This window comes from Emticicia sp. SJ17W-69 (genome assembly GCF_051209875.1).
GTDB lineage: Bacteria > Bacteroidota > Bacteroidia > Cytophagales > Spirosomataceae > Emticicia.
The window spans coordinates 5,510,172-5,567,842 of record NZ_JBNTQY010000001.1; the positions used below are offsets into that span (position 1 = coordinate 5,510,172).

Annotated in this window: 36 protein-coding genes (1 of these 36 only partly in view); 17 read left to right on the top strand and 19 right to left on the bottom strand. The window is 35.5% G+C overall.

Features of this window, described 5'->3' with window-relative positions; genetic code table 11:
- From ACQUQZ_RS22660 to ACQUQZ_RS22690, 7 genes are all read left to right on the top strand, one after another.
- Positions 1-576: the end of a glycoside hydrolase family 125 protein gene (locus ACQUQZ_RS22660; protein ID WP_435357366.1), read on the top strand. It extends 846 nt beyond the left edge of the window; only the last 576 of its 1,422 coding nucleotides appear in the window; its start codon lies beyond the left edge, outside the window; it ends in the stop codon at positions 574-576.
- Between the two features lie 132 nt (positions 577-708).
- A complete protein-coding gene (locus ACQUQZ_RS22665) occupies positions 709-1,662 on the top strand; it encodes a glycosylase (RefSeq protein ID WP_435357368.1) in 954 nt (317 codons plus the stop codon).
- A gap of 29 nt (positions 1,663-1,691) precedes the next feature.
- On the top strand, positions 1,692-3,203 hold the full coding sequence (locus tag ACQUQZ_RS22670) for a sulfatase family protein (protein WP_435357370.1): 1,512 nt from the start codon (positions 1,692-1,694) through the stop codon (positions 3,201-3,203).
- Positions 3,204-3,209: 6 nt separating this feature from the next.
- Positions 3,210-5,804 (top strand): glycoside hydrolase family 95 protein, encoded by a 2,595-nt coding sequence (locus ACQUQZ_RS22675; protein ID WP_435357371.1) that lies wholly within the window; start codon positions 3,210-3,212, stop codon positions 5,802-5,804.
- Between the two features lie 108 nt (positions 5,805-5,912).
- A complete protein-coding gene (locus ACQUQZ_RS22680; RefSeq protein WP_435357373.1) occupies positions 5,913-6,650 on the top strand; it encodes a phytanoyl-CoA dioxygenase family protein in 738 nt (245 codons plus the stop codon).
- A 252-nt stretch (positions 6,651-6,902) separates the two neighbouring features.
- A complete protein-coding gene (locus ACQUQZ_RS22685) occupies positions 6,903-8,552 on the top strand; it encodes a M1 family metallopeptidase (protein WP_435357374.1) in 1,650 nt (549 codons plus the stop codon).
- Positions 8,552-10,198: a M1 family aminopeptidase gene (locus ACQUQZ_RS22690; RefSeq protein ID WP_435357376.1), complete on the top strand. Its 1,647-nt coding sequence runs from the start codon at positions 8,552-8,554 to the stop codon at positions 10,196-10,198. The genes ACQUQZ_RS22685 and ACQUQZ_RS22690 overlap by 1 nt, the downstream gene beginning before the upstream one ends.
- Positions 10,199-10,251: 53 nt before the next feature.
- Here ACQUQZ_RS22690 and ACQUQZ_RS22695 read toward each other — a convergent pair whose 3' ends face one another.
- The 5 genes from ACQUQZ_RS22695 to ACQUQZ_RS22715 form a co-directional block, all read right to left on the bottom strand.
- On the bottom strand, positions 10,252-11,100 hold the full coding sequence (locus tag ACQUQZ_RS22695) for an RES family NAD+ phosphorylase (protein WP_435357378.1): 849 nt from the start codon (positions 11,098-11,100) through the stop codon (positions 10,252-10,254).
- Between the two features lie 212 nt (positions 11,101-11,312).
- Positions 11,313-12,254, bottom strand: a complete 942-nt coding sequence (locus tag ACQUQZ_RS22700) for a sce7725 family protein (protein ID WP_435357379.1) — start codon at positions 12,252-12,254, stop codon at positions 11,313-11,315.
- 1 nt (position 12,255) lies between these two features.
- Complete coding sequence (locus ACQUQZ_RS22705) at positions 12,256-13,128, bottom strand: sce7726 family protein (RefSeq protein ID WP_435357381.1); 873 nt, start codon at positions 13,126-13,128, stop codon at positions 12,256-12,258.
- Between the two features lie 145 nt (positions 13,129-13,273).
- On the bottom strand, positions 13,274-14,752 hold the full coding sequence (locus tag ACQUQZ_RS22710; protein WP_435357382.1) for a DUF1501 domain-containing protein: 1,479 nt from the start codon (positions 14,750-14,752) through the stop codon (positions 13,274-13,276).
- Complete coding sequence (locus ACQUQZ_RS22715) at positions 14,749-17,490, bottom strand: DUF1553 domain-containing protein (protein WP_435357384.1); 2,742 nt, start codon at positions 17,488-17,490, stop codon at positions 14,749-14,751. The genes ACQUQZ_RS22710 and ACQUQZ_RS22715 overlap by 4 nt, the downstream gene beginning before the upstream one ends.
- Positions 17,491-17,691: 201 nt before the next feature.
- Here ACQUQZ_RS22715 and ACQUQZ_RS22720 point away from each other — a divergent pair, with 201 nt between their 5' ends.
- Positions 17,692-19,245 carry a S10 family peptidase gene (locus ACQUQZ_RS22720; protein WP_435357385.1) on the top strand — a complete coding sequence of 518 codons (1,554 nt, stop codon included), beginning with the start codon at positions 17,692-17,694 and terminating at the stop codon, positions 19,243-19,245.
- A gap of 125 nt (positions 19,246-19,370) precedes the next feature.
- Positions 19,371-20,693, top strand: coding sequence for a Gfo/Idh/MocA family protein (locus ACQUQZ_RS22725; protein ID WP_435357386.1), 1,323 nt, complete (start codon positions 19,371-19,373; stop codon positions 20,691-20,693).
- 91 nt (positions 20,694-20,784) lie between these two features.
- Here the strand turns inward: ACQUQZ_RS22725 and ACQUQZ_RS22730 are convergent, their stop codons facing one another.
- From ACQUQZ_RS22730 to ACQUQZ_RS22740, 3 genes are read right to left on the bottom strand one after another with little or no spacing between them, the layout of a single operon-like run.
- Complete coding sequence (locus ACQUQZ_RS22730; RefSeq protein WP_435357387.1) at positions 20,785-22,233, bottom strand: TolC family protein; 1,449 nt, start codon at positions 22,231-22,233, stop codon at positions 20,785-20,787.
- 40 nt (positions 22,234-22,273) lie between these two features.
- The gene (locus tag ACQUQZ_RS22735; RefSeq protein ID WP_435357388.1) at positions 22,274-23,611 is read right to left on the bottom strand and encodes an ABC transporter permease; all 1,338 of its coding nucleotides are present in this window, start codon (positions 23,609-23,611) and stop codon (positions 22,274-22,276) included.
- Between the two features lie 51 nt (positions 23,612-23,662).
- Complete coding sequence (locus ACQUQZ_RS22740) at positions 23,663-25,021, bottom strand: efflux RND transporter periplasmic adaptor subunit (RefSeq protein WP_435357390.1); 1,359 nt, start codon at positions 25,019-25,021, stop codon at positions 23,663-23,665.
- Between the two features lie 295 nt (positions 25,022-25,316).
- Here ACQUQZ_RS22740 and ACQUQZ_RS22745 point away from each other — a divergent pair, with 295 nt between their 5' ends.
- Positions 25,317-25,751, top strand: coding sequence for a YHS domain-containing (seleno)protein (locus tag ACQUQZ_RS22745; RefSeq protein ID WP_435357392.1), 435 nt, complete (start codon positions 25,317-25,319; stop codon positions 25,749-25,751).
- A 57-nt stretch (positions 25,752-25,808) separates the two neighbouring features.
- Here ACQUQZ_RS22745 and ACQUQZ_RS22750 read toward each other — a convergent pair whose 3' ends face one another.
- The 5 genes from ACQUQZ_RS22750 to ACQUQZ_RS22770 all read right to left on the bottom strand — a co-directional run bounded on the left by ACQUQZ_RS22750 (position 25,809) and on the right by ACQUQZ_RS22770 (position 38,680).
- On the bottom strand, positions 25,809-27,335 hold the full coding sequence (locus ACQUQZ_RS22750; protein WP_435357393.1) for an FG-GAP repeat domain-containing protein: 1,527 nt from the start codon (positions 27,333-27,335) through the stop codon (positions 25,809-25,811).
- A 64-nt stretch (positions 27,336-27,399) separates the two neighbouring features.
- Complete coding sequence (locus tag ACQUQZ_RS22755; RefSeq protein ID WP_435357395.1) at positions 27,400-30,723, bottom strand: VCBS repeat-containing protein; 3,324 nt, start codon at positions 30,721-30,723, stop codon at positions 27,400-27,402.
- A 7-nt stretch (positions 30,724-30,730) separates the two neighbouring features.
- The gene (locus ACQUQZ_RS22760; protein ID WP_435357396.1) at positions 30,731-34,036 is read right to left on the bottom strand and encodes a VCBS repeat-containing protein; all 3,306 of its coding nucleotides are present in this window, start codon (positions 34,034-34,036) and stop codon (positions 30,731-30,733) included.
- A 105-nt stretch (positions 34,037-34,141) separates the two neighbouring features.
- Positions 34,142-35,620 (bottom strand): RagB/SusD family nutrient uptake outer membrane protein, encoded by a 1,479-nt coding sequence (locus ACQUQZ_RS22765; protein WP_435357397.1) that lies wholly within the window; start codon positions 35,618-35,620, stop codon positions 34,142-34,144.
- Positions 35,621-35,674: 54 nt separating this feature from the next.
- Positions 35,675-38,680 (bottom strand): SusC/RagA family TonB-linked outer membrane protein, encoded by a 3,006-nt coding sequence (locus tag ACQUQZ_RS22770; protein WP_435357399.1) that lies wholly within the window; start codon positions 38,678-38,680, stop codon positions 35,675-35,677.
- A gap of 463 nt (positions 38,681-39,143) precedes the next feature.
- Between ACQUQZ_RS22770 and ACQUQZ_RS22775 the strand changes: the two genes are divergently transcribed.
- From ACQUQZ_RS22775 to ACQUQZ_RS22790, 4 genes are all read left to right on the top strand, one after another.
- Positions 39,144-42,071 (top strand): FAD-binding and (Fe-S)-binding domain-containing protein, encoded by a 2,928-nt coding sequence (locus tag ACQUQZ_RS22775; RefSeq protein ID WP_435357401.1) that lies wholly within the window; start codon positions 39,144-39,146, stop codon positions 42,069-42,071.
- A gap of 190 nt (positions 42,072-42,261) precedes the next feature.
- Entirely contained in the window at positions 42,262-43,359 is a 1,098-nt protein-coding gene (locus ACQUQZ_RS22780) for an alpha/beta hydrolase (RefSeq protein ID WP_435357402.1), read from the top strand.
- Positions 43,360-43,368: 9 nt separating this feature from the next.
- Positions 43,369-44,112 carry a hypothetical protein gene (locus ACQUQZ_RS22785; protein WP_435357403.1) on the top strand — a complete coding sequence of 248 codons (744 nt, stop codon included), beginning with the start codon at positions 43,369-43,371 and terminating at the stop codon, positions 44,110-44,112.
- Positions 44,109-45,584: a leucyl aminopeptidase family protein gene (locus tag ACQUQZ_RS22790; RefSeq protein ID WP_435357404.1), complete on the top strand. Its 1,476-nt coding sequence runs from the start codon at positions 44,109-44,111 to the stop codon at positions 45,582-45,584. Before ACQUQZ_RS22785 ends, ACQUQZ_RS22790 begins: the two co-directional genes overlap by 4 nt.
- 64 nt (positions 45,585-45,648) lie before the next feature.
- Here ACQUQZ_RS22790 and recO read toward each other — a convergent pair whose 3' ends face one another.
- From recO to ispE, 3 genes are read right to left on the bottom strand one after another with little or no spacing between them, the layout of a single operon-like run.
- Positions 45,649-46,338, bottom strand: coding sequence for a DNA repair protein RecO (gene recO, locus ACQUQZ_RS22795; protein WP_435357406.1), 690 nt, complete (start codon positions 46,336-46,338; stop codon positions 45,649-45,651).
- Positions 46,307-46,912 carry a cytochrome c oxidase subunit 3 gene (locus ACQUQZ_RS22800; RefSeq protein WP_435357407.1) on the bottom strand — a complete coding sequence of 202 codons (606 nt, stop codon included), beginning with the start codon at positions 46,910-46,912 and terminating at the stop codon, positions 46,307-46,309. Before ACQUQZ_RS22800 ends, recO begins: the two co-directional genes overlap by 32 nt.
- A gap of 45 nt (positions 46,913-46,957) precedes the next feature.
- Positions 46,958-47,779 carry a 4-(cytidine 5'-diphospho)-2-C-methyl-D-erythritol kinase gene (gene ispE / locus ACQUQZ_RS22805; protein ID WP_435357680.1) on the bottom strand — a complete coding sequence of 274 codons (822 nt, stop codon included), beginning with the start codon at positions 47,777-47,779 and terminating at the stop codon, positions 46,958-46,960.
- Between the two features lie 119 nt (positions 47,780-47,898).
- Between ispE and ACQUQZ_RS22810 the strand changes: the two genes are divergently transcribed.
- Positions 47,899-48,495: a transposase gene (locus ACQUQZ_RS22810; protein ID WP_435357409.1), complete on the top strand. Its 597-nt coding sequence runs from the start codon at positions 47,899-47,901 to the stop codon at positions 48,493-48,495.
- Positions 48,496-48,547: 52 nt separating this feature from the next.
- Positions 48,548-49,903 carry a flavin monoamine oxidase family protein gene (locus ACQUQZ_RS22815; protein ID WP_435357411.1) on the top strand — a complete coding sequence of 452 codons (1,356 nt, stop codon included), beginning with the start codon at positions 48,548-48,550 and terminating at the stop codon, positions 49,901-49,903.
- Positions 49,904-49,997: 94 nt separating this feature from the next.
- Here the strand turns inward: ACQUQZ_RS22815 and ACQUQZ_RS22820 are convergent, their stop codons facing one another.
- The gene (locus ACQUQZ_RS22820; RefSeq protein WP_435357412.1) at positions 49,998-52,499 is read right to left on the bottom strand and encodes a PspC domain-containing protein; all 2,502 of its coding nucleotides are present in this window, start codon (positions 52,497-52,499) and stop codon (positions 49,998-50,000) included.
- A gap of 130 nt (positions 52,500-52,629) precedes the next feature.
- Positions 52,630-52,959 carry a PadR family transcriptional regulator gene (locus ACQUQZ_RS22825; protein ID WP_435357413.1) on the bottom strand — a complete coding sequence of 110 codons (330 nt, stop codon included), beginning with the start codon at positions 52,957-52,959 and terminating at the stop codon, positions 52,630-52,632.
- 400 nt (positions 52,960-53,359) lie between these two features.
- On the opposite strand from ACQUQZ_RS22825, the gene dinB reads away from it, so the two are divergent.
- Positions 53,360-54,427 (top strand): DNA polymerase IV, encoded by a 1,068-nt coding sequence (dinB, locus tag ACQUQZ_RS22830; RefSeq protein ID WP_435357415.1) that lies wholly within the window; start codon positions 53,360-53,362, stop codon positions 54,425-54,427.
- A 163-nt stretch (positions 54,428-54,590) separates the two neighbouring features.
- Here dinB and secDF read toward each other — a convergent pair whose 3' ends face one another.
- Positions 54,591-57,596: a protein translocase subunit SecDF gene (secDF, locus tag ACQUQZ_RS22835; RefSeq protein WP_435357416.1), complete on the bottom strand. Its 3,006-nt coding sequence runs from the start codon at positions 57,594-57,596 to the stop codon at positions 54,591-54,593.
- Positions 57,597-57,671 lie beyond the last annotated feature (75 nt).

Below are 57,671 nucleotides of genomic sequence, written 5' to 3' on the forward strand. Positions count from 1 at the left end.
GAGATTTCAACAAAAGTTTATAAAAATGCCGCTTTTGCAAAAGAATGTAATGATTTTGCCAACGAATTAGAAGCTGCAATAAAAAAATACGCCATTATCAATCATCCAAAATTTGGCAAAATCTACGCCATGGAAGTCGATGGTTTTGGTAATTGTTTGTTGCAAGACGATGCCAACGTGCCAAACTTAATGAGTTTACCTTATCTCGGTGCTGTCAAAGCCGATGATTTGATTTATCAAAATACTCGTCGTTTTATTTTAAGTGACAATAATCCTTATTTTTTCAAAGGAAAAGCTGCCGAGGGTGTCGGAAGTCCGCATACTTTGGTTAATCAGATTTGGCATTTGAGTATCATCATGCGAGCTATGACTTCGACCAATGACCAAGAGATTTTACAACAATTGCGTTTCTTGAAAAATACCCATGCCAATACTGGTTTTATGCACGAATCTTTTGACAAAGACAATGCACAAAATTTTACCAGAAAATGGTTTGCGTGGGCAAATACACTTTTTGGCGAAATGATCTTAAAAATAGAAAAAGAACGCCCTCATTTATTGAACCAAACGCTTTAATAACAGCTATTCAACTCGGTTTTGTAATGCGATGAATTTATGAGAAACCTGTTTTTCTATTTGGTGATAATAACATTTTATTCATGCACTAAAATACAAAAAAGCAACCAAAAGCTTGTTACTCAAGCTGTTATGGAAACAGTGTTTGATGAAATAAAAACACCCTATAAATATGGAGTAGTTTTTAAACATCCAGATTCGACCAAACTTGTGGATAGCCCAACTATTTTTAGAGAGAATAACCAATGGTACATGACCTACATAGTTTTTGATGGCAAAGGCTATGAAACTTGGTTGGCCGAAAGTAACAATCTCTTAGATTGGAAAATCAAAGGGAAACTGTTGTCTTTCACACAAAACACTTGGGATGCCAACCAAAAAGCAGGTTATATGGCATTGGTTGATACTGAATGGGGAGGAAGTTATGCAGTCGAAAAATTTCAAAATAAATATTGGATGTCTTATTTAGGCGGTAATACGCAAGGTTATGAAGCAGGTGTTTTAGGCGTTGGGCTTGCCAATAACTCCAAACTTACGGAAGTGAATGAATGGAAAACTTTATCCCAACCAGTGCTGAAAGCCAATGACACAAATGTACGTTGGTTTGAAAACAAAACGATCTATAAAAGTTTGGTCATTCATGATAAAAAACAATTAACCGGTCATCCTTTTGTGATGTATTATAATGCAAAAGGCGATACTGCTAACTATGAGAGCATCGGCATGGCCGTTTCTGACGACATGGTTTCTTGGCAAAGATTTGGCAAAAACCCTGTCATTACACGACACAAAGGCATTTGTGGCGATGCTCAAATTGCCAAAATAAGCGATATGTATGTAATGTTCTATTTTGGTGCTTTTTGGAAAAAAGGTGCTTTCGAGCGATTTGCTTGTTCGTATGACTTACAAAATTGGACAGATTGGCAAGGCGAAGATTTAATTTCTTCTTCCGAAAACTATGACGAAACGTACGCCCATAAGCCTTGGGTCATCAAATGGAATGGGGTAGTTTATCATTTTTATAATGCCGTTGGCAAACAAGGTCGAGTGATTGCTTTGGCTACCTCAAAAGATTTAAAAAAGTAAATGTTTCAACCGCTTTATTTACTTAAAAAATGAAAAGAGTTTTCTATTTTATCATTTTGCTCTGTCCAATATTCTTGACAAAGGGTTTTGCTCAAAAACCGAATATTGTTTATATACTCGCCGATGATTTAGGCATTGGAGATGTTTCAGCATACAATTCAAATGGGAAAATACAAACGCCGAACATTGATCAATTAACCAAAAGTGGCGTGAGATTTAATGATGCACACACCACTTCATCGGTTTGTACTCCTACTCGCTACGGAATCATGACTGGTCGCTATAACTGGCGAACTACCCTTAAAAAAGGTGTTTTGCACGGCTATGATACTCCTTTAATTGACCCAAAAAGAGAAACTGTTGCTTCTTTTTTGAAAAAACAAGGCTATGAAACGGGCATTGTCGGTAAATGGCATTTGGGCTGGAATTGGGGAAATATTGAAGCGGGAGAAAATAAAGTAAATTTCGCAACAAAAGTACAAAATGGGCCAAATTCGCTTGGTTTTGATTACTCTTTTTGCATTCCTGCCTCGTTAGATATGCCGCCTTATGCTTATGTTGAAAATGGATTTTGCACGGCTATTCCTAAAGATTCAATTGCGGGGATGACAGGAATTCGACTTTTTAGGGCAGGTCTTGCTGCCCCAGATTTCAAACCTGAAGAAGTTTTAGGTAAATTTACCGAAAAAGCACTTGGTTTTATTAATCAACATGCCAAGAAAGACAAACCATTTTTTCTATATTTCCCTTTGGCTGCTCCGCACACGCCAATTTTGCCGACTGGTAAATTTGTTGGTAAAAGCAATGTTTCACCCTACGGAGATTTTGTTTTGATGGTCGATGATGTGGTAAGACAAGTGACCGAAACGCTTAAAAAGAATGGTATTTATGAAAATACCATCATCGTATTTGGTTCTGACAATGGTTTTGCAAATCCCGCAGATTTGAAGGCACAACTCAGCAAAGGGCATAATCCTTCAATGATGTATCGAGGTTTGAAAACCGATATTTTTGAAGGTGGGCATCGTGTGCCTTTTATTGTTTCTTGGGGAAAAAACATAAAAACGCCGAAAGTTAGTAATCAATTGGTCTGTACAACTGATTTTTTCAGAACAGTTGCTGAACTCAACAATGCTAAAGTTGATGACAATGTTGCCGAAGATAGTTTTAGTTTTTTGAGCGAAATTACTGGTAAAAAAACAAATTTTGCCAAACGTGAAGCTGTTATTCATCATTCTTCTGATGGTTTCTTTGCTATTAGACGAGGCAATTGGAAATTGATTATGTGTTCGCATTCTGGAGGAAATGGTAAACCTAAAGAAACGAGTGAAGAAGCAAAAACATTGCCACCCATCCAATTATACGATTTATCTACTGATATTGGAGAAACCAAAAATGTTTATGAAAAACACCCTGCTATCGTAAAAGAATTGACTGATTTATTGACAAAAAACATCAAAGACGGCCGAAGTACAAAAGGAGCGAACCAAACAAACGAAGGCCCTGCTTATTGGACACAATTGACTTGGTTGAAAGAATAATCTAATATGAAAGCCTTTAAGTATTCATTCATAATTATTGCTTTTTTTACTTGCAAAACTTTTGCACAAAATCAATCATTAAAGCTTTGGTATGATAAACCTGCATCGGTTTGGTCAGAGGCATTGCCTTTGGGAAATGGCTATATGGGAGCAATGGTTTTTGGCGAGCCATTGAAAGAGCATTTACAATTAAATGAAGGCACATTGTATTCGGGCGACCCAAAAGGCACATTCAAAAATATCAACGTTCGGAAATCTTACAAGGAGGTTACTGATTTATTAAATGCTCAAAAATACCAAGAAGCTCAAGCAATGATTGCCAAAGAATGGTTGGGTAGAAATCATCAATTGTATCAACCAATGAGTGATTTTTGGATTGAATTTGAGCATAAAAATCAAGCTATTAGTAATTATAAAAGAGATTTAGACTTATCCTCTGCCACCTCCACAACGACTTATAAGGTTGGCAAAACTACCTTCAAGCGAACTTATTTTGCCTCCTACCCCGACCACGTAATTGTAGTAAAATTAAGTGCGGTAGGAGGCAATAAAATCAATTGTACGCTTCATTTATCAACGCCACATGAAAAAACAGCTAAGTATTTTGCCAAAGGAAAAACCTTAACTATGCAAGGGAAAGTGCCAGGTTTTGGATTACGCAGAACTTTTGAGCAAGTCGAAAAATTAGGTGACCAATATAAATATCCCGAAGTTTTTGATCCATCGGGCAAAAGAAAACCAAATGCCGAAAACTTACTTTATGATGAGCAAATCGAAGGTATGGGTATGGCTTTTGAAACTCGTGTAAAAACGCTTAATAAAGATGGTGTTGTAAAATCTGAAAAAGATAAAATTATCGTTGAAAATGCAACCGAACTTACTTTTATTCTAAGTGCAGCTACAAGTTTTAATGGTTTTGATAAAAGTCCAGCTTATGAAGGTCGCGAACCAAAAATACTTCTTGATAGCTATTTTAAAGCCATTGAAGGCAAAACCTACGCAGATTTATACAAAAAACATTTAGCTGATTATAAAAAACTATTTGACCGAGTTGAGCTGAATTTAGCAGCATCAACCGAACAATCGCTTTTACCAAGCGATAAAAGAGTGGAGTTATTTTCTAATGGTAATGACCCATCTTTTGCTGCTTTGTACTTCCAATATGGTAGATATTTGATGATTGCTGGTTCAAGAATAGGCGGACAGCCACTTAATTTACAAGGTATTTGGAACGACCAACTAACTCCGCCTTGGAATGGAGGCTACACAATCAATATCAATGCACAAATGAATTATTGGCCTGCCGAACTGACCAATTTATCGGAATGCCAAGAGCCCTTTTTCAAGGCAATTAAAGAATTGGCAATTAATGGTCAGGAAACTGCCAGAAATATGTATGGAAATGATGGTTGGGTAGCTCATCATAACATGGATATTTGGCGACATGCCGAACCTATTGATAATTGCAACTGCTCATTTTGGCCAATGGCTGCAGGTTGGCTGACAAGCCATTTTTGGGAAAAATACTTATACAGTGGTGATAAAAAGTTTCTAAAAGAAGACGTTTTTCCTTTGTTGAAAGGTGCAGTGCAGTTTTATCAAGGTTGGTTGGTAAAAAACGAACAAGGCTATTTAGTAACACCAGTTGGACATTCGCCCGAGCAGAATTTTGTTTATGGTGAAAACAAACAAGCAACTTTTAGTGCTGGCCCAACAATGGACATGGCAATTGTGCGTGAATCTTTCGCTCGATATTTAGAAGCGTCCAAAATTCTTGGCATTAACGATGATTTTACCAAAAGTGTTTCGCAGAATTTAGCTCAACTTTTACCTTATCAAATAGGTAAATATGGTCAGTTGCAAGAATGGCAAGAAGATTTTGAAGATGCTGATGTAAAACATCGCCATTTTTCGCATTTATATGCTTTTCACCCAAGCAACCAAATCAATTCACAAAATAATCCTGAATTGACAGCTGCCGTAAAACGTGTCATGGAACGCCGAGGAGATTTGGCAACAGGCTGGTCGATGGGTTGGAAAGTAAATGTTTGGGCGAGATTGCACGAAGGCGACCACGCATTAAAATTATTGACTAATCTTTTCAAAATCGTAAGAACTTACTCAACTCACATGGAAGGTGGTGGAACGTATCCCAATCTTTTTTGTGCTCACCCACCTTTTCAGATTGATGGAAATTTCGGAGCAACAGCGGGTATTGCAGAAATGCTTGTTCAAAGTCACGCAGGCGAAATTTATTTATTGCCCGCCTTACCTCAAGCTTGGCACACAGGGAAAGTAAAAGGTTTAAAAACAAGAGGTGGTTTTGTAATTGATATGGAATGGGAAAAAGGGAAATTAACAAAAGTAGTCATTCATTCAACAATTGGTGGAAATTGTAGAATCCGAACCAATGAAAGCAAGATTGTAGAAAACGCCCAAACCAACACAGCTAAAAATGCAAACACCAATCCTTTATTTAGCTTTATTAATGCTGGTGAACCTATTATAAAAGACAAATCGAAATTAGGCGAAATACCCAACATTCAAGGGTTTGTAATAGATTTTACCACTGAAAAAGGTAAAAGTTATGTCATTAAATAAGTTTGATGATTTGATTTTAGAAATGAAGAAAGTAATTTTAACTTATTTTCAAAATGTCTAAATTTGAAATCGTATTGAGATAATTTGAAGAAACAAAAAACAAAAGCTATGCTTACAGCACAAGAACTTGAAACCTTAGATCGAGATGGATATTTATTTTTGGGTGAATTACTAACCCCAACACAAGTGCAGGAAGTAAATGACCGCATTACTGAATTGATGGCAGCAGAAGGTGAAAATGCTGGTGCAGAACTCATAGCATCGAAATACATTCGACATCCCAAAGAAGAAGGTGCCGACCGATTAGCAGATTTAGTCAATAAAGGCTCCGTTTTCGATATTTTTTATACACATCCACGTGTATTGGCTGGCATTGAGACCGTTTTGGGCAATCAATACAAACTTTCTTCTTTAAATTATCGTGCAGCAAAACCTGGAAAAGGACTTCAAAATCTGCATGTAGATTGGAGAAATACCGTCGTGAATGGCTCTTATAAAGTCTGTAATTCAATATGGCTTTTAGATGATTTTACAGAAAACAATGGGCCAACTCGCATCGTACCCGGCACTCATAAATTGAGTATCTTACCCAATGAAGCGATGGAAGACCCAAGCCTTGAACACCCAGACGAAATACGAATAAAAGCACCAGCAGGCTCGGTTTTTATTTTTAACTCTCATGTTTGGCATGGTGGAACTACTAATCACACAACAAAAGACCGAAGAAGCATTCACAGTTATTTTTGTACAAGAGACCAAGCCCAACAAATTGACCAAAAAGCATACATCACCGAAGAAACCAAAAATAGAATTGGTGTGAAAGGGCAATGGATATTGGATGTTTAGGGTGAATGAGATTGCTTTTGAAGAATATAACTTCATTATTGATCAAAAACATTGCAAAATTCATTAATTATTCTGCACATCGGAGATAACCAGAAGCAACATTTACTGAATATGGTTTTATCTTACTTCAAAAAATCAGTATTTTATTATATTATATAATCAAAATTCTTGTATTTAGAACATTGTTTGATGTTTGAACAAAAAAATATTTGAAATAATGTCTTTGCACTTTCAATACTACCAAACCTAACTATGGAAAACAACTCAAAAAATTTGACTAAAATACTTCTGTTAAGTGCATTTTTATTTCTCGGATTTAAAGTTAAATCTCAAGATAAGTATGATATTAATAATAGAGATATTCTTTATCTAACCTCTGGTGGAAAGCTAAATCCATTACAAGCCATAATGGACATACGGCATTATACCATTGATTTAGAAGTTGATATTGCTAAACAATCTATCGCTGGATTCGCCGAGGTGAATCTAAATCTATCTCAAAAAACAGATACTATTTTATTTGATTTGATTCATTTATATAAAGTAACAAGCGTAAAAGTGAATGGTAAAAGTAGTTTATTTACCCAACAGAGTGACAAAATATTGATAACCTCCCCTGTTGGCTTTGAAAATGGAAACCATACTATAAAAATTGAATATAATGGCATGCCTCCTGTGGCTATTAGACCACCTTGGGATGGTGGCTTTACTTGGACTAAAGATGTAGCTGGAAATGATTGGGTAGCAATCAATATTCAAGGGGAAGGTGGTAAAATGTATTTCCCATGTAAAGATCATCCAAGCGATGAACCGAATGAAGGGGTGGATATGAAAATAACAATTCCATCTAACTTAGTCGTTGCTGGTCCTGGTTTATTAATGAATGTCACAACTAAAAAAAACAAGTCAATTTACTACTGGAAAACAAATTACACAATAAGTAACTATTGTATTTTATTTAATATTGGTAAATATAAAGTTGCCAAAGACACTTATACTACCATAGAAGGAAATAAAGTACCTATTGAATACTATGTATTAGAGGCCGATACTGCACAAGCCAAAAAAGTAATAGAACTTAAAAAGCGAGATACCAGAATATTGGAAAAATACTTTGGAGAATATCCTTGGGCAAAAGAAAAAATAGGAATTGCAGAAGTGCCGAATCCAGGTATGGAGCATCAAACAATGATTACTTTCGACAACAAATTTCAATACAAAACTATTAATGGTCAGGAATATTCCGACAATCTTTTTCATGAATATGCACATGAATGGTGGGCCAATAAGGTTACCAATAAAGATTGGGCTCACATGTGGATTCAAGAAGGAATAGCTACTTATGCGGAAGCATTAGCTATGTTAGAACTGGGCGGAGAAACAGCTTATAACACCATAATAGACGGACACAGAAGGGGCGTTAAAAATAGGAAAGCGATGGTCTTAGGCGATGAAGTTACGGAAGAGGAAGTATATTCGGGGGGTGATATTTATGGCAAAGGGTCATTTTTCATGCACAGTTTACGGTATTTAATTGGGGATGAAATCTTTTTCCCAACATTAAAAAAATTAGCGAATGACCCAAAATATACCTATGATAATTTTGTAACTACCGATGATGTGGAAAATCTATTTAGTACAGCATCTGGAAAAAAACTAAAACCTTTTTTTGATTTCTATTTGCGAACAACCAATGTATTAGACGTGAATGTAAAAGAAATTGGCTTTCAAAAATATCAAATAAAACTTACTAATTTCTTTATGCCTTTACCATTTGATATTATCTCAAATGATAAAATGAATAAAATAATTATTCCTGCTGAAGGCATAGTGGTAAATAGCACCTTTGCTCCTCAAATTGACCCTAAAGGTTTTTATCTCAAAAAAATAACGATATATTAATGCAAAACTTAAAGAACTTTTTCTTGGCTGTTAGTCTATTTTTATGGCCTATCATTGTTTTAGCTGATGATTATCCTGTCAATAAAAAAATTGACATAAAACATTATTCATTTGAACTTACCCTATCAGATGTATCTGATGAAATTTTGGGCAATGCTAAAATAACCGTTTTATTTAAAAGTTCAGGAGTCCAAACCATTCGATTAGATTTAATTAATAAAACAATAGAAAGACAAGGCAAAGGAATGCAGATTGATTCAATAAAAGTGGCTAATGTTCCAGTACTTTTTACTCATCAAAATGATGAGATAATTATCAATTTACCAAGTGCCTCGGTAGTCAATTCTGAATTAGTATTTAGCATAAAATATCATGGAATACCTTATGACGGACTAAAAATAGGGCCAACAAGGTTTGGAGACCGAAGTTTTTTTTGTGAAAACTGGCCAAATAAAGCTCGGCACTGGTTGCCCACTTTAGACCATCCTTCTGATAAAGCAACTTCCGAATTTATAGTGAAAGCACCTTCTCATTACAAAGTTATTTCAAATGGATTATTGGTTGAAGAATCTGATTTGGGCAATAATATCAAGCTGACTCATTGGAAGCAATCGGTGCCAGTATCTTGCTGGTTAACTGTGCTTGGAGTTGCCGATTTTGCTGTAAAATATGTGGATAAGTTTGATGGAAAATCTATTGAATCCTGGGTTTATGCCAAAAACAGAGTAGCTGGGTTTTATGATTTTGATGAACCCACCAAAAAAGTATTGGAGTTTTACAGTAGTTATGTTGGCCCATTTGCCTACGAAAAATTGGCTAATATTCAATCTGTAAATTCAGGTGGAGGTATGGAAACTTCATCGGCTATTTTTTATTCAGATAAATTAATTAATGGCAAAAGAGATGAGCGATTAAGAAATGTAATAATACATGAAATAGCCCATCAATGGTTTGGCAATGCCGTGACTGAAAGTACTTGGGACGATGCTTGGCTTAGTGAAGGATTTGCTACTTTTTTTACAATGCTATTTATTGAAAAAGAATATGGAAAAGATGAATATGCCAAGGAAATTGTAAAAGCAAAAGAATCGGTATTCAAAATGGCAAAAAAAATGCCTGAATTTAGTATAATAAGTCCCCGATCAGCAGAAAAAGAAGATGTTACTTCTGGCTTAACTTACCAAAAAGGAGCATGGATACTTCACATGTTGAGAAATATGATAGGCGAAACCAATTTCAAAAAAGGCATTCAGTCATATTATGCTTTATTTTTCAATGCCAATGCTACCACAGATGATTTTAGAATTGCTATGGAAAAAGCATCTGGTAAAGATTTGAAATTGTTTTTTAAACAATGGTTATACCAACCCATTAATCCTTCTATAAATGGCACTTGGGATTATGATGTTAAGAGCAAAAAATTAACTATCCAATTATCACAAACACAGAAAGGTGATTATGTATTTAATTTACCAGTAGAAATTGGTTATTATACGAAAGGAAGTACCAAGCCAACAATATTAAAAATGAATTTTACCAAAAAGCAGCAAACGCAATCATTTATAATAAATGGGGAGGCTCCTGATAAAGTTGATTTTGATTCCAGAAACGTTTTACTAAGTGAAAATATTTTTGTGAAAAAATGAATTGATATTCGGTATTTTTAAATGGCAATTCACAAAAAAACAAAAAAAATTGTTTATATCTTTTTATGTCCAAATGTTACGTTCTCAACTTCATGAACATAGGATTTTATACATTCAAATTTATCTGTACTAAATATTGCAAGATTATGTCCTTTGGGATTTACGGAACTTTTATATTCAACTCCATCAAAACCAAGTGATTTTATAAATTCAGAAAGATATTGAGTTGGTAAATAGTCAAGTTCATTATCGGCACGTCTACTTGGTTTTGAAATTTCTTTTTCCAGTCGATATACAAATGGAAAATGAATTATAAAATCTTTTAACTCATCTTGGTCAGCCAAATACATTGGGTCATAAAGCTCAGTTTCCCTTAAATTTATAACTGTAATATCTTCTTTTAATCTAAATTCTCCAATTGAAACAAAATCGAATAAAGCAGCCCTTATTTCTGAAACAGTCGTATCTATATCACTTGCTAAATATAAGTAAGAAATACCTTGTGGATTCGCCCTCCCTGCTTTTGTCAAATGACGAGGTGGGTTCCCCATTTCACTTGTATTAAAACCTTTTTTCTCTGAAATTCTTGCTCGATATAAGATTTTTCCTTTAAAAATGTCTCTTTGATGCCGTTTTAATAATTTTTCAAGCTTCGTTAATTCAATAGCATTTTTTATATGAAATCGATTTTCAAACTTAATTTCTTCAACAAACTTTTCCCAAGAAACTTCCAATATACTCGCTTCATTTTTGGTTGTGGGATTTACTAAACATTCGATATATACATTTGCTTTTAAGAGTTCTGTAAAAGAATCAGCCTCATCTTCAACAATTGCGATAATAAGCTCTCTTATAATTTCTGCTTCAGTTATTTTGAATATTTTATCAGGAAAATCATTCAAAATTTGAGTTTCTAACGGATTTGCATCAGAAATTGTTGAGTCGGCAACAGCATATAAATCGAATAAATTACGAAAAAAAAGTAGTAATTCTCTTGGGTCATATAGTCTTACACTATTATTGCCACAGAAATTGCAATTGCCTATTTCAGAGGAATTTGACTGTATAATTGTTCGTAAATGTTCACTTGAAAAGCATTCAGTACAGCACTTCATTATTCTATAATATTAAGAAGTAGTTCGATGTGGTGCATAATTGATAATTTCTTTACACTTCCTAATCCAGGAAAATGCCCTTTGCGATGAAGGTCTTGAAATTCTTGAATAGCTTGGGTACTTAAATGATTTTCATTTACCCATTTGATTAGTTTATCCAATGCTTCAGAAAACTTTCCTCCAATGTCAGTTGAATCTTGATTAGAGTCTGAAACAAAATGTCTAATTCTTAATTTTTTATAATCATCTATATATGTTAAATGAATAACTACTGCATAAGGTAAAAAACCACCTTCCGAAAAACTATCCCCGATCGTTAAATAATCGGAAAATCCTATGAAGCCATCTTGTTTGTAATATAAATGTTCTTCAGTGAAAGGCTCGTCTGTATTATGTACATAATCAGAGTTTTTTGAAGCGGCATTGAAATAATCATCTAATAACACCAATGTTTCTTTCTGAAAATTTCGATTATAACGCCGATTTGTCTTACTAAAATTAACTAAATTGTAAAGCGTTGGGGTTATTTTATCGAATTTATTTAAATCTGAAAGGCCTTCCAATGCAATATTATGAATAAATGCAAATCCTTTGAAATCAAAATTAATTTGTTGTGCAATATTAAAACAGTGATTGATAGAATCTTCTTTATGGATATAGAAACAAATTTGAAAATTGGAATAGCCTTGCAAAGTACTTTTAAGTAACTGTAAGATTGTAGAAGCATTATTCTGTAAATCACCAACAATAGGATTAACAATAATATTAAAATTAATATCATTTGCTCTCAGCACTTCTAAGGTTTTTTTTAATACAGAAGAAGATTCTTTTACAGGCTCAATTATAGGCGATACAATTGATTTATTTGCTTTAAGAATATTGGATATGTCTCTTAATGCTATTAACTCAAATTGTTTACCTCGAAGAATGGGAAAGTACATATTAAATTGTGGTATCTAATAGTTCATATAAAGAATGATATTGTACTTCGCTAAGATTAAGGGAGTAACAAATGAACCCTAACTCATAAGGTGTTTTAGGGTTTTTCAAATATTCTGGTTCATCTATTTTACGCTTTTTTAACTCTTGAACGACAAATTTTTGAAATTCGACAATCGTTTTCTCCTTCACCAGTTTCAAGCATTCTCGAAAAATTAATGTATTAGGCACATCAGGAATAAAATTGTGCATTAGCTTTACAATTTTCAAATACTCGTCTTTTCTTAAAAGTTTAAAAATTGTTTCATAAGAAAAAGCATTTGTAGATTTTTGAGCCTCTTTTCTTTCTATTAAACCTTTTCCATCAAATTCGATAATACCAAAATTGCTGCCTGAGTAAAGGTGTAGTAGTTGGGCGATAAATTTTTGATTTGTAACAATATAAACCTTATCGGCAAACTGTTGATAATCAGAAAGTTGACTGTCTAATCTTTTTAAACTATCTAAATCTGTTTTAATTTCAAAAACCTTTACTTCTCCATTTAATAAAACTAAATCGGCTATTGATTTTCCAATTCGAAATTCACTTAGTAGAGTTGTTGAAGCAAAACCATATTTTTCTAAGAGCTTTTTTTGCAGAATAGTATTTTTGTAAATATATTCATTGCAATAGCTTTCAGTCATTTGCTCATATAAGGTATTTAGTAAAGAAGAAAACTTAATTTGTGCATTTGACCCTAAAATATTGCCTCTATGTTTGTTAATTCTATCCTCTATTTTTACAAATGAACGTGTGTCTAATACATCTTTGATAACTGATGTATTATAAAGAAAAGATAAACTTCTCAAGCTTTCTATTTTATTTTGAGCAAGCATTTTTAGGACTGAAGTGCTACAAAAGTATCTATACTATTTGATAAATCCACTTTTTTTGTTTATTTTTCTTCATATTATACTTTTCTTGGCTGACTATTCAATATTCAGTCATCATATCAGCCCTTGTTACAACGGCACACAAAACCTACAAAATCTCCCTTATAACTTTCCCACTCACATCGGTCAATCTAAAGTTTCTGCCTTGAAAAGGGAAGGTGAATTTTTCGTGGTCAAAGCCCATAATGTGCATAATCGTTGCCTGTAAATCATGGATATGCGTTTTGCCTTTGATGCCATAATAGCCAATTTCGTCAGTTTCGCCGTGCGAATAGCCTTTTTTTATTCCTGCACCTGCCATAAACATCGTAAAAGCATCCACATGGTGGTCACGACCCTTGAACGGTGTATTATTATCGCCCGCACGGTTTTCCATCATGGGCGTTCTGCCAAATTCTCCACCCCAAACAATGAGCGTTTCGTCGAGCAAACCTCTTTGTTTCAAATCTTTGATTAATGCCGTAATGGCTTTATCGACATACTGTACATTTCGACGTAAACCAATATCCACGCCACTGCCTGCATCCGTTCCGTGATTGTCCCAACGGCGGTCGAAAAGTTGTACGACACGCACGCCTTTTTCAATCAATTTTCTTGCTAAAAGGCAATTATTGGCAAAAGTCGCCTTTCCTTTTTCTGTACAATACATTTCATGAATATAATCAGGCTCGTCCGAAATATCCATTGTTTCGGGAACTTCAGTTTGCATTCTGAATGCCATTTCGTACTGCGAAATACGTGTTAAAGTTTCTGGATCGCCAATTTCATCATAAGTCAGTTGATTGATTTTATTAATCGTTTCAATAGATTTTTGTCGCATCAAGGAATCAATTTCACCAGGATTATTGATATACAACACTGGGTCGCCCTTCGAGCGACATTGCACACCTTGATACACCGAAGGCAAAAAGCCATTGCCCCACAAATATTTTCCTGCACTTGGCTCTGAACCAGACACTAAAACCATGTAAGCAGGCATATTCTGATTTTCAGAACCCAAACCATAAGTTATCCACGAACCCAAACTTGGTCGCCCAACTCTCGCACTGCCCGTGTGCATAAATAGTTGTGCAGGAGCGTGATTAAACTCGTCGGTGTGCATGGCTTTTAAGAAAGTCAAGTCATCGGCCAATTCGGGTAAATACTGAAAATAGTCCGAGAACCAAGCTCCCGATTGCCCATATTGCTGAAAACTCGCCTGTGGGCCCAGCATTTTTGGCACGCCTTTGATAAACGCAAAACGTTTTCCTTCCAAAAGCGATTGCGGACAAAGTTGTCCATCGAGCTTTGCCAACTCAGGTTTATAATCAAAAAGCTCTAATTGCGATGGTGCTCCTTCCATGTGAAGGAAAATAATATTCTTTGCTTTTGCAGGAAAATGCGGTGGTTTTACGGCAAACGGGTTTTCGTCAATGGCAGGTTGTCCACTGTTTCCTAAACAACCACCCAAAATAGATGAGATAGCCAAACCACCTAAACCCGACGTGCATTTTTTTAGAAAATGACGGCGAGTATTGAATTTTGCTTCATCAAAGAAGGCTTCTGTGGCAATAGATGTTCTTTTCATTTTGTTAAAAATTCGTCTAAATTCATCATGGCATTGGCAGTGAGTGTAAGGGCAAAATATTCTGGATTTTCTTTCTTTTTCTTCCGTAAATCCACCAATGCTTCTTGGAAAAGCTGCGTCAAAAGCACCGTTTTTTGCTTATTTGGATACTTTTGAAATATTTGGTGATACCCCGCATTGATTTTATCTTCTACTTTTGTCGATTTAGCTTTTTGCATCAACAAAGCAATATTTTGTGCAGCAGCATAATTAACGGTATCATTCAAGGCCGTCAATGCTTGCAATGGAGTATTGGTGCGAACACGTCGAGACACACAAACATTTCGTTGCGGACTGTCGAAAGTAATCATCGATGGATAAGGATTGGTACGTCGCCAATAAGTGTAAATCGCTCTTCGATATTGATTTTCTTTCGATTCTCTACGCCAAGCTCCATCGGTCGGATTTGGTGGACGAACACTCGGCCCATACATTTGATGGTTCAATAAATTGCTGACACACAGGGCTTGGTCACGAATTTGTTCGGACGAAAGTCTGACTCTTGGACCACGAGCTAAAAGTAAATTTCGTGGGTCTTTTTCTTGTAATTCCTTAGAAATAATATTCGATTGTCTGTAAGTTGCCGACATCACCATTGTTTTCAGGAGCGTTTTTACACTCCATTTTTGTTCTTTCATAAAACCAACAGCCAACCAATCCAATAATTCGGGATGCGTTGGTTTTGCTCCCATACTTCCAAAATCTTCTAAAGATTCGACTAAACCTATGCCGAAAAGTTGTTCCCAAAAACGATTGACAATGACACGTGCCGTCAAAGGGTTTTCTTGGCTGACCAACCATTTTGCTAAATCGAGGCGAGTTTTGTTAGGATTTTGTATTTGAGGCAAGGTTTTTGGCACATTTGGCTGTACTTCATTGCCTTTCAATAACCAATTTCCTCTCGTAAATACGTGCATTTTTCTTGCTCTTGAGGCTGGTCTTTCGGCCATAATCGGCGTAGCGATTGCTTCCATTTCGGCCAATTTTTGTAAAGAATCTTGAACGGCTTTGGGCAAAGAATTCCGTATCGAATGAGTCGATTTCAATTCCATCCAATCTAAATGAATCAAATCTGTCCAAAAGTTTTTGCCTTTTCTGTAAACCAAGAAAACATCATGAACTCCCTTTGTTGGTTTGACTTTTCCCGAAGAATTGGTATATCCACTCCACCTCGACCAACCTGAGTTGACTTCTGTTTCACTGCATTTTGTTTCAACTTTACTAATCAATTCGCCATCGACTTTATCAATTCGCATTTCGATAAATGAATTTTCTGCTCCACTTTGATAGCGGTAATTTACTTCGTTGATATTGGTCAAGTCCACATCTTCATAAACCGTAAAAGCACCTTCGGTTGTCTGCATGATTTCTTTTTGGTTGTTCCAAAGTTCAATATGCCGACTCGTGCTATCAAAAGCTTCTGCTTCGATGCGGTAAAAACCTGTTTTTCTTAAAAAACTTTGTCGTTTATCATCTAATAAAACACTTGTCGGCTCAGCAATTTTCACAGGGAGTTTTTGCTGCAACCAAGTCAAAAGTTGCGTTACTTCCTTCTCTTTTTCCTTAGTAAATGTTCTAAAAAGTGGCTTTTCATTATATAAATCTCGGTCTTGTGTATTATTGAAAAAAGCGGCCAATTGATAAAATTCTTCATGCCGAAATGGGTCATAAGGGTGGCTGTGGCACTGCACACAGGCCATTGTGGTACCTTGCCAAACTTCCATTGTGGTAGAAACTCGGTCAATCAATGCCATGTTTCTAAACTCTTCATCATTTGTTCCGCCTTCATCATTTGCCATCGTATTTCGATGAAAAGCAGTCGCAATTAATTGATTTTCAAGTTTTTCGATAGATTCGTTTGGTTTTTTCGGCAATAAATCACCCGCTATTTGTTCAATTGTAAATTGATCGAAAGGCATATCTTTATTAAAAGCCTGAATCACCCAATCACGGTATTTCCAAATACTTCGGTCAAGGTCTTTTTCGTAGCCTTTCGAGTCGGCATAGCGAGCTAAATCAAGCCACATAGAAGCCCAACGCTCGCCAAAAGCTGGCGATTTCAATAATCTATCTACTTGTTTTTCATAGGCATTCGGTGAAGTATCTTGGAGAAAAGCGTTCGTTTCTTGGGCGGTTGCTGGTAATCCAACTAAATCTAAACTTAAACGACGAAGCAATGTAGTTTTATCGGCTTCTTCTGAAGGCTTTAAATTTTCTTTATTTAATCTTTCAAAAATAAAATTATCTATGCCATTCACCGCCCAGTTTTCACCTTCATTGGGTGGTGTAATATTTTGATTAGGTTTGATATATGACCAATGGTCTTCCCATTTTGCTCCTTCATTTATCCATTGTTCGATTTTACTTATTTCTTCATCGCTCAAAGGCTCTTTTTCTTTGGGCATTCTTTCCTCGGGGTCGTGCGATTTTAGTCGTTTGACTAATTCCGAATTTGCGGCATCATAAGGAATAATAGCAAACTTTCCCGACTTTGCTTTGGCGTAAGCCTCTTCAGGAAATAGCAAACTAAAATTGCCATTTTTCTTTACCCCACCATGACAAACAATACATTTTTTGTTAAAAATAGGGCGAATATCTTCATTATAGCTTATTTTTTCTTTCTTAAAGTTTAAAAATGAAAAAATAGCTATCATCGGAATAGTAAAAATGAGTATCCATTTGACATTGGAGGAATTCATAAAAAGCCGATTTTGAAAATGTACAATTTCAATAATATTTTGCACTAAATATAATGCTTATTTATTAAATTTTTTTAATAAATTTGAGAAATTAGAAAAGACATAAATCAATCATTTATTGAAGAAATATCATATTCGTGAATGATAGTGGAAGTCAAGGCTTAATTACAAGATTTAAACCAAATAACAAACATTCTCAACATGAAAAAAACACTTACCACATTAGTTTTTGTAAGCCTTTTTACATTTGCTGAAGCTCAGCAAACCAGAGTTGCAACACCTACGCCTGCACCAAGCCCTGTAAACACTCCTGCTGCAAAAGATGAGAAACCAACTTTGACCATTCCTTTCAATCCTGATGCTTTTGTTTTAACCGAACATACAACAACAATCAAAGGTCAAAAAATACCTTTTCAAGCAACCACAGGCACAATGCCAGTTTGGGACGAAGACGGAAAGGCAATTGCAGGACTTTTTTATACTTATTACGAACGCACAGACATCAAAGATAAAACTACTCGTCCATTGGTTATTTCGTTTAATGGTGGGCCTGGGTCTGCTTCAGTTTGGATGCACATTGCTTATACTGGCCCTCACTTGCTAAATATTGATGATGAAGGTTATCCTGTGATGCCTTATGGAATCAAGGAAAATCCTTATTCGATTTTAGATGTGGCTGACATTGTTTTTGTTAATCCTGTGAATACTGGCTATTCAAGACCTACAAGCAAGGAGGTGCCAACTTCAAAATTCTTTGGTGTAAATGCCGATATTAAATACTTGGCCGATTGGATTGGTACTTTTGTCACTCGTAACAATCGCTGGGCATCGCCTAAATATTTAATTGGAGAAAGTTATGGTACTAACAGGGTTTCTGGACTTGCATTGCAATTACAAACAGCACAATGGATGTATTTCAATGGAGTGATTTTGGTTTCACCAACAACACTCGGCATCGAAAGAGATGGTGTTTCTGGGCCAGCTTTAAGATTACCTTATTTTGCGGCAACGGCATGGTACCATAAAATGCTGAGTGCCGATTTACAGAAAAAAGATTTGACAGAAATGCTGCCCGAAGTAGAAGCTTTCACTATTAACGAATTGCTACCTGCACTCAGCAAAGGAGGTTCTTTGGACGATGCAAAACGTAAAGAAATAGCTGCAAAAATGTCTAAATATTCAGGTATTTCTGAAAAGGTAATTTTGCAAAATAATTTAGATATTTCGACTGAGTTTTTCTGGAAAGAATTATTAAGAGATAAAGGCTATACCGTAGGTCGTTTGGATTCTCGTTATAGAGGAATTGATAAAAAAGATGGAGGTGAACGCCCAGATTTTAACTCTGAACTTACTTCTTGGCTACATTCATTCACGCCAGCGATTAATATTTACTTGCGTAATGACTTGAATTATAAAACTGACTTGAAATATTATATGTTTGGACCAGTCCATCCTTGGGACAGAACAGCGGATAATACAGGAGAAAATTTAAGGGCTGCAATCGCACAAAACCCTTATCTTCATGTGATGGTCCAGTCGGGATATTATGATGGAGCTTGCGATTATTTCAATGCTAAATATAATATGTGGCAAATGGATCCAGGCGGAAAATTACAAAATAGAATATCATGGAAAGGCTACCGCAGTGGTCACATGATGTACCTGCGTCGTGAAGATTTGCAAAGTGCTAACGAGGATATTAGACAGTTTATCAAACAATCTTTACCAAAACCAGGACAACCTGCCAAATATTAAGCAAATGATTAGCCCTATTTTTTATTAAGTGGGGCTTATCATTTTTCATCTCTGACTATATTGGTCACGTTTTTCACTATTTTTTGCTGATATTTTTACCTATTCAACCTTATCTTTTTAAAACTATGAATCAAAATAATGATAAAATTACTCGCCGAGATTTTGTAGGTAAAGCAGCCACTGTTATGGGTAGCTTTCTTATTGTCCCTCGATTTGTGCTTGGTGGAAAAAAACCTGATGGCTCAAAATATATTGCCCCAAGTGATATTATTTCATTAGGATTCATCGGAACGGGCAAACAAGGACGAGGACTAACTTCTTCTTTTTTGAGTACCAATGAAGCTCAAATATTAGCAATTAGCGATGTCTATCAAGCGAAAATACAATTAGCTTTAGAAAGAATAAATACTCATTACCAAAAAAATACGCAATTAGGTACTCCTTCTGAAATTACAGTTTATCCTGATTTTAGAGAATTATTAGCTCGAAAAGATATTGATGCTGTGGTCATTGCTGCTCCTGACCATTGGCATGCAGCAATGGCGGTGCGTGCTGCCGAAGCTGGCAAAGATATTTATTGCGAAAAACCCCTTGCATTAACAGTAAAAGAAGGACGAGCAATGGTAAATGCTGCTCGTAAATTCAATCGAGTTTTTCAGACAGGGAGTATGCAACGCTCTTGGCCAGAATTTCGACAAACGGCTGAGTTAGTTCGCAATGGTTATATTGGTGAAGTGAAAAGCATCAAAGTAAATGTTGGCCCTCCTCCCAAGCCTTATGATTTGCCTTCCGAACCAATTCCAGAAGGTTTGGATTGGAATAAATGGCTTGGGCCAAATGAATATAAAGTTTTTAATTCTGAATTAGCTCCGCCAATATCAAAAGATGTTTTTCCAAATTGGAGAAATTACCAAGAATTTGGTGGTGGAATGGTAACTGATTGGGGAGCTCACATGTTTGATATTGTACAATGGGCTTTAGATATGGACAGCAGTGGCCCCGTTGAAGTCATTGCCCCTGATGGCAAAGAACATCCTTTCTTGACTTATAAATATGGTAATGGTATCACCATGACACACGAAAAATGGGACTGGAATAATGCCATTCATTTTATTGGAACAGAGGGTGAAATCAAAGTTCAACGCCGAAAAATTGAAACAACACCTGCTTCGCTTGCCACGAAAGTAATCGGTGAAACAGAAAAACATGTTTATAAGAGCGAAAATCATTACAAAGATTTCTTAGATGCCATGCGTAAACGTAGCAAACCTATTTGTGATGTAGAAGTTGGACACAGAACAGCGTCTGTTTGTAATATCGGAAACATTGCTTATCGTTTAAATCGTTCTTTGAAATGGAATCCTAAAAAAGAAACATTTTTGGATGATAAAGAAGCGAACGCTCTCTTAGGTAGGCCAATGTTGAATGAATGGGCAATAAAAATTTAAAGAAAAGTTTCTAAAAAATGAAGGGTTTTCGACCAATCTGATGAATGGTTGAAAACCCTTTGAATTTTATTGAAGTGAAGATTTGCTTTTATCAAGGCTTTATTCGTTCGTTAGTAACAAAATCAAACAAAGTAGCTCGGCGAAGTCTGAAATAGGCTAACCAATATTGTTGTAATGTTTGTATATAGGCAACAATCGCTTGGTCTTTTTCTTGTTGAGCAATAGTTAGATTAGTAATATCAATTTTACCAATTAAATACCTATTTTTGGCAACTTCGTAGCGTTTTTGAGCAATTGTATCGGCTTTTGCAGAAATCAAAAGACTTGTTTTGAGTTGTTTGATTTCAGAAACCTTATTAAAAACTTCCAAATCAATGATATTTTGTTCGTTTTTTATGCGTTCCAAAGTCGCATCTAAATTGTTTTTTGCTGATTCTACCAAAGCTCTATTTCTTCCCGAATTATAAATTGGAATTGTAAAATTTACATTGGCGGTTTGTGAACCTTGAAGATTTGAAAAAGCCTTTCCGAGCGTTATATCGGTTTGATTAAATCCTAAGGAAACATTCAAATCGGCACTAAAACGCCTGCCAATTTCGGCAGAACGAACCTCCATTTTTGCTTGATTTTCTTGCAATTCAAGGTTTTTATAATCACTCCTATTGCTTCTTGCTTCATTGATTGCCTTTTCAGCATTTGGTTCAATTAATGGTATTAAATTCGGAATAATAATTTCTATTGTTTTTCCATCCAAACTCCCCAATAAATTTCGTAATTGCTTTTCACTTGTCAAAATCGTCAATTGGTTTTTCTCGACTTCATTTCTTGCATTCATCAAACCCAATTCCACTTGTAAAAGCTCATTTTCTGCTATTTTCCCAACACCAAAACGCCCTTTTGAAATATTATAAATGGTATCATTGATGGCAAGATTGTATGCAGCATTTTTCAATTGTAATGTTGCGATTGACAAATCAAAAAACTTTTGAGTGACTTCCAACGATAAATCTTCTATTAATTCTAATTGTTTGCGAGTCGTTTCATCGAAAGAGATTTTTTCTTGTTCCCAATTCCATTTGATGCGATTGATGCGAAAAAGTGGCTGCGTAAATTGTACATACAAGGGCGAGGTATTCCAAAAAGACCCACCTTGATTTAATGAATTTTTATTGAATAAATCGATGCGACTTATACCAGAATTAACAGAAATCGTCCCACCACTTTTTAAGATATTCTGACTTAAAGACAAGGTAGTATTTGAAAAATTCTGACTTTGTTGTCTAAATAAGGTGCCGCCGTCAGGTTGCAAAACGCTATTGATTGAACGTCTAAATCCAGGCAATACGCCTGTCAATTCTAATTGTGGCTTTAGATTTGCCTTTGTTGCTTCAAATCTCCATTGATTTGCACTAAAACTTGACCTTATTTGCTTCGCAATTGGACTGTTTTCTTTTGCATGTTGAATTGCTTCTTGCAGAGTTAGTTTTTGACAAAATCCTTGATAAGTAAGAAAAAAAAGCAAAATTGTAAACTTTTTCATAAATAGTTGTTGATTGTTGGAAGTCAGAATAGTTTAAAAATTATTCATATCTCAATGATTCTATTGGATTTTGGTCAGACGCTCTTTTTGCTGGAATAATGCCAAAAATTAAACCAACTGTTACTGCTACACCAAAGGATAATATGACAGAAAACGGTGAGATAATTGTCTGAATATCAGCCAGCTTCTCAATAGCATAGCTTATCGTAACGCCCAAAATTATTCCAAGAATACCCCCAGTAAAACTAATCGAAACGGCTTCAGATAAAAATTGCATAATTATATCATTCTTCTTGGCTCCCAAAGCAAGTCTTAATCCAATTTCTTTGATTCTTTCTAAAACAGATGCCAACATGATATTCATAATGCCAATTCCTCCTACCAAAAGTGAAATAGAAGCAATCACGCCCAACACAATATTGAAAAGTTTTTTTGTTTTTTGTTCTTGTTTTAGGAGAAGTTCGGGTACAATTATCTCATAATCAGGCACTTCATTGTGTCGTCTTTTGATGATTTTTTCAATAATTTGTAGAGATGGCTCAATAAATTTACTGTCGCTAATATTGACAACCAAGCGGTCTAATTGATTGTAATTTTCTATTTTCTTTTCTTGCTGATTGTTATTGCCAGCATTTCTGGCTTTCATGGCAGCAACGGTTACATTCGAGCGATTTTTGTACCTGAGTAAAATAGTACGAATGGGTGTATAAATATCAGAATTGAAGTTTCTTATGGATAGTTTTTCAACTGATTTATCTGAAATCACGCCACTTTCTAATACCCCAACCACTGTCAACCAAACATTTCCACATTTGATTGATTGTCCAATTGGGTCAGTTTTGGCAAAATATTTAGCTTTAATCTGCCTCCCAATTACACATACAGCTTCTGCCTTTTCTAATTGACTTTCAGTAAAATATTTCCCTTCTCCTATGCTTACCCCTGCGATTTCAAAATATTTATTGGTTACGCCAATGAGTTTACCAGTATTTTTTTGTCCATCTCGCATAAATGAAGTTTCAAATTCAATCTCAGGACTTACAAAATTGACCGACGAAATGGTTTCTGCAATATTTTGAGCATCTGAAAGCGTGAGTCCTGGCGAGAAACGTTTCGTTTCTTTACTGTCTTTTTTATTAGCATTTTCACTATTTGCCTTATCAAATTTCGCTTTGATAACAATATTATTTGACCCAACTTGTTTGATTTGTTCTAAAATTTCTCGCTCAGCTCCCGCCCCAATGGCTAACATTGAGATAACCGCTGCTACCCCAAAAATGATTCCGAGTGATGTCAAAAATGCTCTTAACTTGTTGGTTATCAACGCTTCAATTCCAACTTTAAAATTTAATAAAAGCCGCTCTTTCTGAAGTTTCATGTGGTTTTGAAGTATAATTTGCTTTGAAAAATGGAGAAAGGTTAAAAAGAATTATTGTTTTGGTAAAACAGGCTTGATATTGCTACTATCAGAAAATTTCTTCATCAAAACTTGCATCTTTTTATCTAAGAATGGAGCCGGTAAGGGCGTAGCTTTATTGATTTGATTCACTTTTAGACCCATTGTATCTGCTGGTATCGTAAGATATACTTCCTCATCTTTTGAAAGTCCAGCATAAACCAAGGCATTTGCTTCATTAGTAGCTCCAACCAAAATATATTGTTTCACGGCTTTTCCTTTATCTATTTTATACAAAAAAGAGCCATTTTTGTCATTATTGATAGCTTCGAGCGGAATATATAGGGCATCCATGTACGTTCCTGCGTGTATTTTGCAACTCGTTGTCATGGCTGGACGAAGGCTTGGGTCTTTTGTCATCACATCAATAATGACCTCGAAAACCTTAGCATCAGAATTGGGCCTTTGTTCGCCAATATTGGCTACTTCTTTTATAACTCCCTGAAGTTTTTTATTTTGGTCTGCATCAAGTCCTATCTCGGCAAATTGTCCAATTTTCACTTTTTGGATATCTACTTCATTGATATAAGTAACGACTTGCATTTGTGTCAAATCGGGTAAAATTGCCACTGCTGGATTCCATGGACTAATGCTTGACCCAACGATTTTTTTACTTCCATTCCAATCTCTCACATAAATGACCATTCCTGCTTTTGGAGCTTTAATTGTCATTTTTCCAATCAAATTTTGAAGTCTATTCATCCGATTTTGAGCAATACTCAAATCTGAATTAATAATTTGTACTTTAGTTTGGGCTTGAGCTACTTTAGTTTTGTAGTTTTCGAGCTTTTGTTCATAATTTTTCTTTGCTTTTTCTAAATCAATATCCTTTTGTCGTTGAATGGCGGGAGCTTCAAACTTGGCCTGTTCACGCTCCAACTTTGCTTGTTCAACTGCAAATTTAAGGTTATACAATTCATCACGAGAGTCTCGAAGAGCAAGAGTTGTGTCCAATTTTGCTTGATTTGATTCCGAAGTTTTCTTTTGTACTTCCAAACCAAATTCAGTCAGTTTTGCCATGATAGGATTTTTTTCGATTGACGCAACATAGTCACCTGCTTTCACAACAGTGCCTTCTTGTATCAAATCTTCGATTTTGAGATCGGTATAGATTTGTGACTCTTGTAAATCAGAACCTGGGGCAGTAATTTCAGTTTGATTTTTGGCTTTCAACTCACCTGTTGAAATAACGATTACTTCAAATTTACCTTTTTTTACCTTTGATGAAAGTGATGCAACAGCCTCTGTTTTGCCATAAGTAAAATAAAAAAAGAGTGTAGAAAGGATTAGCGTTGCAATTACGATTAAGAAAATAAGGCGATTTTTCTTCATAAATGTTGTGGTTTTGTGAAGGGTGATAAATTCATTTTAGGGTTTTTATTTAAACGACGTTTCAATAGGTGATGGTATAAAAGTATGAAAAATAAGATCTTTGTTTGAAAAAAATATGTAATTAAAGTGTAAATAATTGCAAAAACATATTTTTGAAAGAACTTGCGGTATTTTTTTTTAATAATGCTCATTCTCAACAAAAACTATCGATTTTTGTCGTTTAGCCGACTATTGATTTTTTTTAGACTCGCCATCTTTGCAAAAACAAATTGGAATCTTTAAAAATCAAACACAAATGAAAAAAAAATTAGTTTTAGTCTTTTCTTTTTGTCTGTTCATTTTATCAAGTTTTGCTCAAAAAACGGAAGTTTTTTCAAACGATGAGGGAGCCATCAAAGGTTATGATGCCGTTGCGTATTTTAAAGTTGGGAAAGCTACAAAAGGGAACTCTTCATTTGCTTATCAGTGGAAAGATGCAAAATGGTTGTTTGAATCGCAGGAAAATTTAGATGCTTTTAAGGCAATGCCAGAAAAATACGCTCCGCAGTATGGTGGCTATTGTGCTTTTGGACTTTCTGAAAATCACAAATCACCAACGACACCTGAGGCTTTTACTATTGTGAATGACAAACTTTATTTGAATTACAATGCGAAAGTGAAAGAGCTGTGGTTGAAAGATAAAGAAAGTAGAATTATCAAAGCCGATTCAAATTGGGTGCAGATAAAATAATATAAAGCACAAATTCCTCAAAGCTAGCTTTGAGGAATTTGTGCTTTATTACTTTTTTTACTTCTTTTTATTTTTTAAAATCACCAATCCATTGCCTTCTTTCCAAGTAGGGTCGAAACCTGCTGGAAATTTTGCTACTGGATGGCTTCCCAAAACAATATCAATATCGCCATCATGGTCAATATCGGCAGCATCAATGACGCTCCAACGACCTAAATGATTGATATTCAGCGTTTTTTGGATATATTCTTTTCCTGTATTTTCGATATAAATAAATCCTTCCGATGGTCGATGGTCATTGTCAGGGAACAAAGCAATGGCTGCCAAATCAATATCTCCATCATTATCAAAGTCTCGTGGAATCACTTTTGTTGAGCCATTTTGATGAAAAAACTCTGTCTGCTTAAATTGAAATTTGCCCTGATTTGTGAAAATATACACCCCATGATAAGGTTTCAAAATTGTTGAAAAATCGGCATTATCACCAGCAGTATAAACAATATCTATTTTTCCATCCTTGTTCATGTCGGCAATATCAAACGAACTTGAACCATAAATTGAAGGAAATCTCAGCAACAGTTTTTCTTCAAATTGCATTTTACCCTTGTTTTTGTACAAGATTATTCGTTCATCTCCTTGAGCAAAAAGTGCCAAAATATCGTTCTTTTTATCACCATCAAAATCGGCAATGATTGTTTTGGTTGCTCCAGTTTGTGAATTTAGCACTTGTCTTTGATAAGTGCCAACGGCGTTCTTTTTCCAAATCGAAAGTCCTCCTTCCTTGAAGCCAAATTCTGACACAATTAACTCATCATCAGGCGTTTCATCAAGGTTTCTGGCAATTGTATGAATAGGACGATTCAGATTTGAAATATCTTTGTTGATAACTTTAAAAGAATTATCAGTCAGGTTTACATAATTAACTGAACCATTTACATCAGGATTCGCCTGCGTCGTTGTGCCGATAAAAGTCAATAAATACTCATTTTTCTTAGCATTTTTTAAGTCAATATAAGCCAGGGCATCTTGGTTTTTAATATTTTGAATACCTTTTCCTTCTTTATCAATCAACCAAATCACTCGGTTAGATTGGTCGCCAGCAATTATTTTTTGGTTGATTGTATCAATGGCAATGGCAGTAATATTCGGAATACTTCCTCCCTCTACTTTCGCTTCCATTCTCTTGATTTCAAACAAATTACCTGCATCTTCTAATTTAGCATAATTAGGCTTTCCAAATGCTTTTGGTGCATTTTCGAGGTAGTATTTTTTAATTTTACCCCAATCTTCGTCACTGATCATTTGAGATTTTGGTCTCAAAATGCGATAATCAGAAAGTGGCTTTTCTAAAGCGTTGATTTCGTAATCTACACCCATCATGATTGCCATATAAGGCAAGGTGCTATATTGCCAAACATTTTGAGGCAACATACTTGGCTCAGGAAATAAATGACAACTTCCACAATAGGTTTTTGCTAATTTTTCGCCTTGTTCATCCTTAGGCTTACAACTTTGTAATATTGTCTCAACACCAATGAAGAGAAATATGCTCGAAATAATAAGGGTTGAGATTTTGAATTTCATTTTGAATTAAGTCCCTCTCCTTTTTCAGGAGAGGGATTTAGGGTGAGGTAATAATGGGTCGTTTTTACTGTATTCTTTTGAAAACCTGCATTTTAGCATTATTTCTAACAACAAAATATAGTTTACCTTTGGGGGTATTAACAATTTTTATGTCACGCACATCGCCTTCTTGCAAGAAACCACTATCAGTAGGCACAATGGCTTTGAAACCGCCTCTACCATTTCCTTTCAGAATCAAGCCATACGAAGCATCATACTGGGCTTGATACATACTTGCTCCACGGAAATTTCCACCTAAAACAACATCTATATTGCCATCATTATCAACATCTTCGCTAAACATGGTCATTATTTTTGAAACTTGAGCCAAACTCGGTAAAGGTGTTAACTTGAATGTTTTATTACCCAAATTTTCAAGATAGACTGATTCAAAAGTATTGACAAGTTTTTCATCGGCATCTTCCAATTGTTTTTTGGTAAAAATTTCGTCAATTGTCTTTCCTGCAAAATCTTTATAGGCTACATATTTCTTATTGATAATGCCTGGAATTTGCTTGCCCATTTCATCTTTTCCGTTTACTGGATACCACTTTTCGCCTCTATTGTAGGCCAAAATATGGTCTTTTGCTTTATTATCGTCAATGTCTTTGATGAGCATTTTTAGCGTTCCACCTTCTTCTTTTCTGAATTTAGTATTTGTTCCTAAGTTTCCAACCACCAAATCAATATCGCCATCTTTGTCAAAATCTGCCGCTGTGATTCCTCGCCAAAAACCAGTAAAATTCCCGAGTTTATTATCAATTTGCGTAAATTTACCTTTATTATTTTCAAACATTTTGATTGACATCCAATCGCCTACCACCGTTAGGTCTTGGTCGCCATCTTTGTCTAAATCTGCCCAAATCGCATCGGTTGTCATTCCAGCCAGTCGAAGGTCAGGAGCAATGCTTGTAGTTAAATCTTTAAAATTACCTTTACCATCATTGACCAACAAATAAGAGCGTGGAGATTGTCCATAAGAATATCCAACCACACGTCCCCCTACGAATAAATCAATGTCGCCATCTTTGTCAAAATCACAAGGTTTTACACAAGATTTATTGTCATACATTGGTGGCAAAGCAGTTGCAGAACGTGATAGATTTCCTTTTCCATCATTGATATACAAACGGTCGAATTGCTGTGGCATTTGGTCATAGAATTCATTTCCTCCCGAAACCACATATAAGTCTTGATCTTTATCGCCATCGGCATCAAAAAATAAAGCATCAACATCTTCCATGAGTGAATCTTCTTGGAAAACTGGCTGCTTACTTAATACAAAACCATTACCTTTTTGCAAATACAGTTCACCCGCTTGATATTTTGCTCCACCCACATAAAAATCATCTAAACCATCACCATTTACATCACCAACGGCCATTTTGGGGCCTTCAATCGAAACTTTAAATGGAATTAGCGATTCACGATTAAAGTCGAAATAAGTATTTTCTTTATGAACGTAAGGGACATTTAATTCGGCAGTATTTTCTACAAAAGAGGCTTTTGCAGGTACAAAAAACTGGAAATCGCTTACATTTATTTTAGCATTATTTTCATCTAAAGTCAATGTTGTATTGATTGTTGGATTCTTGATAATCTCCATTTTTTGGTTTTCCCAAATCACAATCATTGTGTCAACTTTAGCGAGTTTCCCAATGCCGAAAATCAAAGAAGGCTCAACCGAACTCATAAAACCACGAGTTGGCATCATTTGCTGCAATTGCTCGCCTTCTGTTGTTCTAAGTATAACTTTCGCACCAATGCCAAATGTATTTTTGTCGTTTCCTTTGAATTTTACTTTTACATAATTATTCTTCAATAATTGGCGACTATTATTGAGATAAATCGCCGAAGGCTCATTTAAGTTATTCGTTACCAAGTCTAAGTCGCCATCATTGTCTAAATCAGCATAAACCGAACCATTAGAAATACCATTTTCTTCAAAACCCCAATCCATTGATTTATCTTGAAAACGTAACTCTTTTGTTCCTTTATATAGATAATTATGCCATTTCCCACTTGGCATCTTATCAATTGCTTCTTGGTCGAGCTTGGCAGAAGTTGGCAAATTAAAGTGCAAAGAGTCGGCAGCAATAAACTTCAAATAATCCAAATCATTCGGTCGGCGAAGAATACCATTAGAAATAAAAATATCTTTGATTCCATCGCCATCATAATCAGCCAAAAGCGTACTCCAACTCCAATCCGTTGCCATCACGCCAGCCGAAGGAGCAATATCACTAAACTTTTTGCCACCCATACTCAGTTGCAAGCAATTGCGAGAGTATTGATTGAAATAACCAAATTGAAGTTTATAGAGATAAATATCGAGCGGGTCTTCTCCAACCGATGATTTTTCAACTTTTTCATCTTCAGGAAACATGTCAAGTGTCATGACATCTTGAAAGCCATCATTATTAATGTCGGCAATATCAGAACCCATTGAAAAACGACTTAGGTGGTTGAAATGCTGTTTGACTTCTTCGCTGAAAGTACCATTTTTTTGATTGATATAATAATAATCATCTTCGTGAAAATCATTACTTACATAAATATCTTGCCAGCCGTCGTTATTTAAATCGGCTACCGAAATACCCAAACCATAGCCCATTGCCGCTTGATAAATACCAGCTTCTTTGCTTATATCTTTGAATTTTCCATTGTCATTTCTATACAAATAATCTCCTGCCTCATTATCCTTCAACATTCGGGTATTTACTCGGTCATACGAACGAGAATTATGTACTGCATGATTCAGCAAATACATATCTAAATCACCATCTTTATCAAAGTCAAAAAAGGCCGCTTGGGTAGAAAAACCTGTAAAATCTAAACCATATTCATTGGCTTTTTCGGTAAATGTTTGGTCTCCATTATTGATATATAATTCATTTGAACCCTCTAAACCTTTGTAATTACCAACCGCACAAACATAAATATCGAGCAATCCATCACCGTTTATATCAGCCATTGTCACGCCAGTTTTCCAATCTGAAAAACCACCAATGCCAGCTTTCTCCGAAATATCTTCAAACTGTGGCTTGCCATCTTTTACGCCTTTGTTCAAATAAAGCTTATTTTTACCTTGATTTGACACAAAAAACAAATCAGTTAACCCATCATTATTAATATCTCCAGCCGAAACGCCTCCACCATTAAAAAAATAGAGATAATCTAAAATATTGAAGTCTTTTGTTTCTTTGACTGTATTGGTAAAATCAACTTTTGTATCGGTTGGAGAAAGTTTTTCAAATAGCTTTACATCGTCCTTATTTTTATCTGATTTGCAGTTAAAAGCAATGATTGGAATGAGAATTATACTTAAATATTTGACTATCGTTTTCATACAATTTTTACTTTTTAAAACTAAATACTTGTGCATTGTCATTGTTTTTGGCCAATACAAGCACTTCGTTGTTTCCGTTTGTTTTCAATTTGTACATTTTTCTTACTTGTCCCATTGACTTAAAACCAGAGTCTTTCGACTGTATGGTTTGAAATTCCCCTTTTCCTTTTCCTTTCAAGAATAGTCCATAATTGGCATCAAAACGACCCCATTCAGGCAGAACATCAAAGAAATTACCTGCTAATACAATATCAATAATGCCATCTTTATCAAAATCGCCTATTTCGATAGCTGAAATTGGTGAGAACTGAGCTGCATAAGGCAGTGCTTTTAGCTCAAAATTACCTTTACCGTCATTAATCAAAAAAGACGATTTTGTAGTAACAATCTTTTTCTCAATACCATCTTTCAATTGCTCTTCTGTGAAGAGTTCAGCAATCGTTTTGTTGGCATAGTCGGTATATTTAATGAATTTCTTCTTTATTACTGGCAAAGCCCTTTGTAGTTCACCTTTCAAAACCATCGGGTAAGTTTTCCCATCTTCTGTAACACACGAAATGATTTGCTCTACTGTCCCATTTTTATCAAAATCATTGACTGTTAAAGTTGCTGGATTTTGAACTGAAGTTTTCAATTTATTATTTTCACCGATATTCCCTACGATAAAGTCAATGTCACCATCGCCGTCAATATCCGCGGGTTTTAGACAATTCCATAAGCCCTCCGAGTCTTTGATAGTTTCTTTCAAAGTTAGTGTTCTACCTCTTTCATTCTTGAAAACAACAATTCCACCCCAATCTTGTGTTACAACCAAATCCAAATAGCCATCTTTATCAATATCAGCCCATTCTGCATCTGTCACCATACCTAAGTCTGTGATTTGAGGCATATATCGTTTTGATTGGTTTTTGAAATTTCCTGTACCATCATTGATATAAAAATTACTTGAAGGATTCATGCCATATTTGCTAGAAATCATTCTCGAACCTACAAACAAATCTTGGTCACCATCTTTATCAAAATCGGCAGCTGTTACGCATGAACCATTTTCAAAAATTGCAGGAAAACGAACATCTCGTTTGAAATTCCCTTTGCCATCATTGATATACAATAAATCATGTAATTCTGGAGCATTGGGTTCAAATTCATTACTACCTGTAACAATGAATAAATCAAGGTCATTGTCTTTATCCGCATCAAAAAACAGGGCATCCGTATTTTCAGTCGTTACGTCCATATCAAAATCAGCTTGTTTTGATTCGACAAATTTTCCATTTTTTTGTTGAATAAAAAGTTGCTTTGCTTGACCCGTTGCACCACCCATATAAACATCATCTAAGCCATCACCATTTATATCACCAACCGCCATTGCAGGCCCTTGAGTTGAATACTTTTGTTTCAAAAGTACATCACGGTCATAGTCTTGAAACTTACTTTCTTGATGCGTGTAAGCGAGTGTATTTGCTGTAATATCGCTAAACAAAAGGCTTTTATTAACAATTACTTGTTTAAAAGCTTGATTGGCATTTTTGTAGTCTAAAGTGAGTGTTTGGTCAACTTTTGGATTTTTGACAACCTCCATTTTATCATCTGTCCAAATGATTTTTAAAGAGTCAATTGTTGCTTTATCACCTAATCCAAAAACCATTTGGTGGTCGCTCGAAGACTGAAACCCTCGATTAGGCATTTGTTGTAAAAGCTTTGCCGACCCTTGTTGGTAAACAGTGATTTTCGCACCTATTCCATTCAAATTCTTTGCAGTACCTTTTAATTTAACTGTCAAAAAGTGATTTTTACTTACCTCATTTGTCTTATTTTTGAAAACTGAAAGAGGAGCATTGACATTATTGACAACTAAATCTAAATCGCCATCATTGTCTAAATCACCATAAGCCGAACCATTGGAGAAGCCTGGCCCTTCCAACCCCCAACTTTTCACAGTATTGGTAAACTGTAAATCTCCCGTATTTTTATAAGCATAGTTTGGAATCGGCACCGAAGAAATCTTATCTATAAACTCTTTTGCATCAAATTTTTTGCCTTCGAGCATTTGCTGCATTGTATTTCTATCACCCAAAAACTCTACAAAATCTTGGTCAGTCAAGTCTTTTGCAATACCATTTGCTACGAAAATATCTTTCAAGCCATCATTATCCATATCAAAAATCAATGCACCCCAACTCCAATCAGTGGCATGAACACCCGAAAACTGCCCGATTTCGCTAAACGTGCCATCTCCATTATTTAATTGGAGATTATTTCTCATATATTGATGCCAAAAGCCTTGTTTCAATTTCAAATCTGCCAAGTTGTAGCCTTCAAAAACACTGGTGGTTTTTAATCTTCTGTCATCTCCTGGCAACATATCTGTTACGAAAATATCCAGATTTTCGTCATTATTTATATCGGCAATATCCGCTCCCATTGAACTGAGGCTCGTATGAGGCATTTCGTTTTCAAGGTCTTCTTTGAATGTGCCATTTTTTTGATTGATATACAAATAATCTCGCTCGTAAAAATCATTTGAGATATAAATATCTGGCCAATTGTCATTGTTTACATCACCAATTGTAATTCCCAAACCAAAGCCAATCAAACTTCCATAGATGCCCGCCTCTGCCGAAACATCTGTAAATTTTAAGCTATTGCTTTCACTATCATTTCTAAATAATTTATCTCCACCTAACTTATCTCGCTCATTTCTAAGATTCATATAGCCCAATTTATCAATTGGTGTGAAGCTATTATTGAGCAAGTACATATCTAAATCACCATCACGGTCATAATCAAAAAATGCAGCGTGCGTCGAAAAACCTCCATCTTCCAAACCCGCTTCTTTTGCTTTTTCTACGAAAGTTGGAATACCATTTTTTATGCCTTGATTGACATATAACTGATTTCCACGTTGGTCTCTACTTCCTGAATTACAGACATAAATATCCATCAATCCATCGCCATTCACATCGGCAAATGTTACACCTGTTGACCAGAATTTTTTGCCAACAATTCCTGCTTTTACAGTAATATCTTCAAAGGTCATTTTACCCTTGTTGAGATAAAGTTTATTATCTTCAAAATTAGAGGTTACGAAAATATCAGAAAGTCCGTCGTTATTAACATCGCCAATAGCAACGCCGCCACCATTATAAAAATTACGGTAATTGAAGATATTGAATTCTTTTTTTTCAAGGCTTCTGTTTACAAAATCAATACCTGTTTTTGAGGCTGGCAATGACTCAAATAGGGTATTTTCTGTTTTTTTACAAGAAAGAGATAAAAATATACAACATGTAGCCCACAGTATTTTTTTCATCATTATAGGTTAAAGTAATTATACAACAAAGATATGCTGTACAATGGTATAAAAAAATAAAAAGGCAGAACCGTTGGGAACTGCCTTTTTAAAAATATCTAAAAATTAATACCCAGGATTTTGTTTCAATAATGGGTTAGCATCGATACGAGCTTGAGGAATTGGGAACAACTCTCTCGTTTTGTCAGTTTTAGACATGAATTTACGAGCATTGCTGAAAGTACCGAAACGAATCATATCATTACGTCTCCATCCTTCCCATGCTAATTCACGACCTCTTTCTGCTAAAATATCTTCAGCTGTGATCGTTTTCAAAGGATCAACTAATGAACGAGCTCTGATAGTGTTAACGTCAGCAAGAGCTTCAGATGTTTTACCTAATCTGAAAGCTGCTTCTGCTCTCATCAAGATAGCATCAGCCAAACGGTAGAATACGTAGTCGTTATCTTGGTCACCGTTAGGGTTGTTTCTTTGAATCTCATATTTTTGAGAACGAATACCTGCTACTTGGAATTCAGGGTCAGCGTCAGTCATTTGATCTTTAGCAAAATCAGCAATAAATGCCAATGGTTGATTTTTTGCATCTAGCAATTTCGCTCCAGAAGCAGAATATTGTTGTCCAGCAATCCACATTGCACTACGAGCATCTTTCGAATCGAATGAATTATAGAAATCTGCTAAAGTACAGAAACCATTCCAAGGAGCATTACCTAAACCATACGTTTGTTGGTTAGCATAGTGCAACGTTCTCATTTGGAAGTTCAAACCACCAGCCAAGAAACTATCGAAAGGAATGTTAAAGATTGCTTCTTGTGAACCTTGGTTTTGAGTTGTAAAGTTAGCAAGCGTTGTAGCTGATAACTTGTAAGCATTTTTTGAGTTGATAACTTTATTGATTGTATCATAAGCTTTTTGCCATTCAGGAGAACCTTTGTAAACACCAGCATTCAAATACAATTTAGCTAACATCATTGTTGCAGCATCTTGTGTCATACGACCATAAGCTTTTCCTGCTGGAAGGCTTGGGATTGCAGAAACTAATTCTGACTCAATAAATGCGTAAACCTCAGCACGCGTTTTTGTTCCGCCATTTGAAGTTGCATCTGTAACGATAGGCACATTACCAAAAGCGTCAATTGCCATTGAGTAGTAGTATGCACGAATAGCACGTAACTCATCAACCGCTGCTTTGTTTGAACTTACAACAGGAATCAATTGATTTACTTGAGCGATATTACCAAAAATATGTCCCCACATACCATTGATTGGGCCGTGTTGTGGAGTCCAAGTGTGGCGTGAATATGCCAACCAGTCACCGTTATCAAACCAGTCACCACCACGAGTTGGAACGATTAATTCGTCAGTAGTTGCTTCATTTGGGTTAAACCAGTCCCAAGTAAGACCTCTCATACCTGAGTAGGCAGGTCCAAGAGCTGCTGCTACTTGAGCATCAGTCTTCAAAAATTGGTCAGCAGGTATGGCATCATACACTGGCTCTGTAAGGTCTGTACATGACTGTAGTGATAAAGAAGCTACTACGCCAACAGAAAGTACTGAGTAAAAATATTTTTTAATGTTATTCATATTAATAATTTATATTTATTGTATAAATAAAATAATGTTATGTTAATTATAATATTAGAAACTTACATTTACACCAGCAGTAATACCACGAGTTTTGTAATAAGTTTCACGAACATCAATACCAGGAGCTTGCTCACCAATTTTAAGGGCTTGGCTAACTTCTGGATCTACACCTGAGTATTTAGTAAACAACAATAAGTTGTTTCCTGCAACATACACACGAGCTCTTTTAACGATTCCTTTACCCACTGGAATAGTGTATCCTAATGAAGCATTGTTCAAACGTAAGTAGTTACCTGATTCAACATAATAATCCATTGGGATTGTTTGTGAGTCATTAACTTTTGAAGTCAAAGCTGCAACTAAAGCATTACTTTCAGCAATACGACCATCTTGTCTTCCTAACAATAAATTGTTAGTATTCATGATTTTTGCACCCAAATTACTTGTCAATTGGAATTGCAAATCAAAGCTTTTGTATTTAACGTTGTTTGTTAAACCACCAACAAAGAATGGATTTGGATTACCAAGGTAAGTTCTGTCACCAGCACTTGGCTCAACTTTACCATCACCATTCAAGTCTTGGAATGTATATGCTCCTTTGTCAGAAATGCTTGCAAGTTTAGCTCCGTAGAATACACCAACTGGTTGTCCAGCTTGTAATACTGAGAAGTTTACTGCAGATGTACCTCTGATAAAGTTACCTAAAGATGTTGATAAGAAGATTTGATCAGGAGCAGTAAAATCATTGCTACTCAAGCTAACAACTTTGTTTTTATTAAATGAACCTGCGAAAGTCGAGCTAAATGAGAAATCTTTTGTATCAACCCATTGGTAAGCTAATGAAATCTCAACACCTCTGTTTTGCATTGTACCTACGTTAGCAAGAATAGTTGGATAAACAAATCCTTTCTCTTGTGGAGCATTTACAGTAAACAACAAGTCTTTAGTTTGACGAGTATAATAATCAATCGAACCAGAGATTTTTCCTTTCAATAATGAGTAATCTAAACCAGCACCGTAGTTTTCGTTAACTTCCCATTTCAAGTTAGGATTTGGATTTGATTGAATTGCATAAGCAGGTAAGAAGCTACCAGTACTTCCATCATAATATGAACCTTGAGGACCATAGAATGATTTTGATTGTAATGGTCTGATACCTTCAGAGTTACCTGTTCTACCCCAGCTAACACGTAATTTCAAGTTGTCAACTACTGAATTTCCTTTTAAGAAAGCTTCTTCGCTAATTGCCCAACCAACTGAAACTGATGGGAATGTTCCCCATTTGTTGTTATCTCCAAATTTAGTAGAGCCATCACGACGTAAGTTAACTGTTGCAAAGTACTTATTTGCTAAACTATATTGTGCACGAGCTAAAAACGAAACCAATTTGTATTCGTTTTTGTATGAGCCAATAAAACCAGGGTTTGTTCTGATTCCAAGACCAGAGCCAATATTGTCAGCACCCAAAATGTCAGTTAAGAAGTTGTTATTCGTAACACCAAATCCATCACCAACTACATCTTGGTAAGTATATCCACCTAATAAATTCAATGAACTATTAGAAGTCAGTTGCTTACTATAATTTAAAGTTGTTTCCAACTGTTTATCAGTAATAGCTTCTAAAGCACGGAAACCAGAGTTTCCACTGAATCCTCTAATTGGCACACCAGCAAATGAATTTTGGAATGCATTTGTATTTTTAGCTTGTGTACGAAGTGTTCCACTTACGTTAAATACCAAACCATCAACAATAGTATAAGCCGCTTGTACATTACCTAATAAATCGCTCAATTTTTCTTGTTGAGTTCTGTTCTCAACAATTGCTAAAGGGTTATAGTTAGCAAATGTTCCAGGAATTTGGTAGTAAGTACCATCAGCATTATAAATAGGGTCAGTAGGACGCATGTTTTGTGCCAAACCTAAAGCGATATTTTGAGCAATGTCACCAGTTGCTTGTGAAGCAGAGAAATTAAACTTCATGTTCAATTTATCGTTTATTGCTTTAGTGTCAATGTTCAAACGAGCATTCAAACGATCTTTACCAGAGCCAATCAATGTACCTACTTGACTCAAGTAGCCAACTGAAGCACGGTAAGATGATTTATCCGAACCGCCTGATACACCCACATTGTAGTTTTGTGTAGTTGCACGACGAGTAATTACATCTAACCAATCAGTATTAGCACCGTTATCAGTAAATGCTTGGTTGTATTTCTTTGCAGCTTCTCTAAATTGAGCACCATTCATTAAATCTGGCTTTTGAGAAATAGTTTCAGAACCAACATAAGCATTGAAATCTACAGTTGGAATACCTGATTTACCTCTTTTAGTAGTAATGATGATAACACCATTCGCACCTCTTGATCCATAAATCGCAGCAGAAGACGCATCTCTTAAAACATCCATTGTTTGAATATCTTCAGGAGCAATGTTCTGGATTGGAGCACCAATCACACCATCAATTACATAAAGTGGCTCAGAACCAGCACTTAATGAACCTGTTCCTCTCAAACGTACTGTTGGAGTTGAGTTAGGGTCACCACTACTTTGTGTAATTACCAAACCAGCAACCTTGCCTTGAGCAGCAGCCAATGGATTAGTTACAATACCAGCATTAAAGTCACGGCTACCCAAACTGGTTACTGTACCAGAGATTTCTTTTCTTTTTTGAGTACCATAACCAACCACTACTACCTCTTCAAGAGCTTTCGTGTCATCAACTAAAGTTACATCAACGGTAGTTTTGTTACCAACAGCAACTTCTTTTGTCTCCATACCTACAAAACTAAATACCAATGTACCACCTTTTGGCACACCAGCTAATTTGTAAGTACCATCAATGTTCGTTTGAGTACCTTTTGTAGTACCTTTCGCTTGTACGGTTACTCCTGGTAAACCAGAACCATCAGCACCTTTCACTGTTCCTGAAACAGTTACATCTTGTGCCATTGCAGTAAACGTAAGAGATGTTAGCAGCATTGCGGCAAATGTGAAAATGATTTTTTTCACACCAGCCAATAGTCGCTCAGATTGGCGACCCACTTGGTAGGACTTCATCATAGGTTGTAATTAAAGTAAGTTAATAAAAAAGATTAAAGAATTAGGAAATATTGTCAAACAATTGCCTAAATCGCCATTTTGTGCTTCTCAACCTAATGATAAGAACAAACAAAATAGAAATTTGTTAAGAAAAGGTTAAACTATTTTTCTAATTAACTCTCAAAATTACAAAAAGAAATATATAAAGTCCAAAAAATTATATTAAAAAATAAAAAATCTTTAAAATATTCAATTTTTAAAAATTGTACTAAGGCAATATAATATTTTATATTTCACCAACTTTGATGTTTGCTATTTCTTTAAAAAGTAAGTATTTTTGCTTAAAAAAGGCTTTTAGGTCTCGAAATATCCATTTTTATCAATTTTGTATTTTTTAAAGAAGTATTTTGTTAATCTATCTTTTTTCTCATTCTAATTGAAGAAAACAAATATCTTTGAAAAATTCAATAATTTAAGAATAATGATCAATCAAAAATTACAACAACTGGCCAAAGATTTATCGGGAGAACTTCATTTTGACGATGTAATGCGAACCCTTTATGCCACTGATGCGTCGGCATATCGTGAAATGCCCTTGGCAGTCGCTATTCCAAAAGAGGAGGAGGATATAAAAAAACTAATCGCTTTTGCTCATGAAAACAATACGTCCTTGATTCCTCGTACAGCAGGAACATCATTGGCAGGTCAAGTTGTGGGTAATGGAATCGTTGTTGATGTTTCTCGAACTTTTACTAAAATATTAGAAGTAAATAAGGAAGAAAGCTGGGTAAGGGTTCAACCTGGTGTTGTGAGAGATGAATTGAATTATTCCCTAAAAGAATATGGTTTGTTTTTCGGCCCCGAAACTTCAACTGCCAATCGTGCCATGATAGGTGGAATGGTTGGCAATAATTCTTGTGGTTCAAATTCTGTCGTTTATGGTAGTACACGTGACCACCTTTTAGAAGTAAAAGGTTTTTTGAGTGATGGAAGTTTTGTTGAATTTAAAAACCTATCCATTGAAGAATTTAAACGAAAAGTTGAAGAAACTACAAATTCACTTGAAAAACAGATTTATAATAGTACATATAATGTATTAAGTAATACAGAAAACCAAGTGGAAATTAGGAAAGAGTTTCCAAAGCCAAGCATTAAAAGAAGAAACACTGGCTATGCTATTGATGAACTTTTGGAAACTGAGGTATTTACACCAAGTACTTCTGAGCCATTCAACTTTTGCAAACTAATAGCTGGTTCGGAAGGTACTTTAATGTTTTTGACTGAAATTAAAATTCATGTTAATCCATTACCGCCTAAAAACTTAGGATTAGTTTGTGTACATTTCAATTCGGTTGATGAATCGCTTCGTGCCAATTTGATTGCTTTGAAATATAATCCTTCGGCAGTTGAGTTGATTGATCATTATATATTAGAATGTACGAAGGAAAACAAAGAGCAATTACAAAACCGTTTCTTTGTTCAAGGCGACCCTGGGGCGATTTTAGTGGTTGAGCTTGCTCGTGATTCAAAGGAAGAAGTGGAGAAATTAGCTGCTGAAATGGAAACGGAAATGCGGGCGGCTGGCTTGGGCTATCATTTTCCGCTACTTTTTGGCGATGATACCAAGAAAATATGGACTTTGAGAAAGGCAGGCTTAGGTTTACTTTCCAATCTACCAGGTGATGAAAAAGCCGTTGCTGTCATTGAGGACACTGCCGTTGATGTCAATGATTTACCAGATTTTATTAGGGAATTCAATGAAATCTTGACTAAAAATAGCATGTCGGCTGTGCATTATGCTCATGCTGGGTCGGGCGAAATCCATTTGCGTCCAATCATTAATCTAAAAACTGCTGAAGGACATCGCCAGTTTAGATTGATTGCCGAAGAGATTTCGACTTTAGTAAAAAAATATAAAGGCTCGCTTTCGGGTGAGCATGGAGATGGTCGTTTGCGAGGAGAATTTATCCGTCAGCAAATTGGCGAGAAAAACTATGCTTTGATTAAAGAATTAAAACAAGTGTGGGATCCACAAAATATTTTCAATCCAAATAAAATTGTTGATACGCCTCCGATGGACAAATTCCTTCGCTACGAGGCCGACCAAAAAGTACCTGAATTCAACACAGTTTTTAAATTTCATAATCAAAATATACTTCAACACGCCGAGCAATGCAATGGCTCGGGCGATTGCCGAAAAACAGAGTTGAGTGGCGGAACAATGTGTCCAAGCTATATGGCCACTCGTAATGAAAAAGATACGACTCGTGCAAGGGCCAATATTTTGCGAGAAGTTTTGACAAATTCTGAAAAACTCGACCGTTTTGATAGCAAAGAAGTAAAAGAAGTGATGGATTTGTGTTTGCTTTGTAAAGGATGCAAGTCTGAATGTCCGTCGAATGTGGATGTGGCGAAGCTAAAAATGGAGTTTTTGCAACATTATCAAGAAAAAAATGGCGTACCTATGCGGTCATGGCTGATTGGTAATTACTCAAAAATGAGTAATATTGCTTCATACGTGCCGTGGGCGTATAATTTGGTTTTAGGAAATGCTCCACTCCGCAGAATTGCTAATAGCATCATTGGTTTTCATCCCGACCGCACGATGCCTTTGCTGAGTAATAATACTTTAAAAGGTTGGTTTAATAAAGAGGTAAAGACGAATACCAATAGCAAACAAAAACTCGTCTATCTTTTCTGTGACGAGTTTACAAACTTTAATGATGTTGCGATCGGCAAAAAAGCTATTGATTTGCTACAAAAACTTGGTTATCAAGTAGTTATCCCTAATCATGTCGATTCTGGAAGGGCCTATTTATCAAAAGGAATGCTGAAAGATGCTCAAAAATTGGCCAATCAAAATGTGGCATTATTGAAAGATTTAGTCAACGAAAATACGCCAATTATAGGTATCGAACCTTCGGCAATTTTAACTTTCAGAGATGAGTACCCCGATTTGGTTGAAGCAAATTTGATAGAATCAGCTAAAAAATTAGCTAAAAATGCTCTGATGATTGATGAGTTCATCGCCCGTGAAATTGATGCCAAAAGAATTACAAGCGAGCATTTTACACAAGAAAAACGCTTGATCAAATTGCATGGACATTGTCAACAAAAATCAGTGGCATCACTTACTCCAACCAAAAAAATACTTTCGTTGCCTAAAAATTATGAAGTACATTTAATTCCTTCGGGTTGTTGCGGAATGGCTGGTTCATTTGGTTATGAAAAAGAACATTACGAGCTTTCGATGCAAATCGGTGAGTTGGTACTTTTCCCAACAGTTAGAAAACAAGCCAAAGATGTCATTATTTCTGCCCCAGGTACGAGTTGTCGCCATCAAATCCATGATGGCACAGGTCGAAAAGCCCTTCACCCAGTTGAAGTTTTGTGGGAAGCTTTAGTATAAAAATCTTTCAATTATTATAATATTGGCGAAATAATTGCTTTAAATAAATGCAGTTATTTCGCTTTTTTTATTCATAAACCCCTAATTATCAGGCATCTAAGTTTTTCAGACATTAAAATTTTGAACCTCAAGACCCTAAAAAGAGTTATATTTTGTAAATTTACACTTACCAACCATCTATAAAAGTAAAATGAGTAACAGAAATTTATTAAGTTTAGAGCTTACCACACCTGTTGATGACGAAAGACCAGTTTTTATAGCTGGAAATTTTAGCGAGTGGAATCCCGATGTAGCCGATTTTGAAATGCAGCGTGTGAGCAGGGGAAAGTACAAATTCACGTTTAGGCCAGAGCATAAATTACCTGAGAAAATAGAATATAAATATACCCGTGGAGGGTGGGATTATGTTGAGTTGGATAATTATGGAAATGCTCCAAGTAATCGCTTAATTGATTCATTATCAGGGAAATATGAAGATTTTGTTCCTTATTGGAGGCATGATGGCTCAACGGCATCTATAAAAAAACTAATGCCGAAAGTCCAGCTTGTTTCTGAGAAATTCGAAATCCCTCAATTAGGAAAAACACGGAAAATTCATATTCTTCTTCCGCACGATTATGACAAAAACACTGACAAACATTATCCCGTATTATATTTACAAGATGCACAAAACCTATTCGGTGAAGGTTCAAGTTATGGCAATTGGGAGATTGATAAACGTTTGTCACTGTTAGCCAAGCGTGATAAAGGAGATGTCATCATCGTTGCGATTGACCACGGCGAAAAAGAACGTTTTAATGAATATTCCCCTTATACAGTTGAAAAAAAAGGCAAAGGCTTAGGCATGAAATATGCCAACTTCATTGTCAGAAATTTAAAGCCACACATTGATGCTAATTTTAGAACTAAAACTGAGCGACAGTTTACTGGAATCGGTGGTAGCTCGATGGGTGGTTTAATAAGTATTTATGCAGGTTTGATGTACCCAGAAACGATTGGTCGTTTGATGGTCTTTTCTCCAGCTCTTTGGGTTTCTCCTAAAATATATTTCGATGCCATTGAATTTTTCAGCCCTATGGATACGAATATCTATCTTTATGGTGGAGGGAAAGAGGGTTCGGTAATGATTCCTAACGTAAAGAAAATGAAAGAAACCATCGAAAATCAAGGTTGGGACACAGAAAAAATCAAAATTAAGCTTTCGACTGACCCTAAAGGTGAGCATAACGAAAAACGCTGGGGACAAGAATTTCCGAAAGCAATTGAATGGTTATTTTTTGATAAATAGGAGTTAAAAATGAAATTCGAGCATCTTCCTGTCATTGATACTATGATAGCTTTATATCAAAAGCCAAGAGATATGTTTCGATTTAAAGACTATTTGCAAACCTTGACAGGAGGCGATAATAATAACCTGGAATTACCAATCATGGGTTTTAATCCTATGGCAAAAGAACACATTTTAGAAAAATTAATAGCTTTAAAAACATTAAATGCCGACAAAATTATTGAAGAAACGTTAGAACAAATCAATAAAAACATCAAAGAATTAAATGGTGAAACCTTTAAAGTTGTCTTCAATGTTCCTGATGACTTGAAAGGTGGATGGACAGATTTTTATACGTCTGATTATGGTTGTAAATTCAAAATAAAAAACTTTGCAAATAGGCATTTTTGCATTCCATTGTTTTGGTCGAGCGATGAAATTAGTCAAGAAAGCATTAAGCAAATAATAGTCGAATTTTGCTACCGAACTGTATATTTCAAGCAAAATTTGATCAATGAAAATTTAGAAGACCACGTAAAACAAGAGATTTATGTGGCTCAACAATCAAAATCTTCTTCAAAACTTACCAAGCAAGAATTTGATTTTTTAAATATTTTTTATGAAACACATAAAAACTCGGCACATTTTCCCTTGTTATTAAACTTTTTCTATAGCGATTCTGCTTCCGAAAAATTAGGTTATCCGAGTCTAGGAATTAAAACCAAAATGGCAGGCTTTGAATTTGCAAAAGCACTGGCACAAGCACAAATATGAAAATCAATATAATATCTCAAAATACTGAAGCCAAAACCATCATTTTCCCATTATTAGATAATGAGCATTTGGCTGAAAATTTATCAAAAATTGCCAAACATGTTGGTTTGAGTGCGGAAACTTTGCAACAAGATTTTAAGGCAGCTTCAAAAGAAAGTTTGATGCTTTATGGCAAAATTGAAGGACTCGAAAAAGTATATCTTTTGGGTTTAGGAAAAACTCCTAAACAAAACGATTTTATTAAAGTTTTTCGCTCATTTTTCTATAATTCTAAGAAAAAATTGCCAAAAAATGTTGGTTTGAAATTAAAATTGGCTAGTCTTGAGTCTTATACTGAGTTTATCGTGAATGGTATTTGTTTAGCAAATTATGAAGTTGGTGTTCATAAAACTGAGCAAAAATTAACGTCAAATTTCTTTAGCGAAGAAGGTATTTTAGAAATCCAAGTTGCAGAAGATACACTTTTACAGGTAGAAAATGATGCAAAAATAGGTCAAGCAACTGCAGAAACGCAGGCCCGAATCATGGCTTTGGTTGATGCTCCAGCAAATTTTAAATATCCTCAAAAATTAGCAGAATTTGCAGTTGAAGCGGGCGAAAAACATGGTTTTGACGTAAAAGTTTTTGACGAAAAACAATGCATCGAACTTGGTCTTCATGCACTTTTGGCGGTTGGGAGAGGAAGCACCGAAAATCCCGCAAGGTTTGTCGTGATGGAATATAATAATTCATCAGAAAAAGGAAAAAAAATAGGCTTAGTTGGCAAAGGCGTAACTTTCGATACTGGTGGTATTTCAATCAAAGGCTCGGCAAGTATGAGTTATATGAAGTCCGACATGGGCGGTGCTGGAGCAGTTTTAGGAACAATTGAATTGGCAGCAAAGTTGAAGCTTCCTGTGCATTTGATTGGGGTAATTCCTGCAACAGAAAACTGTGTTGATGGTAACGCATTGAAACCAAGCGAGGTAATTTCATCATATTCAGGTAAAACCATTGAAGTGATTGATACCGACGCTGAAGGTCGCCTGATTTTGGCAGATGGACTTTCATATATGAAGAAAAACTTTGAACCAGATGTAATCATAGATTTAGCAACACTCACAGGAAACTGTATTTCTGCATTAGGTTATGTGGCGGCTGGCTTACTTTCAAACAATGACGAATTAGCTGATAATCTACTGAACATCAGCCAATTAACAGGCGAAAAGCTGTGGCGTTTACCTCTTTGGGACGACTATAAAGACATGATGAACTCTGACATTGCTGATATAAAAAATCTTTCTTCTGCACCATTAGCAGGAGCAATTACCGCAGCAAAATTCTTAGAAATTTTTATTGATGGGCATACCAATTGGGCTCATTTGGACATTGCGGGATTAGCTTTCGGCGACTCAGAATTTGCCAAAATGAAATCTGGTACAGCTTATGGTGTAAGACTTTTGACGAGTTATTTGCGAAGCATAAATGAATAATGTAAAATGGATAATGTAAAATAAATATTTAGGACGAATAGCATTATTCATTTTGCATTATCCATTAACTAAGCACCTCTCTCAAAACTTGCAAAGATCTAATTTCGCCAAATTCTTCAACGTGTAAACGATAAAATAGAATAATGACTTCAAGCAAGTGATTTCTGACACCACGAGACATCAAAACAGGTGTTTGATAGTCTGCCATTATTAATTGATTCATTAATCTTTGATAATCATTATCGAACGGAATTGTTACATTATAATCTCTGAATTGTTCTACAATCTCATTGGCATTTTGTGGCGAAAAGCCTAAGAAAAAAGCATATTTTAAGAGAAAAATCAGATGAAAATTCTCAAAATGTTCTTCGGTTTCGTCTAAAAAAATGAGCGAATGATATAAGAAATCAAACAAAACGGTATTTTCGGAATGTTCTTTAAGGGTTTTGTTCAGAATTTCGTCCAGAAACATCGCAATACTTGACTTAGAAATATCATAAGGCAAGGTTCGGAATGGAAAACCTGATTTAATTTCAGAAATTCGGTGAATTTCTTTTTTTTCATCATGATAAACCACTAAATCCAAGAGTGAAAGGGGCTGAAAAAGAGCTATTTTATTTTTTCCTTTACTGCTTCTCACACCATTTTCTATGAAAGATTGAACACCAAATTTTTCGGTATAAACCTTTGCAATGATAGACGTTTCTCGGTAACGAATATAATTAATGACTATCGCTCGGGTTTTGTGAAGCATGGTAAAGAAGGAACAAAAATAAAGCTATCCAAAGTACATCAATGAAATGCCAATAGATACTTATTAGTTTGATTTTCAACTGATTGGGTGGATTTACACTATATACGTAAGAATCCACATATTCCATTCGTTGGAAGGCATCTTTATTGGCAGAAGCCAAAGCTATCAGTCCACCAAGTGTATGAAGAATGTGCAATCCTGATAAAATATAAATAAACATACCGCCAGTATTATTTGCCATTGTGATACCCGAAAGTATCATCTTTCTCCAACCAAATCCTTGAAGAACAATAAAAAATATACCTGCCAAAAGTGTTAAACTAATATTTAAACGATAACTACGAAAACGCTCTTGCTGAAAAGCTTTATTCGCCCAATGAAGGGTGGCACTACTTGTGAGAATCACCCATGTACTTGCCCAAAAAAAACCAGGAATTTTAAGAGGAATATCTTGATTACGGCTCTCTTTTGTAATAAAAACCAAAATTAGAAACAAAAAAAGTAATGCACTTCCTACCATTGCTAAATATAGCATGAAAGAAAATGGTTCTCGACGTTGAGTAAAACGATTCATAACTTTTAATATTTTTGTTTCTGTAAATGTTTGACTAACAATGACTTAACTTTGATTTTGTAAGATACCTTGCCATACCATAAAGTTTGGAAAAGCACTTTTTAAATCTACTTCATTTTCAAAAATACCATAAACTGTTGAGCCAGAACCAGTCATAGAAGCATACATTGCTCCTGATTGATATAGATACGCTTTTATATTGGCAATGGTTGGATATTTTAATAACAATTTTTCTTCAAAATCGTTTTTAATTATTTCTTTCCAAGCTGAAATTGGTTGTTTTAACGCTTCTTTTAACGAAACTTGTGGCCTTTTGGGTGAAACACCAGAATAAGCTTCAGCAGTTGAAATATGTATGTCAGGATTCACTAAAACTATGTATTTCCCTTTCAAATCTAAGGTAAAGTCTTCAAATTGGTCACCTTTATCATAACAAAATACTGGTCGATTTTCTATAAAAAAAGCACAATCTGAGCCTAATTGGCGAGCATAATCTTTCAACTCGTCATTGCTTAATTTTAAATCATAAACTTCGTTAAGCATTTTGAGTGTGAAAGCCCCATCAGCAGAGCCTCCACCCAAGCCTGCTCCCATCGGGATGACTTTATGAAGATAAATGATAGGAGGTACAGCTATTCGCTTTTCTAATAAACGCCACGCCTTTAGGCATAGATTTGAACTTTCATTGCCTGGAATTGCCAAGCCAGAGCTTTGAAATTTAGCTTCATTTTCTGTTGATGGAATAATTTCCAATATATCACACCATTCGACAGGATAAAAAATAGATTCAATATTATGAAATCCATCAGGGCGTTTTTCGATGATGTTTAAACCAATATTTATTTTGGCGTTGGGGAATGTAAGCATTTTTACGATTTTCAAAATTCAAATTTAATCAACCGCTCAGTAAAAAAATAGTAAAACAATTTTTTGTTTTTAGTAAATCACATACCTTTCTTAATATTTAACTCATAAACAATAAAAATATGAAAACCGTTAGACTATTAATTTCGCTATTGGCGATGACCATGCTTTTAAGTAATTGTGGCGGTAAAAAAGAAGAGAAGGAAGAAGAGCCTAAAACTGGTTTAGAGGCTTTGCAAAATATAGCAGCCGAAGCTGAAAAAATGTCAAATGAAAAGCCAAAAGAGGTAGTTGATGCCAAACTATTGAAAGAATTACTGCCAGATGATGCCGATGGCTTATCTAGAAAAGAAGCTTCAAGTGAAAAAACTGGTGCGATGGGTTTTAATATTTCAACTGCCCAAGGTCGTTATCGAAATGATGATAGTTCGATAGAAGTTAATATTATAGATGCCGCTGGCACAGGAGCTTTGATGGGCTTAGCTGCTTGGTCAATGATTGATGTGGATAAAGAAACTGAAGATAGCTATGAAAAAACAACCAAATACAAAGAGCATAAAGCCTTTGAAAAATATAACAATAAAAACAAAGATGGCGAATTGGCCGTAATTGTAGCCAGCCGCTTTGTTGTAACAGTAAAAGGCAATAATGTAGCTATGGATAAAATAAAAGCAACACTGGATGATATTGATTTAGGCAAATTGGAAGATTTGAAGTAATTATTTCGTTAGTTTGTATAAATTGTAATTATCCTATATTCTCTATCTTTCTATGAAAAGACGTTCATTTTTGCAACTCGGAGCGGTGGCTTCGAGTTTTTCTTTGCTTAATTCTACAAAGAGTTTTGCTCATACGGTCAAACCGTCAAAAGTAATCGTTTTAGGAGCTGGCTTTTCTGGACTTTCGGCAGCACTTACACTTTTTGATAAGAAAGTAGATTTCGTGGTTCTCGAATCTCGTAATCGAATTGGAGGTCGAGTTTTTACGCATAAAATTGATGAACAAGCTGACCTTCGAGTTGAACTTGGAGCGGAATGGGTAGGAGATTCGCATGAAGAAGTAAAAAAACTTTGCGAACGATTCAAAATCAAGCTTAATGATAATCGTTTTGAAACCGACTTGTATTTTAGAGGAAAATACTCAACTGTCAAAAGGTGGGATTTTGACCCAAGTTGGCAAAAAAAGCTTGAGAAATTACTTGAAGAATTTAAAAACCTCAATCCTGAACAACAAAAACAATTTGATCGACTCGATTGGTGGCGATATTTGGTCAATAATGGTATTCCTGAAAATGACCTTTTCTTTAGAGAATTATTAGATAGTACCGATTTTGGTGAGAGTATTCGGCACGTTTCGGCATTTGCCGCTATTAGCGAATATGCCTATTCAAGTAAAAAGAATGAAATGGACTTCAAAATGGAAGGAGGAAATAATACTTTGTCTGATAAAATTGCAGATTATATCGGACGAGAAAAAATCCTTACTGATCATCATGTAGAAGCAGTTATTCAAAGCGGCAAAGGTGTTACTGTGAAATGTTCTAATGGAAAAATATTTACTGCAGATAAAATTATATGCACTGTTCCAACTTTTTCATTGGGACAGATTAATTTTTCTCCATCGCTTCCTAAAGCTACTTTACATGCGATTGATGCCTTACAGTATGCCCGTATTAATAAATGTGTTGGATTATATAGTCAACGTTTTTGGAAACGAGAAGATTTTGATATGATTACTGATACACCTGCTCATTATTTTTATCATGCAACCAAAAATCAAGATTCTATCAAAGGAGCTTTAACTTCTTATACAATCGGTGAAAAAGCAGATATTTTTGGTTGGCAAAATGATGAATCTCGTAAACAAATCATCACTGATTACATTCATCCAATAGGGAATGCTCGAAATTTACTTCAGAAAATTGTCAATTATAACTGGGGACAAGATAAATATTCAAAAGGAGCTTATGCTATTTATGGAACTGGACAATGGTTTACGATACAACCTTTACTTAAAAAACATCATTTGAATGTACATTTTGCTGGCGAACATTTGGCAGAATGGCAAGGATTTATGGAGGGGGCAATCATTACAGGTCGAGATGCTGTGAATGAAATTTTGAATTAAAGTATATTTTAGTGTTAAAAAAACTGAGTGAATGATGGCATAATTGAGTTTTTTTTTCTCATTTATTCTATCATTCACTCAGTTAAAATTAACTTTATTCTCTGGTTATTTTACTCGCTCCACTTGTGTTTGAATTGAGGTCTTTTACCTTTCCAAAACTTGCGTGACTTGCTCCATTAGCTTCAGCTTTTACTTGATTGATTTCCATGCGAGTTGCATCAATCTGACACGCTCCCGAAATATCCATGTCCATTCGATCTGCCGAGCCTCTCAAGTCAGCTTTTGATGCCCCTGAGGCATTGAAATCTATTCTACGTACTTCTACGTCAATGGCTGCTTTTGATGCACCCGTAAGCTCAATGTCTAAATCTTGATTTTTATCTTTAAATCCAATCGCTTTCACAGTCGATGCTCCAGAAAAATCAATTGCTTCTAAAGTTGGCATCGTGATATTAAATCTGACAGTATGGTGACGATTATTAAAGCTAAATTTATCTTTATGACTGATTTTCAGCGTATTGCCATCAACATCTAAATCTAAATCATCCAATTCTTCTTCGTCATCTGAATCGGCAGTGATGCTGAAAGTATCACCTTTACGAATCGTTACCACAAATGCCCCACCTGCTTCTATTTTTTTGAAATTTTTAACATCAAATTTTCTTTCATGTTGGCCTTTGTTTTCAAAAACATCATAATTGAAAGATGATTCATCATCGTTATAATCTCTTTCATTCAAAGCCTCTCTTTCATCATCACTCAACTTAGGGCAATCTCTACAAATCATTCCCGAATCACGCTTCATTACAAATGTATATTTGTCAATGTCGTCTCCATCAATATCAAAGTTTCGTTGATTCCAATCTGAACGATAAACACTATGATAAAAATCACGCGTTATTTTAAAGGGTTTTTCATAAGGAATGTACAAAGTCATTTCAAGGTCTTGTCCACGGAAACGAGCTTTTTCTGGCAATAAAATCTTTTGATCAAAAATCAAGGTAGAATCTTTTTGGCTAATGTTATAAAGAATATTTTTAGCATTTGCTTCAGCCTCTACTCTAGTACGGCCCGATGCTTCAAAATGTTGTTCGAGTTTCAAATCAGCACCTTCATACCCTTCAAGGCTTATATCTACATCGTTTTTGATTTTCATTCCATCAAAATCATCATCTTGATTATTATTTGATGATAAAACGAGGGTTTTGCCAGTAAGCGTAAAAGGATAATTTTTAGTTTGTTCAAACTTGCCTTTTTTCTTGAAATTCAAGGCATATTTTGTGGCCAAAATACCAGTTCCCATCAAACCAGCCAACCAAAGCCCAAGTAATGAAATCCAAAAATTACGAGTACCTATGCTACGATTACTAACCAATATCAAACCCACCAACAATAGAGCTAAAAATGGCGTAAATGCTGCCAAGAAAGCAAAGAAACCTGTCATTGGGTGAATATCTTGCGAGAAGAATTTAAAAGGGCTATTGTCAAAAAACTCTGTCCCTTCTATACCCGAAACTACTCCAAAAAATGCTGCTATTGACGCCACCACTGCAACCAAAATTGATAAGGAGAAAAGCATCAAAACGATTCCTGCTAAAACTCGTGCCACAGGACCTAAGTTTTTTAAGATTTCACCCAAGCCTTTGATGATGATTCCAACCAAACGGAAAGGAAACAAAAGAATTTTAGTCAAAGCATTTTCTGGGGCATTTTTATCAACATTGATACTTTCCTTAATATTAGATTCAATATTTGAAAGTGTTACTGGTTCACCTTTCATTTCCATTTTTTGGGTAAGCGTCTGTGCTTTTGGTGCTACAATCCAAAGAATTATGTAGGCTAAAAACCCTGTTCCAAATAAAAACACACCCAACACAAATAACAAACGAATCACAGTGATATCTACACCAAAATAAGCCGCCAAACCACTACAAACACCACCTAAAACTTTACTATCATTATCTCGGTAAAATTTCTTGATTTTCTTATCTTCATCTAAATTAGCATTCGGAGGGAATACTATCCAACAGATAAAATATCCCAAAAATACAAAACCTGATAACGGGCCTAAATCATCACTGATTGGAGGTAAGCCCAAGAAAAGAAATAAGTAGATGATTCTTACCCAGACAACATCAATATTGAAATAGTGAGCTAAACCAGCTAAAACACCTCCCAAAGCCTTGCGTTTGACATCACGATAAAGGCGTTTTGGTTCAGCAGTAGCATTAGGTGACTGAGTATTATCACCAGTTGTCGATTCTGCATTACTGACTGTCGATTTAGGCTTGATCGGCTGTGAACTATTTCTCAAATCTTCTTCTTCTTGAATCGCTTCAAAATCAGACACAGTACCCATTGATTTAATCAGATCATTTACGCTATCAAGACTTATTACTGGCTGGCTATCAGATTTATGATTTGTCCAAAACTTTTCAGCAATTCGAGCTTCGATGTCCGAAACAATTTCTTGGTTACCTTCATACGATGAGAAATATTGTTTAATCGAAAGCAGGTAATTGTTGAGTTTGTCGTAGGCATCTTCTTCGATGTTGAAAACCATGCCTGCAATATTTATTTGTATCGTCTTTTTCATTGTTTTAATGATGAATTATTATTAGTCGATAGAGGAATGCCGCCCAGCGGAATGCCGCCCAGTCCATAGACGACGGTCGATAGACAATTCAACTTATTGATAATCAATTGGTTATTAAGGATTATTTCATTTACTTTTTGCTTATAATAGTCGTAACAGACTCCGAAAGCTCGTCCCAAGTATTGTTTAAGTTATCCAAAAATAACTGTCCTGTTTCTGTCAAAACATAGTATTTTCTGGGAGGTCCGGATGTTGATTCTACCCACTTATAATCTAACAAACCCGAATTTTTCAATCGTGTAAGTAGCGGGTAAAGTGTACCTTCAACTACCATAATTTTGGCGTTGATTAGCTCATAAAGAATTTCGGAAGCGTAAATCTCACCCCTCGAAATTATGTGCAGGATGCAGTATTCCAAAATTCCTTTCCGCATCTGCACTTGGGCATTTTCTAAATCCATATTCTATGACCTCTTACTCCAAGAGGAATTTAAAAAGTGTAAGTTTTCATTTATAATTACTCTTTTTATGAATGATTATGATACAAAGATATAATAAGGTACTATGCAATGCAAGATACTTGGTTAAAAACTTTGTCAATTTTGGATAAATGGTAAAAAATAAGTTTAAATTATGTATTTTTGGTGATGAGAAAAAGGGTTTAGGTTGTAGGAATTAGGTTTTAGGAGTTAGGTTGTAGGAAGGAGATATTAGGTGAAAGATTAAAATAGCTAAATTTATTGAGCAACAGTCAATAAAACCCCTAAACCTCATTTCCTAAAACCTAATTCTCAATTCCTAAATCCTAATACCTACTTTCTAATTCCCAATTCCTAACTCCTAAAACCTAACTCCTAAACCTTGCATCGAAAAATCATACATATTGATATGGACGCTTTCTTTGCGTCAGTTGAACAACGTGATTTTACTGAATTACGAGGAAAACCTGTTGCTGTTGGTGGCAGTAGTGAACGGGGCGTTGTGGCGGCCGCAAGCTATGAAGCCAGAAAGTTTGGTGTTCGGTCGGCAATGGCGTCACGCATTGCGAAACAAAAATGTCCTAATTTGATTTTTGTAAAACCTCGTTTTGAGGTTTATAAACAAGTTTCTAATGAAATTAGGGGTATTTTTTTAGAATATACGCCTTTAGTTGAACCTCTTTCACTCGATGAAGCCTATTTGGATGTAACCGAAAACTTAAAAGGTATAGCAACAGCTACCGAAATTGCTCAAGAAATAAAAGTACGTATCAAAGAAAAAACAGCCCTCACTGCTTCGGCGGGTGTTTCTATCAATAAATTTTTAGCAAAAATTGCTTCGGATTATCGAAAACCCGATGGCCTTTTTGTGATAAAACCTCTGCAGGCAGAAGCGTTTGTAGCAGATCTGGAAATTAGTAAATTCCACGGGATTGGTAAAGTTACTGCCGAAAAAATGCACAAAATGGGTATTTTTTCAGGAAAAGAGTTACGTGAAAAAAGCTTTGACTTTCTCGCAAAACACTTTGGAAAAGTAGGAAAATACTATTTTGATATTGCTCGTGGCGTTGACAACCGCCCTGTAAATCCTGATAGTATTAGAAAGTCTATTGGCGTAGAAAACACTTTTAATCACGATATTGTTGAGCCTGACGAACTTTATCGTGAACTTGACGACATCATTGAGCAGCTTTGGCGACGCATGGAACGAGCCAATGCTTATGGCAAAAGTATTACGCTAAAGATTAAGTTTGCAGATTTTGAAAGCCTGACTCGCAGTCGCACTTCTCAGTTATCAATCATTGAGAAAAGTTTTTTAGCTAAGGTTTCTTATGAAATGCTCAACCATTTATTACCATTGCCCAAAGGCGTTCGGCTCATGGGGGTTTCCTTGACAAATCTCGAATTTGCTGATGAAATGATTGGGCGACAACTTACCCTTGGATTTTAGTTTGTATGGCGGAGTTCCAGCTCCATCACTATATAAACCAGACGGAGTAGGAACTCCGTCATACAACAAAAATGCCTCTCACAATTAAGCAAGAGGCATTTTTATTGTAGAACAAGTTTTCAACTTGTTCAAAGAAGCACAATTTAGAAAATTGTGTTACAAATTAAGATTTTTTACCTTTTTTAACTTCTTCAGTTGGAACTACTGGAACCGCCGCCAATTTAGCTTCTTCCTTTTTCAAATCTCTTTGCATACCATCAACAACGATTGGTGTAGCTACGAATAATGACGAATAAGTTCCTACAATTACACCGATAAACATGGCAAATACAAAACCACGAATGGTTTCACCACCAAAAATCAACAATACTAAGAGTACAACCAATGTCGAGAAACCTGTTACGGCTGTACGGCTCAATGTTGCATTCAAAGCATTATTAATAACAGTTGGAATATCTTCTTTCACACCACGCTTTTCTGTCAAGTATTCACGTACACGGTCAAATACAACAACCGTATCGTTCATCGAATAACCCATAATCGTCAGAACCGCACCCACAAACGCTTGGTCAACATCAAGAGAGAAAGGTAACCAACCTCTGAAGATTGAGAAAATACCGAGAATAATTGCCACGTCATGGAACAAGGCAACTAAAGCTCCATAACCAAAAGCTAATCGTCGGAAACGTACGAAAATATAAATAAACACCAATACTATTGAAAGTAGAACAGCTTTAAAAGCTCCTCCGATGGCATCATTTGCAATTGTTGGACCAACTTTCGACGAAGATAACACCACACCTTTATTGCCTGGAACAGCAGCCAAAGCAGCATTTACATTGCTTTCCAATTGTTTTTCTACTTCTGTATTGGTATTTTCGATTTTGTAAGGTGTTGTAATCTTCACTTTATCAAAACCTCCGAAAGTTTTTACTTCAATGGCATTTCCTTCAAAAGTTGCTTTCAAAGCATTGCTTATATCTTCTGTATTTACAGTTTTCTCAAATTTAGCTACGTATGTACGACCACCTAAGAAATCCACACCTAAACCAAAGCCTTTGAAGAAAATAGAAACGATACCTGCAATGATAATCGCACTTGAAATGGTGTAGTATAATTTACGTTTAGAAACGAAATCAAAGTTTGAGTCTTTGAATAATTTCTCAGTCCATTTTGTAAAGAAAGAAACTGTTTTTCCTTTGCCGATATAATATTCAAACAATAATCTTGAAACGAAAATTGCTGAGAATAGCGAAGTAAAAATACCAATCAATAACGTTGTAGCAAATCCAAGAATCAAACCTGAACCAAAAATAAATAATACCGCACCAGTAATTAAGGTAGTTACGTTTGAGTCAATGATTGATGACATGGCATTTTGGAAACCATCACGCACGGCTACTGGGAATGTTTTACCCAATAATAATTCTTCTTTGATACGCTCATAAATCAAAACGTTCGCATCAACTGACATACCAACTGAGAGTACTAAACCTGCAATACCTGGCAATGTAAGTGTCGCACCAAACGATGCCATTACACCTAAAAGCAACAATAAGTTTACAAGAAGTGCAATATTGGCAATCAAACCTGCTTTGTTATAGTAAACTAATACAAAACCTAATACAAACAATACACCAATAATTGATGAAAGTACACCAGCCTGAGCTGCCTCCGAACCTACAGTTGCACCTACGATATCTTCCGAGATAATATTAGTTGGAGCAGGTAATTTACCAGCTTTCAATACGTTTGCTAAGTCGAGAGCTTCTGTTACTGTAAAGTTTCCTGAAATACTTGAACGTCCACCACCAATTTCACCATTTACATTTGGTGCAGAATAAACAAAGTTATCAAGAATGATAGCAATCGGACGACCAATGTTTGCTCCTGTAAGAGCTTTCCATTTTCTTGCACCTTCCGCATTCATTTGCATCTCTACAGCAGGTTTTCCTCTTTCATCATAATCTTGTGTAGCGTTTGTAACCACATCTCCTTCTAAAGGTGCTTTACCCAAATCTTTCACGAAATAAATATCAACGATTTCTTCGTTTACGTTTGTACCATTAGCACGTGGTTTTACATCATATAAATAACTTGCATTGGCTGGGAAAAGAGCTTGTACATCTGAACGGTGCATGATTTGGTTGACACGAGAAGTATCTTTGATACGAACTGCCACACCATACCCTGTTCCAATAAATAAGTTACTAAACGCATTCGTTTGACGTTGTGCCAAACCAGCCGAATCTTTCTTAGAAGTATCAGACTTGTTTCCACCAGACAATTGTGCAGCCAAACTATTTTTTGAAGTATCTTTTGTTGCTGTGGCAGCATTGTCGCCTTTTCCTGCTATTTTGCTTATGCTTGCTTTTTCTGCTGCTTTACTTTCAGCATCCATTTGTAATAATATAGCTGATAAACCATCAAATGAAGGAGCAATTTCCTGCATTGTATATACTTCGCAGAACTCCAATTTTGCAGCCCCCGAAAGTAATTTACGCACACGTTGTGGATTATCTACACCTGGTAATTCAACTTGAATACGGTTAGTACCTGACAAACGTTGTAAGTTAGGGTTTGATACACCAAATTTATCAACACGAGTTTGGATGATACGGAACGCACGATCGAAAGCACCATCAACTTCTTTTTTGATGTAGCTAATTACTTGGCTATCAGATGATGTCAAGCTCAATGTACCACGATTAGAACTATTAGAAAAAATACTTGCTAATTTTGTATCAGGAGCAATTTTCTTAAATTCATCTGCAAATAAATCAACAAAGTTTGTATTGCTTGAAACCGCTCTTTGTTGAGCATTCGCAATCGCTGTCGTTACTTTAGGGTCACGAGAAGCCGCTAAAGCTCTAACAATTTCGGTTGGCGAAACCTCCAAAATTACACTCATACCACCTTGAAGATCAAGACCTAAGCCTAATTCTTGCTTAGTAAGGTCTTCGGTTGTTGTCCCAAGGAAAACAGGTTGTTTCCAAAGTGAATCCAAATAACGTTGTTTTTTGCTGTAATCTATTTTACCAGATTTATCTGTTGCATACGCCTCTGCATCTTTTCTAATGTCATTAGCTTTCCAAGTTCGAGCTAAGAAGTAAATACTAATTGCTAAAAACGCCACCAATAGGGCGACTATACCACCTTTGTTTCTCATTTTAGGGAAATTTTGTAATAAATAATGTTTGATATAAAATAATACATGGAATCACACAAAAGCATGATTCAAGGA

Excerpts from the sequence above, each read along its gene's own strand:
- ACQUQZ_RS22665 (WP_435357368.1), top strand. The coding sequence starts at position 709 with ATGGAAACAGTGTTTGATGAAATAAAAACACCCTATAAATATGGAGTA.
- ACQUQZ_RS22670 (WP_435357370.1), top strand. The coding sequence starts at position 1,692 with ATGAAAAGAGTTTTCTATTTTATCATTTTGCTCTGTCCAATATTCTTG.
- ACQUQZ_RS22675 (WP_435357371.1), top strand. The coding sequence starts at position 3,210 with ATGAAAGCCTTTAAGTATTCATTCATAATTATTGCTTTTTTTACTTGC.
- ACQUQZ_RS22680 (WP_435357373.1), top strand. The coding sequence starts at position 5,913 with ATGCTTACAGCACAAGAACTTGAAACCTTAGATCGAGATGGATATTTA.
- ACQUQZ_RS22685 (WP_435357374.1), top strand. The coding sequence starts at position 6,903 with ATGGAAAACAACTCAAAAAATTTGACTAAAATACTTCTGTTAAGTGCA.
- ACQUQZ_RS22690 (WP_435357376.1), top strand. The coding sequence starts at position 8,552 with ATGCAAAACTTAAAGAACTTTTTCTTGGCTGTTAGTCTATTTTTATGG.
- ACQUQZ_RS22700 (WP_435357379.1), bottom strand. The coding sequence starts at position 12,254 with ATGTACTTTCCCATTCTTCGAGGTAAACAATTTGAGTTAATAGCATTA.
- ACQUQZ_RS22705 (WP_435357381.1), bottom strand. The coding sequence starts at position 13,128 with ATGCTTGCTCAAAATAAAATAGAAAGCTTGAGAAGTTTATCTTTTCTT.
- ACQUQZ_RS22710 (WP_435357382.1), bottom strand. The coding sequence starts at position 14,752 with ATGAAAAGAACATCTATTGCCACAGAAGCCTTCTTTGATGAAGCAAAA.
- ACQUQZ_RS22715 (WP_435357384.1), bottom strand. The coding sequence starts at position 17,490 with ATGAATTCCTCCAATGTCAAATGGATACTCATTTTTACTATTCCGATG.
- ACQUQZ_RS22720 (WP_435357385.1), top strand. The coding sequence starts at position 17,692 with ATGAAAAAAACACTTACCACATTAGTTTTTGTAAGCCTTTTTACATTT.
- ACQUQZ_RS22725 (WP_435357386.1), top strand. The coding sequence starts at position 19,371 with ATGAATCAAAATAATGATAAAATTACTCGCCGAGATTTTGTAGGTAAA.
- ACQUQZ_RS22730 (WP_435357387.1), bottom strand. The coding sequence starts at position 22,233 with ATGAAAAAGTTTACAATTTTGCTTTTTTTTCTTACTTATCAAGGATTT.
- ACQUQZ_RS22735 (WP_435357388.1), bottom strand. The coding sequence starts at position 23,611 with ATGAAACTTCAGAAAGAGCGGCTTTTATTAAATTTTAAAGTTGGAATT.
- ACQUQZ_RS22740 (WP_435357390.1), bottom strand. The coding sequence starts at position 25,021 with ATGAAGAAAAATCGCCTTATTTTCTTAATCGTAATTGCAACGCTAATC.
- ACQUQZ_RS22745 (WP_435357392.1), top strand. The coding sequence starts at position 25,317 with ATGAAAAAAAAATTAGTTTTAGTCTTTTCTTTTTGTCTGTTCATTTTA.
- ACQUQZ_RS22750 (WP_435357393.1), bottom strand. The coding sequence starts at position 27,335 with ATGAAATTCAAAATCTCAACCCTTATTATTTCGAGCATATTTCTCTTC.
- ACQUQZ_RS22755 (WP_435357395.1), bottom strand. The coding sequence starts at position 30,723 with ATGAAAACGATAGTCAAATATTTAAGTATAATTCTCATTCCAATCATT.
- ACQUQZ_RS22760 (WP_435357396.1), bottom strand. The coding sequence starts at position 34,036 with ATGAAAAAAATACTGTGGGCTACATGTTGTATATTTTTATCTCTTTCT.
- ACQUQZ_RS22765 (WP_435357397.1), bottom strand. The coding sequence starts at position 35,620 with ATGAATAACATTAAAAAATATTTTTACTCAGTACTTTCTGTTGGCGTA.
- ACQUQZ_RS22770 (WP_435357399.1), bottom strand. The coding sequence starts at position 38,680 with ATGAAGTCCTACCAAGTGGGTCGCCAATCTGAGCGACTATTGGCTGGT.
- ACQUQZ_RS22775 (WP_435357401.1), top strand. The coding sequence starts at position 39,144 with ATGATCAATCAAAAATTACAACAACTGGCCAAAGATTTATCGGGAGAA.
- ACQUQZ_RS22780 (WP_435357402.1), top strand. The coding sequence starts at position 42,262 with ATGAGTAACAGAAATTTATTAAGTTTAGAGCTTACCACACCTGTTGAT.
- ACQUQZ_RS22785 (WP_435357403.1), top strand. The coding sequence starts at position 43,369 with ATGAAATTCGAGCATCTTCCTGTCATTGATACTATGATAGCTTTATAT.
- ACQUQZ_RS22790 (WP_435357404.1), top strand. The coding sequence starts at position 44,109 with ATGAAAATCAATATAATATCTCAAAATACTGAAGCCAAAACCATCATT.
- recO (WP_435357406.1), bottom strand. The coding sequence starts at position 46,338 with ATGCTTCACAAAACCCGAGCGATAGTCATTAATTATATTCGTTACCGA.
- ACQUQZ_RS22800 (WP_435357407.1), bottom strand. The coding sequence starts at position 46,912 with ATGAATCGTTTTACTCAACGTCGAGAACCATTTTCTTTCATGCTATAT.
- ispE (WP_435357680.1), bottom strand. The coding sequence starts at position 47,779 with ATGCTTACATTCCCCAACGCCAAAATAAATATTGGTTTAAACATCATC.
- ACQUQZ_RS22810 (WP_435357409.1), top strand. The coding sequence starts at position 47,899 with ATGAAAACCGTTAGACTATTAATTTCGCTATTGGCGATGACCATGCTT.
- ACQUQZ_RS22815 (WP_435357411.1), top strand. The coding sequence starts at position 48,548 with ATGAAAAGACGTTCATTTTTGCAACTCGGAGCGGTGGCTTCGAGTTTT.
- ACQUQZ_RS22820 (WP_435357412.1), bottom strand. The coding sequence starts at position 52,499 with ATGAAAAAGACGATACAAATAAATATTGCAGGCATGGTTTTCAACATC.
- ACQUQZ_RS22825 (WP_435357413.1), bottom strand. The coding sequence starts at position 52,959 with ATGGATTTAGAAAATGCCCAAGTGCAGATGCGGAAAGGAATTTTGGAA.
- secDF (WP_435357416.1), bottom strand. The coding sequence starts at position 57,596 with ATGAGAAACAAAGGTGGTATAGTCGCCCTATTGGTGGCGTTTTTAGCA.